Origin of the sequence: Novosphingobium sp. (assembly GCF_031424035.1) — a bacterium.
In the GTDB taxonomy this organism is placed as follows: Bacteria; Pseudomonadota; Alphaproteobacteria; order Sphingomonadales; family Sphingomonadaceae; genus Novosphingobium.
The window spans coordinates 1-53,615 of record NZ_JANPGP010000145.1; the positions used below are offsets into that span (position 1 = coordinate 1).

The following is a 53,615-nucleotide window of genomic DNA, read 5'->3' on the forward strand; positions in this document are numbered from 1 at the left end:
GTGCTGTTCTTCGTCGACAACATCTTCCGCTTCACGCAGGCGGGTTCGGAAGTGTCGGCTCTGCTCGGCCGTATTCCTTCGGCCGTGGGCTACCAGCCGACCCTGTCGACCGACATGGGCCAGCTGCAGGAACGCATCACCTCAACCAACAAGGGTTCGATCACCTCGGTCCAGGCGATCTACGTTCCGGCCGACGATCTTACCGACCCTGCACCAGCCGCATCGTTCGCCCACTTGGACGCAACGACCACGCTGAACCGCGCGATTTCGGAACTGGGCATTTACCCGGCGGTTGACCCGCTCGACTCAACCAGCCGCGTTCTGACCCCGGCCGTTGTCGGCCAGGAGCACTACGAAACCTCGCGCCGCGTCCAGGAAACGCTGCAGAAGTACAAGTCGCTTCAGGACATCATCGCCATTCTCGGCATGGACGAGCTTTCGGAAGAAGATAAGCTCACCGTCGCCCGCGCGCGCAAGATCCAGAAGTTCCTGTCGCAGCCGTTCCACGTCGCCGAAGTCTTCACCGGCATCCCCGGCAAGTTCGTGCAGATCGAAGACACGGTGAAAAGCTTCAAGGCTGTGGTTGACGGCGAATACGATCACCTTCCCGAGAACGCCTTCTACATGGTCGGCGGCATCGACGAAGCGATCGCCAAGGCCAAGAAGCTGGCTGAAGAGGCTTAAGACATGGCGCTGCACTTCGAACTCGTTACCCCGGCAAAGCTCGTCCGCTCGGAAGACGTCCACATGGTCGTCGTCCCCGGCACCGAGGGGGATTTCGGCGTGCTGGAAGGCCATGCTCCGGTGATGTCGACCGTGCGCGATGGCGCGCTGCTGGTCTACAAGACCGCCGGCGCCGCGCCGGAAGAGATCCGCGTTCAGGGTGGTTTCGCCGAAGTTGGCGATGCCGGCCTGACCGTCCTCGCCGAGCACGTCGAAGGCTGAAACGCCTTTCCTTACAGGAATTGAAACGGGGCGGAGCGATCCGCCCCGTTTTCGTTTGAGTTCGCCACACCAACCGTCGCTCCCGCGCAGGCGGGGGCAATGGCGAAAATAGTGGGAATCGCCTGCGCAAAGCTTGGTCTTGCCGGGGCTTGGTCTAAACCTGCGCTATTCATGGCTGAAACCCGCTTCGCCCTCCTCCACCGCCCCACCGCGCAGTTTGGCCTGATGCTGCTGGTTGGCCTCATCACCCGCGCGTCAGTCTTCGGCGATCTCAGCTACTTCTCGGACGAACTGTTCTACTTCCTCGCCGGCCAGCGCATGCATGACGGGATGCTGCCCTACGTGGACGTCTGGGACCGCAAAGGCCCGGCGCTGTTTCTGACCTATTACCTGATCGCAGGTGTTTCAGCCTCGGTATGGGCCTACCAGATCGCTGCCTGGGCCTTCGCCAGCACCACCGCCTTCGTCATCGCGCGCATCGCGCTGCGCTTTACAGGGGTGCAAGGCGCGCTGGCGGCGGGGGGCGTCTACCTGTTCAGCCTCGCCCTTTTCGGCGGTGCAGGCGGGCAGTCGCCTGTGTTCTACAACCTGTGGACCGCGCTCGCGGCCCTTATGGTGCTGCGTGGGCGTTGGCGCGAGATGCTGGCGGCGATGGCGCTGGCTGGCCTCGCCATCGCCTACAAGCAATCCGCCGCGCCCGAAGCGCTGTTCCTCGGTCTCGCAGCGGTGTGGCGGCTGCGGCAAGAAGGCGCGACCGGAGCGCAACTCGCTCGGCGCGGTCTGCTGCTCGCGCTTGCCGGCGCCCTGCCCTTCGCGCTGTTCGCAGCATTCTACGCTGCCGCCGGCCACTTCGATGCCTTCTGGCAGGCGATGGTCACTTCGAACCTGCGCAAGGCCTACAATCCCGTTGGCGACCACTGGGTGCGGATCGGCGCGCTGGCCAAGCTGTCCTCGCCGCTACTGCTCGGCGCGATTGCCGGGCTGGTGCTGGCCGAGCGCCGCACCCCGCGCGCGTTCATCAGCTGCTGGATCGCGGCGGCGCTGCTGGGCTTCGTCCTCGTCCCCAATTTCTACGAACACTACCTGCTGCCCGTATTGGTGCCGCTGTCCGTGGCGAGCGCGGCACTGTTCAACCGGGGCGCGGTGGGCCTTGGTGCCGCTGCTGCCGCTGCGTTGGTCTTCGCCGCCAACAGCCCGATGTTCGCCTTCGCCAAACGCGCAGAAGCCCGCGCCGCGATGGAAGGCATCGCCGCCGATATCCGCGCCCGCAACCCCCGCCCACGCCTGTTCGTCTATGAAGGCCCAGTCTGGCTCTACGCCATGCTGCACAGCTACCCGCCCAGCCCCCTGCTCAACAACTTCCACCTCTATTTCCCGCCCGAGGAAGGCGTCAGCCAATTCGATGCCGCCGCCGAAGTGCAGCGCAACCTGGCATGGCGACCCGATGTGATCGTCACGTACAACAACTGGGAGCCGTGGGAAGAAAACGCCCGCACCGCGCCGCTGGTGCGCGGTTACGTGGCGAAAACCTGCCGCCACTGGTTCACCCGCGACTATCACGAAAACTATCGCAGCTATCGCATCGACGTCTGGGGCGATTGCAATGCGCCGGCCAGAGCGCCGGGCGTCACTCCTTCGGCGGCGTCTCCAGCACCGGCGGCGCGACCGGACGGTAATTGAAGCGCACGGCCTTCGACCCGTCGATCTTCGAAATTTCCGCCATCAGCAATTGCCCCTGCCGCCAATAGCGGATGCGCTGCGGGTAATCATGGAGCGGGTTGGCGAATTCGATCGCGTCGTCGCTCTGCACGGCAACCGGGAATTCGCTGGCCGTGCGCCCGTATGGCTGGGCGAAAAAGGTGATGCGGCCATCGGCCTTGCGCTGGATGCGGGTCACTTCCCAGTTCTCCAGCTTCGGACCAAAGCCCATGCGGGCCATGCCGATCATCACGCCGCCGCGCGGAGCCATCCACACCTCGTCGCCCCAGGCCGAGCCATCTTCCATGACCCAGGACCCGGCCAGCCACGCGGGCAGGCCCTCGTTCTCGGACTTCACCTCGGGCGCGGGTCCCCCGATGGTCAGCGCGGCGGCCAGAATAATCGAATGCAGGAACGTCATCGAACCCCCTTGGTTTCAGTCGGGATATAGCACTGCCCCACCCGCGCTAAACCCCGGCTTAACGCCGCGATCCGGCGCGCCACAACCACAGTCCGGCAGCAACGATCAGCGCAGAGCCGAGCAGCGTCGGCCCGTCCGGCCAATCACCGAAGAAAATCACGCCCAACACCGTGGCAACCAGCAACTGGACATAGGTCATCGGCGCGACGGCCGCCGCTCCCGATTTCGCCGTGCCCTTGAAGATCGCCCAGTGCGCAAAGCTGGCCGAACAGGCGACCAGGGCGCAGCGCGTGATAATGGTCCAGTCCGGCATGCCAAGCGCAAGCCGGGGAATCCCACTGAAGCCGCCGATCACCGTCGCCGCCACCAGCAGCGGTGCGGCTATGCTTGCGACAAAGAATTGCGATGCCAGCGGGCTGGCCTTGCCGGCGGTGGCGCGGTTGCCAATCATCAGCAGGCTCATCCCTACGGCGCTCATCAACGGCAGCAGCGCGGCTAGGCCCAGTTCGGCAAGGTTCGGCCGCAGGACGATCAGTGTGCCGGCAAAGGCGACGATGGATGCCAGCACGGTCTCGCGCCGGGCTGGCTCGCCCAGAAACAGCGCAGAAAGCAGCGCCGTGATCATCGGGCTGGTGAAGGTGATCGATGTCGCTTCGGCCAGCGGCATGAAGGTGACAGCAGCAAAGAAACCTACTGTGGCGATGCTGACTCCGAACCCGCGCAGCAATTGCAGCGCCGGGCTGGGCATGGCAAATCCGGCACGGCCTTCGCGCAGCGCGAGCAGCACGCCCAGCCCCGCGGCACCCAGGACATAGCGCGTCGCGGCAATCGCCGTGGGTGCCCATGCCCCGTTGATCGACTTGATCACGGCATCGCCCATCGACAGGCAGGCAAAGCCCATCAGGGCCCAGGCCAAGCCAATGCGTTCGGGCGCGATGCGCTCAGAGTGATGGGCAGGATAGTGGACAGAAATCGGCGGCACTCCCAAGGGGGAGCGCGCTCCCGTCAATTGCCCGCGAATACAGGAGGCAGGCAGAAAAGTGCAACTCTTGCGCCGACATTTAGGAAGTTTTCAAAGTTTAAACCATATTACGGCATCCATGTAGCGGCCTGGTGCGTCTTCCTGTCTTGGAAGGCTGGCGCAGGCGACAAGGATGAGCGGGCCAATGAGTGCATTCGGGCGGAAAAGTGGTGTAGGCGCGATGTCGCCGGGGGCGCGCCCCCAGTTCGGCGTGGCCAAGCCTATGCGCAGCGGTGCCGGCGCGCCTCCGGAAGCGGGCATGGGGGGCGCAGCCTCTCTCCCCGGCATGGCCGCAATGCCTGGCGGCGACCAGTTCCCGCCGCTTCCCAGCTTTGATGACAGCGGCGCGAAAAGCGATGGCCCGGCAATGAAGGCCGACGCGCTGACCCGTCTGGCCGACCGTGCCAATGGCGTTGTCGAAGCGAACAATCAGCTCGAAGGCTTCGAAGCCTCGGTCCACAAGATCAAGGAACAGGTGCTGCCGCGCCTGCTTGAACGTGTCGATCCCGAAGCGGCGGCCACGCTGACCAAGGACGAGCTGTCCGAAGAATTCCGCCCGATCATCCTCGAGGTGCTCGCCGAGCTGAAGATCACGCTCAACCGCCGCGAACAGTTCGCGCTGGAAAAGGTGCTGATCGACGAACTTCTGGGCTTTGGCCCGCTGGAAGAACTGCTCAACGATCCTGATATCTCGGACATCATGGTCAACGGCCCCGACCAGACCTACGTGGAAAAGAAGGGCAAGCTGACCCTTTCGACCATCCGTTTCCGCGACGAACAGCACCTGTTCCAGATCGCCCAGCGCATCGTCAACCAGGTCGGCCGCCGCGTCGACCAGACCACGCCGCTGGCCGACGCCCGTCTCAAGGACGGCAGCCGCGTCAACGTTATCGTGCCGCCGCTGTCACTGCGCGGCACCGCGATCTCGATTCGTAAGTTTTCCGAGAAGCCGATCACCATCGACATGCTCCGCGACTTCGGATCCATGAACGACAAGATGGCCACAGCGCTGAAGATCGCCGGCGCCTGCCGCATGAACGTTGTCATCTCGGGCGGTACGGGTTCGGGTAAAACGACTATGCTCAACGCCCTGTCGAAAATGATCGACCCGGGTGAGCGCGTGCTGACGATCGAAGACGCCGCCGAACTTCGCCTGCAGCAGCCGCACTGGCTGCCACTGGAAACGCGCCCGCCGAACCTTGAAGGCCAGGGCGCGATCACCATCGGCGATCTCGTCAAAAACGCCCTGCGTATGCGTCCTGACCGCATCATCCTCGGCGAAATCCGCGGTGCGGAGTGTTTCGACCTTCTCGCCGCCATGAACACCGGCCACGACGGTTCTATGTGCACGCTTCACGCCAACAGCCCGCGCGAATGCCTTGGCCGTATGGAAAACATGATCCTGATGGGCGACATCAAGATCCCGAAGGAAGCCATTAGCCGCCAGATCGCCGAATCGGTCGACCTGATCGTGCAGGTAAAGCGCCTGCGCGACGGTTCGCGCCGCACCACCGACATCACCGAGGTGATCGGCATGGAAGGCGATGTCATCGTCACCCAGAACCTGTTCAAGTTCGAATATCTGGACGAGAGCGAGGACGGCAAGATCATCGGCGAATTCCGCGCCTCTGGCCTGCGCCCCTATACGCTGGAAAAAGCGCGCCAATTCGGCTTCGATCAGGCCTATCTGGAAGCCTGCCTCTAACTTCAGACGCTAGCCTTTAATCCACACCCGTAGCGCACCGGCAAGCAGCAGGCAGGCGAGCAGCGAGGCCCAGAAGGACAGCGTCGTCCAGTCGATCACCCCAACCGCGTCAGGATCGCTGCGGTTGCGGCGCTTGCGATCACGCCACCATCCGAACGCCGCCAGCGCCAGCGCCGCAAGTCCCGGCAGCAGGAACCAGCGCAGCGTTTCATTGTCCAGCCAGTCGGAAATCATGCCCGCGCCGTGGCCGCTGAATGCGCGAAAGGCAAGGCCCGCGCTTGCGCCGCCAGAGCGAGGCTCTTAGGCCAGAGCCCATGGCTATCGTGATGGAACGCCCGCAACGCCCACTCTATGCCCTCGCCCTGCGCGTGGCGGCCGTGGCTGCGTTCGGCACGATGTTCATGATCATCAAATACGCCGGTGAAAGCGGGGTTTCGGTGCCCGAGATCATGTTCTGGCGGCAGGCTGCCTGCCTTCCGGTGATTGTGCTGTGGATGGCGCTGACCCGCCAGCTCCACGAATTCGGCACAAAACGCATAGGCAGCCACGCGGCCCGCGCGATGGTAGGCATGACCTCGATGGCCCTGACTTTCACGGCCACCGTGCTGCTACCGCTGGCGGAATCGACCGTATTGTCGTTTGCCAGTCCTCTGTTTGCCGTGGTGCTCGCGGCGTTTTTCTTCAAGGACAAGGTCGGTCCGTGGCGCTGGTCAGCCGTGCTGCTTGGCTTCGCAGGCGTCGTCGTCGTGGCCCAGCCGGGAGGTGAGCCGGTTTCGCATCTCGGCATTGCGCTGATGCTTACGGGCGCCTTGCTGGTAGCGGTGATCAACTACCTGATCCGCGACCTTGCCAAGAGCGAAAGTTCAGTGACGATCGTCTTCTGGTTCTCGCTGTTCGGTACTTTGCTGATGGCCCCGCTGATGCCGTTCTACATGACCGGGCATACGCTGTTCGGCTGGCTGACGGTCATTGCGCTCGGCGTGACCGGAGCCATCGGACAACTGCTGATGACGGCATCGCTGCGCCACGGTTCGGTCGCCAGCGTGATCGTGGTGGACTATACCCAGCTGATCTGGGCGACCGGCTATGGCTGGCTGGTATGGGACAAATTGCCCACGCAGGCGCTGTGGTTCGGCGCGCCGCTGATCATCGCGGCAGGCGCAATCATCGCCTTTCGTGAACAGGTTCTGGCCCGCAAGCGCCGGCGGGAAGTCTCGATCCAGCAAGTCAACGACTAGGCGTTGCCGGCAGGCGACGAACCGAAGGTGCCGGTTCATCGCGGGGCGAGGTTCGCGCGTTAGGCAGGTTGAGCCCACAACAGGAGTTCACCCAATGATCCGCAAACTATTCCTCACGGCAATCGCCGGCAGTCTCGTACTCGGCCTCAGCGCCTGCAACACGGTCGCGGGTGCGGGTAAGGACCTGCAATCCGCTTCGGAATCGACCAAGGAAGCAATCAACAAGTAAATATCAGGCGGCGCGCAAGGCCTTTGCGCGTCGCCACATTTCGATCCGCATGCCCACGATCATGCCGAGCGCGAAGCCCAGCAGCGCATCGGTGACGAGCGGCAAGCCCGCTGACGCCACCTGTCCGGCAGCCTGCGCTTCACGCCCGGGAATAAGCAACCGCCGCGCCAGAAACAGTGCGACGATGAACAGGAACGCCAGCGGCGACTGGCGGACCGTGACCGCGCCGGTTTCTTCGTCGAGATGGAACCGCATCAGCCGCGCACGCTGCCAGCCAACGGCGCCGCCGATCACCACACCCAGAACGAAGACTCCCCAGCCCATCGGCGCGGGCGGCATGGCATAAAGCATGGCCCCGATCAGCGCCGTCAGAATGGCCGGCATGATCCACATCCGCCCCGTCCGCAGTGCGACCGGCTTGTCGATATTGCGCCAGCGGCGAAACATGACGAACGCAATGATCGCGAACGGCAGGACCGTCTGAAGCCACCCCCCTTGCTGCATTTCAGGCTGTCTCCGCTGCTGCCTCTTTCCACGTCAGCACAGGTTTGCGCGCGGCCTGCGTTTCGTCAAGCCGGCGACGCGGTGCGTGGTGCGGTGCAGTCTTGAGCGACGGATCAGAATTGCGCGCCCGCGCGGCCAGGCTGCGCATCGAGGTGATGAAGCGGTCAAGCCCGTCCTTGCTCTCGGTCTCGGTCGGCTCGACCAGCATCGCGCCGTGGACCACCAGCGGGAAATATACCGTCATCGGGTGGAAGCCCTCGTCGATCAGGCCCTTGGCGATGTCGAGCGTGGTGAAGCCATCCGGCAGGCCATCGTCGCTGAACATCGCTTCGTGCATGCACGGACCCGCCTTGGCAAAGGGCGCGCTCAGCACGTCCTCAAGGCTACGCAGCACATAGTTGGCGTTGAGCACAGCGTCTTCGGCAACCTGACGCAGACCGTCGGCGCCGTGGCTGAGCATATAAGTCAGCGCGCGGGTGAACATGCCCATCTGGCCGTGGAACGCGGCCATGCGCCCGAACGACTGGCTGTGGCCATAGGCAACGGCGTCCTCTTCCTCGACGAGGTGGACCACCCCGTCCTTGTCCTTCGCGGTGAAGGGCAGCGGGCCAAACGGCGAGAGTGCTTCCGACAGCACCACCGGCCCCGAACCCGGACCGCCGCCGCCGTGCGGGGTGGAAAAGGTCTTGTGCAGGTTGATGTGCATGGCATCGATGCCAAGGTCGCCGGGGCGCACCTTGCCGACGACGGCGTTGAAGTTCGCGCCATCGCAATAGACATAGCCGCCGGCTGCATGGACCGCGTCGGAGATCGCCTTCATGTCGCGCTCAAACAGGCCGCAGGTGTTGGGATTGGTGATCATCACCCCTGCCACGTCCGGCCCCAGCCGAGCCAGCAGCGCATCGAGATCGACCCGGCCATCGGCGTTCGCAGGAATGTTCTCCACCCCGAAGCCCGCAAAAGCGGCGGTCGCCGGATTGGTGCCGTGGGCAGATTCAGGGACGAGGATAATCTTGCGATCCTCGCCCCGCGCCTCAATCGCGGCCTTGATGCAAAGCAGCCCGCATAGTTCGCCATGCGCGCCTGCCTTGGGCGTCATGGCAACGCCGTGCATCCCGGTCAGTTCGATCAGCCAATGGGCCAATTCGTTGATGACTTCATAGGCCCCGCGCACGGTGCGCTGCGGTGCAAGCGGGTGAACGTCGGCAAAACCGGGGAACCGCGCGACCTTTTCATTAAGGCGCGGGTTGTGCTTCATCGTGCACGATCCCAGCGGGAACGGCCCTAGGTCGATCGCGTAGTTCTGGCGGGAAAGGCGCGTATAGTGGCGCACCGTTTCGGGCTCGGAAAGGCCGGGAAGTGCCGGCGCGGCCTTGCGCAGAAACCGGGACAGACCGGGCACGACTGCGCCCGCCGGCTCGTCCATGTCCACGCCGCAAGTGCCGGGGCGGCCCAGTTCGAAGATCAACTTTTCCTCAAGCGCGAGGCCCTTGTCGCCGCTGGCGGTGGCGAGGGAAAGCTCGTGATCGCCTGCCTCGCCCATCGCGGGCCGCCAGCCGGAAGCGTTGGGAGCGTTCATGCGGGGACTCCTTCAAGGACTTCGCTCAGCGCTGAGGCGAAGGCGGCAATATCGGCATCAGTGGTCAGTTCGCTGGCGCAGACCAGCAGGCCCTTCGCGAGCGCATCATTGCCCGGATATAGCCGGCCGAGCGGCACACCGCCCAGAACGCCCCGGTCCGCCAGTTCGCGCACAACCTCGCGCGCCTCGCGCGGCAGGACGACGGTGAATTCGTTGACGTAAGCATCATTGAGCACTGAAACGCCCGGGATCGCCGCCAGAGCATCGGCCGTGCGGCGCGCTGCCTGGTGGTTGATGCGGGACAGCTTGGCCAGCCCTTCCCCGCCAAGCAGCGTCATGTGGATGGAGAACGCCAGCGCGCAGAGGCCGGAATTGGTGCAGATGTTGCTCGTCGCCTTCTCGCGCCTGATGTGCTGTTCGCGCGTCGACAGCGTCAGCACGAAACCGCGCCGCCCTTCGGCATCGACGGTCTGGCCGCAGAGGCGACCCGGCATCTGGCGCAGGTACTTCTCACGGCAGCCGAACAGGCCAAGGTAGGGCCCGCCGAAGTTGAGCCCGACGCCGATCGACTGGCCTTCGCCCACGACGATATCCGCGCCGATGTGGCCCGGCGCCTCGATCAGACCGAGCGCCACCGGCTCGGTCACCACCACGATGACCAGTGCGCCGTGTGCCTGAGCGGCGGCGGCAATTGCCTCCAGATCAGGAATGCGACCAAGCATGTCGGGGTACTGGACGATGACGCACGAAGTTTCGCCGTCGATGGCCGCGATCACCGCCGCATCGTCCGGTTCCGCCGACAATTCGGGAGCGTTCACTACCAGCTCGTCGCCGGTGAACTTCGCCATGGTCTGGCACGTCGCGACGTAATGCGCGTGGAGCCCGCCCGAGATCACCGCCTTCTTCCGCCGCGTTACGCGCCCGGCCATGACCACGGCTTCCCAGCAGCCCGTCGAGCCATCGTACATCGAGGCATTGGCGACATCGGTGCCGAGCAGCCGCGCCACCTGCGTCTGGAATTCGAACAGCACCTGCAGCGTGCCTTGCGCGATTTCCGGCTGATACGGTGTATAGGCGGTGAGAAATTCGCCGCGCTGGATCAGGTGATCGACCGAAGCGGGAATGTGATGGCGATAGGCCCCTGCGCCGAGGAAGAACGGTGCAGCTCCGGCGGCAAGGTTCTTTGCCGCGAGCGCCGACATATGGCGATCAACCGCCATTTCGCTGGCGTGCATCGGCAGGCCGGGAACCGGTCCGGGCAGCCGCGCCGCTGCGGGCACATCCTCGAACAGCGCATCGACGGTATCCACGCCGATGACGCCGAGCATGTCGGCGCGTTCGGCGGGGGTCAGGGGGAGATATCGCATCTAATCGTCGTCCCGGGCGTGACCCGGGACCGCTGGCCGCCGGGTATTGAGGTAGGTTTGATCTGGCCAGCGGTCCCGGGTCGAAGCCCGGGACGACGCGCCGATCACAGCCCCTTGATGAAGTCCTGATAGCCGTCCGCGTCCATCAGGCTGTCCAGTTCGGCAGCGTCGGACAGGGTGATGCGAAACAGCCAGCCGCCGCTTTCGGCATCGGTGTTGACCAGTTCGGGGGCATCGCCGAGCGCGGCATTGGCCTCGGTCACGGTGCCGGAAACCGGCGTGTAGACGTCGCTCGCGGCCTTGACCGAATCGACGACGCAGGCGCTGTCGCCCTTGCCGAAGCTCGCGCCTTCATCGGGCAGTTCGACAAAGGTAATGTCGCCAAGCTGGCCCTGTGCGTAGTCGGTAATGCCAACGGTGCCGGCATCGCCGTCAACGTCGATCCATTCGTGGTCCTGGGTGAAATAGCGGGGCATGATCAGGCTCCTCGGAAATAGCGGTGGGGTACAAAGGGCATTGGGGTGACAGCGGCAGTAAGGCGCTTACCGCGCACATCGATTTCAAGCGCGGTGCCGGGGGCAGCCAGATCGGCATCGACATAGGCCATGGCAATCGGGCGTTCGAGGCTGGGCGAGAAGCCACCAGAGGTGACGCGGCCAACCTGCTTGTCGCCACTGAACACCAAGGCACCCTCGCGAGCTGCCTGACGGCCATCGAGCGTCAGGCCCACGCGTTTCTGAGCCGGGCCGACGGCCAGCACCTTGAACACGTGCTCCGCACCGATGAAGCCGCCTTCAGTACGGCGGCGCTTGTTGATGCCGAAGGTCAGGTCGGCGCTGACCGGATCAATCTCGGTATCCATGTCATGCCCGTAAAGCGGCAGTCCGGCTTCAAGCCGCAGGCTGTCGCGCGCGCCCAGCGCAATCGGCTTGACCTGTGGCTGGCCGCAGATCAGTTCTGCGATCTGCGCGGCATTTTCCGCCGGGATCGAGATTTCGAAGCCGTCCTCGCCAGTATAGCCCGAGCGGCTGATCCACGCATCGACGCCGCCCAGCTTGAACGCTGCGCCCTTCATGAAGGTCAGCGCGAACAGCGGCGTTTCGCCCGTGACCAGCGGTTCGAGCGCGGCGAAGGCCTGCGGGCCCTGCAGGGCCAGCAGCGCCGTATCGTCGAGATGGTTGATCGTCACTTCGTCGGGCAGTTGTTCGCGCAAGTGGGCAATATCGTCCCACTTGGTCGCGCCATTGACGACCAGATAGAAGCCGGTGCCCCAGCGCGTGACCATCAGGTCATCGAGCACGCCGCCGTTTTCATCGAGCAGCAGCGAATAGCGCACCGACCCCAGCTTCAGCGTTGCCAGGTCGATCGGCAGTACGGCTTCCAGCGCCGCCTCCACGCCTTCTCCGCTGATGTAGAGCTGGCCCATGTGGGAAACGTCGAACAGGCCGGCGTTCTCGCGCGTCCAAAGGTGTTCGGCGATGATGCCTTCGTACTGCACCGGCATCCAGTAGCCGGCGAACTCCACCATGCGGCCGCCGCGCTGCCGATGCCAGGCATCGAGCGGCAGGGTGAGCACTTCGGGCTCAAGCTCATCGAGATTATCGTTGGATTCGCTCAAGACACAACTCCGCAACAGTCAGCACACCAGTTCAGGTGCCCCCTCTGTCACGGAAGCCTGAGAGCATTACCCCTTCGGCGGATGCGATTTGCACGCACCTCTTTCCAGAGCGTCGCTATTGGCCGGCACGGTCCATTTGCCTGAGAGTTTCCGGGGCGGTTGCTCCTTCGGCGTCCCAAAATCCGGTTCCCATCTCAGCGAAGGGACCCGAATCACGAGATCTCTCCCGCGCAGCCAGCGACTGTTCGTCGATTGGCGGCGCTGGCGGGCGGAGTCAACCGCGCCGTGCCCTATTCCACAGTACCCGGGCTCGGCGCGCCGGTGTGCACCGCGCGCCGCACACTCTGTTCGAGCGCCTGCCGTCGGATCGCGCGCAGGATCTCGTCGTGTTCATAGACGAAGCGCCCGCGCGACTTCTGATGCGCCAGTGCCAGCATGGACTGGGCCATCACTTCGGCATGGATCGAGCGGTACTGCCGGTACTTGCCGCGCAGAAAAAGGTCGATCAGCGGGCTGGCCACCTGCGCCAGCCATTCGAACGGGCGGCGCTGTTTGCGCGGGCCAATCAGCAGGCCGGGGCGCAGTACATCGATGCGGCCATAGGCGACCTTGACCAGCGCGTCCTCCACCTCGCCCTTCACTCGCAGATAAAGCTGTTTGGCGTGGCGGTTCGCGCCCACCGAGGACACGATGATCAAATGCTTCGCACCGGCTGCAAGGCCCCATTTGGCGCAATCGAGCACCAGCCGTTCGTCAACCAGCCGGAACTGCGCCTCGCTCTTGCCCGCTTGCTTCCATGTCGTGCCCAGCGCGATCACCAGCACGTCCGGCTGGGCGGCGGCGATGGCGTCTTCCCAGCCCGTCGTTGGGGCAAGCAGCACTTCCATACGCGCGCCCTTGGGCAATTCGGCTTCGTTACGCGACACGGCGACCAGTTTCACATCGCCGCGCCCGACGCAGGCCTCGATCAGCGCCGTGCCGACAAGCCCGGTCGCGCCGACCAGGCAGATGCGCACTGGCCTAGACATTGGACAGGCCCTCCGGCGCTTCACCGAAGATGCGGGCATAGGCAGAGATGGCAAAGCGGTCAGTCATCCCGGCAATATAGTCAGCGATGTGCCGGCTGCGGTCAGGCTCGGCCTCGTGCCCGCGTGTCCCCCAGTCCTTGCCCATCAGCGCCGGATGATCGCGATAAGCGGCGATGAGGCCCGCGGTCACCTGCTTGGCGCGGGCGGCGGTTTCGATCTGGTCGGGGTGATAATAGAGGCGTTCGTACATGAAGGCTTTCAGTCGCCGCTCCTGCGTTGCGACGTCGGGTGAGAAACTTGCTACCATGCGCCCTGCCTTGCGGACAGCATCGGCGGATTCAAGCCCTTTTACATTATGTTGCGTCTGCGCGATCAGATCATTGACCATCCAGCCGATCTGGCTGCGCACCAGTTCGCGCAACTGCCGATCGCGCGGGGCCAGCGGATAGCGCCGCTCCACTTCGCGCCAGTGATCGGCCACGAAGTCCAGTGTCAGCAGGTCCTCCAGATCGAGGAAACCCGCGCGCAGACCGTCGTCGATGTCATGGTTGTCATAGGCTATGTCATCAGCCAGCGCCGCAACCTGGCCCTCAAGCCCGCACCAGTCGCCCAGTCCGAGCGGATAGGCCGCATCAAGCTCGGCCAGCGCCCAGTTGGGATCGGTCACCGGACCGTTGTGCTTGGCGAGGCCTTCGAGCAGTTCCCACGTGAGGTTCAGCCCGTCGAACTCGCAGTACGGGCTTTCCAGCCGCATCAGCGTGCGCAGGCAATGCGCGTTGTGATCGAACCCGCCCTGCGCGCTGAGTGCCTCGCTCAGCGCGTCCTCGCCCGAATGACCGAACGGCGGGTGGCCGATGTCATGGGCAAGGCACAGCGCCTCGGTCAGGTCCTCGTCCACGCCCAGCATGCGCGCGATCGTCCGGCCGATCTGCGCGACTTCAAGGCTGTGCGTGAGCCGCACGCGATAGTGATCGCCGTCAGGTGCGATGAACACCTGCGTCTTGTGGCGCAGCCGGCGAAACGCGATCGAATGGATAATGCGGTCGCGGTCGCGCTGGAACGGGCCGCGAGGGCCCCGCGCCAGACCGTCGGACGATACAAATTCGCGCCCCCGGCTTTGCGCCGGATCGCTGGCATAGGGCGCGCGGAAATGTTGGGTCAGGAGCTCACTCCCCCGGTGTCGCTTCGCCCAGGATCCACTCGGCTGCAGCCTCGGCATGGATGCGGGTGCAGTCGTAGACCGGCAGGACCGAGGCATCGACATCGACGAGCATTTCCAGCTCGGTGCAGCCGAGAACCACCGCCTGCGCGCCATCCTGGCCAAGATTTGTCAGGATCGTCTTGAGCTCGCGCTCGGCTTGGCGGCTGACCTTGCCCAGCAGCAGCTCGTTATAGATGATCCGGTCGAGCGAATCGACGAAGGCCATTTCGGGCGGCAGCAGTTCGATATCGCGCTCGATCAGCTTCTGGCGGTAAAAGCTCTCCAGCATCACGTTGCGCGTGCCGATCAGCGCGACCTTGCGGCGCTTGTCCTGCGCGACGCGCTCCGCCACGCATTCGGCGATGTGGATCACCGGCACGTCGACCGCCTTCTGCACATCGGCGTGAACCTTGTGCATCGAATTGGCGCCGATGATGATCGCGGTAGCCCCGGCCTTTTCCAGCCGTTTGGCCGACTGGGCGAGCGTCTTGGCCGCTTCTTTCCATTCGTCCGCAGTCGAAAGCCGCTGCAAGTCCTGAAAGTCGAGGCTTTCGATCAGCAACGGCGCGGAATGGCGCTGTCCGACGCGCCTCTGCACCAGCCGGTTGATGTGTTCATAATAGGTGCGCGTCGAATACCACGACATGCCGCCAATAAGGCCGAGTTTGCGCAACGCCGATTCTCCTTGAGGGATGGAACAGGCCCCCGTTTGGAGCGGCCATTAGGCAATGCGGGGCGAAGCGTCCACCCGCGCAGACGGGTCGTCCACCGACCCAGCGGCCCGTCTTAACGCTTTTTCTCGCTGATCCAGCCAGTCTTGCACAGCGCCGCAGAGCTGAGCGTCACTTCGATGGCATCGGCATCGCCGTTCTTGCGCAGCGCGGCAACAAATTCGCTGATCGTCCTGCGCGGCGCGGCGTTGAGGCGCTGCAGTTCCTTGAGCTGGTGGATCGTCAGCTTGCCAGCCATGCGCTGCGCCATGCAACCGGCGAGCGATTCCGAAAGCCCGCCGTCCATCAGCGCGCTCTTGACGCGGCTGGCCTTGATGTCCTGCACGCAGCCGGAAAGCACGAAGATCGCCGCGAAGGTGGACAGGGCGGCGGCGCGCTTGACCATCAGTGCGACAAGCCCTTGTTGATGTCCTCGACCATCTTCTTGGCATCGGCGAGGAGCATCATCGTCTGGTCCATGTAGAACACGTCGTTATCGACGCCAGCATAGCCCACGCCGCCCATCGAACGCTTGATGAAGAACACCTGCTTGGCCTTGTCGACATCGAACACGGGCATGCCGTAGATCGGCGAGGACTTGTCGGTCTTCGCTGCCGGATTGACCACGTCGTTCGCGCCAATGATAAAGGCGACGTCGGCGGTGGCGAATTCGGAGTTGATGTCCTCCAGTTCGAACACTTCGTCATAGGGCACGTTGGCTTCGGCCAGCAGCACGTTCATGTGCCCGGGCATGCGGCCTGCGACCGGGTGGATCGCGTACTTCACTTCGACGCCCTTGGCCTTCAGCAGGTCACCCATTTCGCGCAGCGCGTGCTGGGCCTGCGAAACCGCCATGCCATAGCCGGGGATGATGATGACCTTCTCGGCCTCACCCAACATGTAAGCGGCGTCTTCGGCCGAGCCGCGCTTCCACGGGCGTTGCTCTTTCGCCTCGCCGCCGGCCGGGCCGGCATCGGCGCCAAAGCCGCCGGCGATGACCGAGATGAAGCTGCGGTTCATCGCCTTGCACATGATGTAGGACAGGATCGCACCCGACGAACCGACCAGCGCGCCGGTGATGATCATCGCCGTGTTGTGCAGCGTGAAGCCCATCGCGGCGGCTGCCCAGCCCGAGTACGAGTTGAGCATCGAGACCACGACCGGCATGTCCGCGCCGCCGATCGGGATGATCAGCAGGAAGCCGATGATGAAGCTGAGCGCGGTGATCGTCGCGATCACCCACAGGCCCTGATCCTGCGTAAAGTACGCCGTCAGGCCAAGGATGGCGACGATGGTGCCAAGGTTGATCACGTGCCGCCCGGGCAGCATGATCGGCGCGCCCGACATTTTGCCGGCGAGTTTGAGGAAGGCGATTACCGAACCGCTGAAGGTAATGGCACCGATGGCGATGCCGAGCCCAAGCTCGATCCGGCTCTGCAGATGGATCGCGCCGTCCGCATCGGCAATGCCGAAGGCGATCGGGTTGAGATAGGCCGCCCATCCGACCAGCACGGCGGCTAGGCCGACGAGGCTGTGGAACGCCGCGACCAGTTGCGGCATGTCCGTCATGGCGATCTTGCGCGCGGTGACCCAGCCGATGGCACCGCCGATGGCGATGGCGGCGACGATTTCAGGCAAGCTGGCAACTTCATGCGTCACCAGCGTGGTAGCGACCGCAATCGTCATGCCGATCATGCCCATACGGTTGCCGGTGCGGCTCGTCGCCGGTGACGACAGCCCGCGCAGCGCGAGGATGAACAGCACGCCCGAGATCAGGTAGGCGAGCATCGCCCACGAAGGAGTAGCGACGTGTTCCATCACTTCTTCTCCTTCTTCTTGTACATCGCGAGCATTCTGGCCGTCACGGCGAACCCGCCGAAGATGTTCACGCTCGCCAGCACCACCGCCAGCAGCCCTAGCCACTTGCTCGTCGCGCTACCTGCAGCCGCGCTGGCAATCAGCGCGCCGACGACGATCACCGAGGAGATTGCGTTGGTCACCGCCATCAGCGGCGTATGCAGCGCCGGGGTGACCGACCAGACGACGTAATAGCCCACGAAGCAGGCCATCACGAAGATCGAGAGGATTGAGATGAAGTCCATTATCTGCGGTCCTTGAGGATGTCCGGCAAGTCGATCATCCTGACGATGCTCAGGTGTGAGTAAATGATCGCCATCATTCGAAATACATTCCTGACATGAGCCGTGCCCCCATCAGTCTGGGGTCCACATCGAAACGGACCTTGACGGTCCGATTAGGCGCAAGCAATTCCACTCTTTGTTCGGCTCTGGGCTTTGTGAGATTCCAAGCGTGCACGATGAAATCTCCCGCACCGCAGGGAACTTTGAGTTCGTCAGGCAGCGCTTCCTTGGCCGGCGCGTGCCAAGGGCACAACGAACCGAAACTATGCTTATCCTCAATCCTCATGACGGAGCTGACCTGTCCCTTGTCATTGGCCACCAAGTGCCAGTCGATTTTGGGTCTCTGGCTCGCAGCCAATGGATCTCCATCGACAAAGGCAAAGTCCTTGAGCGACATTGCACGGGTTGGCATCGAATCATTCATGGCGAACCACATCTGATCGCCTGTCATGAATGAGCGGCCGCGACTGCGGAGAAAATATGCATCGAACCGGCCGTTGCCATCGCTATCGAGGACGCAGACTCGATTCGACGAACCCACAAAGCCAGCGGCGAACTGGTCTTGACTACATGCCAGCAGACGCGATCCAACCATAAGGTACAGCTGGGCGCTCTTGGGCAGCAACGCCTTACCATCGCCGCTTTTGACTGGTTCGTTCGCGACCAGCATCCGAGCTGGAACCAAGCTGAATGAGAAAGTCAGACCTCCAGGCTTTGCCTCGCCCTTACCAGGAGCGAAGGCATCTGCCGGAATAGCCCAATCGACTTGCAACTCATCCTTCTTGCCTGGCGCAGCCTCAACCGACACCGAGCAAAACCCAATGTCCAATGCGGCCACGGCGAAAATTGCCCCCCTAAAATTCACCCCAGCAGCCTCTCGTTCACAACCTTGCCATCCTTGGTCAACCGCACGGCATCGCCAATTTCCTCGTCGAGGACCGGGCGGCCCTTTTCCTTGTCCCAGAAGGCGGACAGGAAGTTGTAGAGGTTGCGCGCATAGAGCGCCGAGCTGTCAGCCGGCAACTTCGCAGGCGTGTTCGAATAGCCGACGATCTTGACGCCGTGCTTGACCACGACCTGATCGGGCACCGAACCTTCGACATTCCCGCCCTGCGCCACAGCAAGGTCGAATATGACCGAACCGGGCTTCATCGAGGCGATCTGCGCGTCTGAAATCAGGCGCGGCGCAGGCCGGCCCGGGATCAGCGCGGTGGTGATGACGATGTCCTGCTTGGCAATGTGGCTGGATACCAGATCGGCCTGCGCCTTCTGGTATTCCTCCGACATTTCGGTGGCATAGCCGCCCGCGCCTTCGCCTTCGATGCCGGCGACATTTTCCACGAAGATCGGCTTGGCGCCGAGCGACTGGATCTGTTCCTTGGTCGCCGAACGCACGTCGGTGGCGGAAACCTGCGCGCCAAGGCGGCGGGCCGTGGCGATAGCCTGAAGGCCGGCAACGCCAACCCCCATGACGAAGGCCTTGGCCGCCGAAACTGTGCCGGCAGCGGTCATCATCATCGGGAAAGCGCGGCCGTAGAGGTTCGCCGCTTCGATCACCGCCTTGTAGCCCGACAGGTTCGACTGCGAGGACAGGACGTCCATTGATTGCGCGCGGGTGATACGCGGCATGAATTCCATCGCCAGCGCCTCAAGCCCGAGGCTGGCATATTCGTCGATACGCGCACGTTCACGAAAGGGATCGAGCGTCGCGACAACCCATGCCCCGGCGCGAACGCCGGACAGCGCCTTGGGTTCGGGCCCCTGCACGCCGAGCACCACGTCCGCGCCCGTTACCGCGCCGGACTTCACCTCTGCGCCAACCGCTTCGTATTCCGCGTCGCTGATCGAAGCGCCTTCGCCGGCGCCCTTTTCAACCGCGACAACCGCACCCAGCGCGATGAATTTCTTCACCGTTTCCGGCGTGGCCGAAACGCGGGTTTCCCCGCTCGCGCGTTCTTTGAGAACCGCGATCCGAAGGGGTTCGGTCATCAGCCGGTCAGGAAATCAGAGCGATGACGACAGCTGCCACGACTGCGAGAAGCGGGACGGACCACTTCAGCACGCCAAGGAAGCTGGTGTAGGTCGAATTGTGCGCCTTCATGTCGTTACCGGATGCCATAGCCTGGTCGAGCCCCGTGCTTGCGGCCCGCAACCGATGCGGGCCAATTGAACATAGGCCAAAGCCTCTATCGCCCTAGATGCCCGCGCTCAAGCGGTAACAACCTTAATCCGCTCTTTACCCACTCGCCTTATGAACAACTGCGAAGGTTCGCGAAGCTGTTTCGCGGCCAAGCGCTTCGCACGGGGAACGCATGTCCGAAATCGAGCAGCGCCTGCTGATGCTGATCGACGACGAGCCGGCTCAATGCCGGTTGATCTCCGCGCTTGCCGCGCGTGAAGGCTGGCGCACGCTTGTCGTCCGCGACAGCGAAACCGCCATAGCGACGCTGGGCACGCGGCAGGGCATGCAACTCAATGCCATCATTCTGGATCAGTGGGTGCCGGGTGATGATGCCTGCGAACTGATCGCCGAACTGAAAAGCCGCCGCCCCGCCCTGCCGATATTGATGCTCACCACCAGCGCCTCGCCGCTGCTGGCGGTCGAGGCGATGCGCGCCGGGGCCACCGATTACCTGATCAAGCCAGTTGCCCCAGATAGGCTCATGGAGGCCCTGCGCGCCGCGACCACCCGTGAAACGCCGCAGGACGAGCTCGCCCCGCTGACCGAGAAGATGCACGCCAGTCTCGATTTCGAATCGATGATCGGTGCCGCCCCGACATTCCGATCCGCCCTGGCCATCGCAGCCAAGGCCGCGCGCGGCCATGCTCCGGTGCTGATCGAGGGCGAGACCGGCAGCGGTAAGGAAATGCTGGTCCGCGCAATGCACGCCGCCAGCCCGCGTTCAAAGATGCCGCTGCGCATGGTCAATGTCGGCAGCATTCCCGGAAATTCCGTGGAAAGCGTGCTGTTCGGCCACGAACGTGGCGCCTTCCCCGGTGCTTTCGACCGCCAGATCGGCGCGATGCAGCATTGCGACGGCGGCACGCTGGTGCTCGACGAGATCGACCGCCTGCCCGACTCGATCCAGGGCCGGCTCGCCGAAGCGATTGCCCGCGGCGATGTGCGCCCCATCGGCGCGCGCCATTCGTTCCGCGTCGACGTCCGCCTGATCGCCGCGAGCAACTTGCCACTCAAAGACCTCGTCGCCGCCGGCCATTTCCTGCCCGAACTGTACGAAGCGCTGAGCCACACGATTGTCGCCGTTCCGCCGCTGCGCCAGCGCGCGGGCGACATTCCAGCACTGGCCCGCCATTTCCTGGCGCGCATCGGCGAACAACCCGGCTTGCGCCCGCTCGGCATTACCGACAGCGCGCTGTCTTTGCTGGGCGCCTATGACTGGCCGGGCAATGTCCGCCAGTTGCAGGCCGTGCTGTTCCGTGCCGCCGTGTTTTGCGACGGTGATGCGCTGACCAGCGAGGATTTCCCGCAGCTTTCGAACCTGATCGGCAGTGATGCACGCTTGCCCTCGCAGCCCATGCAGGAAGGGGTCGGCGTGTTGCTCTACGCCCCTGACGGCAACCTGCGCCCGCTGGAAGAGATCGAGGCTGACGTCATTCGCCTCGCCATCGGCCATTACCGCGGCCGCATGACCGAAGTTGCCCGGCGGCTGGGGATCGGCCGCTCGACGCTCTATCGCAAGCTGAGCGATCTTGGAATCGACAGCGCAGCCTAACAGGCTTTCGTCAGGTCCTTCACCAAGGCCCGCGTCAACGGCTTGCGCGTTGAACCACAAACCTTGCCCTGCCCATTCGTCGCCACAACCAGCGGCACTGCGAGCGATGCACCCGCCGACGAAGTCATCAGCATCTGCCGCGCTTCGCGCCATTCGACCAAGCGGGTGGCGGGATAGGTCCCGATAACCGGCGGTGGCTCCTTGTCGATCCACGCCACGACCAAGGGCCGCGCGCCGCGCCACTGCGAAATGCGCGGCAGTTCCTTGAGCTCGGCAACGCAGGGCGCACAATAACGCGAGCCAAAAATCACCAGCGCGTTGGCGGGCAGCGGAGCGGGCGACGCAGCGCCCGCCAGTCCGATCAACAGGCCCAAAGCCATCATTGCCCTTGCTGCCATCAAGCCGCTCCCTTCCACCCTAATGCTAACCGCTTCAAAAGCGCTGGCAAGCCGTGCTAACCTGGCCGGCATGGCACGTTTCGACTTTTCTGGGCGCACGGCGCTCGTCACTGGCGCAGCATCGGGCATCGGCGCGGCCTGCGCGACATGGCTCGCGGCCAACGGCTGCGCCGAGATCATCCTCGTCGACATGGACGAGGCTGGCCTCGATGCGCTCGACCTTTCCTGCCCCTCGCGGCGCTTCATCGGCGACGTGACGGATGAAACGCTGTGGGACGAGGTTGAGCGCTCGGTCGAACGGCTAGACCATGCCGTGCTCAGCGCCGGGATCGCCAGCGGCACGCCGATCGTCAGTCAGGACTTTGCCGGATGGCGGCGTATGCAGGCGGTCAATCTCGACGGCGTGTTTCTTGGCCTGCGCTGCGCCTTGCGGCTGATGCTGAAAGGCACCGGCAACCGTTCCGCCGTGCTGCTCAGCTCCGCCGCCGGGGTGAAGCCGATGGCCATGACCAGCGCATATGGCACGACCAAGGCCGCCATCGCCCACCTCGCGCGTGTCGCCGCCGTCGAACACGTGTCCGACGGCATCCGCATCAACGCCATCGCACCTGGCCGGGTCGAAACGCCGATCTGGACCAAGTCCGGCTACTTCGAAAGCCTCGTCGAACAGCACGGCAGCAAGGAAGCGGCGATGGCGGTGATCGCCGCCGAAGTCAGCGTGATGGGCCGCACCGCGCAGGCCGAGGACATGGCCAACCAGATCGGCTTCCTGCTGTCGGACGAGGCATGGACGATCACCGGCGAAGTGCTGGGCAGCGACTGCGGCTATCGCTAACCGCCCTGCTGCGGCTCCATTTCCGGATCGTCCTGCCCCGTCAGGATCAGGTTGCGCGCCACCCGGATGTCACCCGTTTCAACCTGCAACGCGAGGCGTTTTTCGTCGAGTGTGCGGTAGTGATTGACCGCGCGGCTGATTTCCTCGCGGCTCACTGACAACTGCTCGAGCGCGCCGCGTGCCAGCTTGATCGCTGATTCCTGCATCTCGCGAACGACGACAACCGCGGGGGTTCCGGCCAGCGCCATGGCGGCGCGGCGGTCATAGGCGCGGACCAGGATCGAGGCCTTGGGGAAAGCCTCATGCACCGCGTGAACCAGCGCAGCGTCGACGCCCCCACCATCAATGCAGAAGGCGATGACTTCCGCCTCTTCGCCGCCCGCCTGCCGCAGCAGATCGATCCGCGTGCCATCGCCGAAGTGGACCGTCGCGCCAAAGCCGGTGGCGATATCGATCATCTCGATATCGGTGTCGATCGTCGAAACCTGCACCTTGGCGGCGTGAAGCACCTGCGCGACAGTCTGGCCAAAGCGGCCATAGCCAACGACGATGGCATTGGCGCCGTCTGCGCTGGGGCCGGCGCGTTCTTCCTTGGAAGAAGGCACGCCATCACGCAGCCGCTTGGTGAGCATCATCAGGAACGGCGTGGTCGCCATGGATAGCGTGACGACCGCCCCGAACAGGCTCGCTGCCTCAGCGTCGATCAACCCGCCCCGGCTCGCCTGTGCAAAGAGCACGAAACCGAATTCGCCGCCTTGGCTGAGCAATAGGCCCAGTCCCAGCGCGCCGCGCCAGGCCATGCCGAACAGGCGCGCGATGCCGAAGATCAGCAAGGCCTTCACTACGATCACCGCCAGCGCCATGGCCACCACGAAGATCGGATTTTCGGCAATCGCGCCAAGGTCGAGCATCATGCCGACCGAGACGAAGAACAGGCCCAGCAGGATCGAGCGGAACGGTTCGACATCGGCCTCGATCTCATGCCGATAGGGGCTGTCCGCCAGCATTACGCCGGCAACGAAAGCGCCCAGCGCGCTCGACAGGCCAAGCGCCTCCATGATCGCGGCGGCGGCGAGCACGGTGAACAGGCCGGCGACGACGAACATCTCCTGCTCGCCAAGGTTGGCAATCAGGCGAAACAGCGGGCGCAGCAGGAAGCGGCCGGCGAAAATCAGCCCGGCGACTGCGCCAAGCGAAAGCAACGCCTGCATCCAGCCGGAGGGGCCTCCCGCCGCCGCCGGATCATGGCCCATCGCGGCGATAATCGTGATGAGCGGGATAATCGACAGGTCCTGAAACAGCAGGATTGCAAAGGCCCGCTCGCCAAACGGCGTGCGCAGGCGGCCCGAGCTTTGCAGCATCGGCAAGACCTGCGCGGTGGAGGACAGCGCCAGCGGCAGGCCGAGCGCCAGCGCCGCGGCCCAGTGGAACCCCGCGCCCCACGCCGCCACGCCGGTCAGCGCCAGACCGCAAGTCACTACCTGCAGGCCGCCGATGGCAAATATGTCGCGCCGCATCGCCCAGAGGCGGGTAGGATTGAGACTGAGGCCGACCACGAACAGCAGCAGCGTGATGCCGAGTTCGGCAATGCCCAGCTTGCCCTCGGCATCGCCGACGAGGCCCAGCACTTGCGGCCCGGCCAGCGCCCCGGCGACCAGATAGCCCAGCGTCGCACCCAGCCCGAACCGGCGGAATATCAAGACAAAGGCAATCGCGAAACCGAGCAGGATCACCCCGTCGCGCAGTGCAGAACCACCGGCATCGTGCATCGGCTCTACCCCTTATGCCAGCTGGCTGAAATCGGTGAGCGCCGCATCGCGCATCCCGCGCCACACGTCGCGCGCCTGCACGGTTTCGGGCACGTCATGAACGCGCAGCAAGTGCACGCCCGCATCCATCGCCCGCAGCGCCAGCGCCAGACTGCCGCCCATGCGCTTGTGCGCGGGCGCTTCGTTGGACAGCGCGCCGATCATGCGCTTGCGGCTCGCCCCCACCAGCAGCGGCTGGCCGAGCGCGTGAAACAGCGGCAGCGCGTTCACCAGCGCGAGGTTTTCGGCCAGTGTCTTGCCGAAGCCGATGCCCGGATCGAGCACGATCTTCTCCCGCGCAATTCCGGCGCTGAGCGCCGCATCGCGGCGAGCGCGCAGCCAGTCGAATACGTCGAGCACAACATCGGCATAGGTGCCGCCTTCGTGCAGGTTCTCGCCCTCACCCGGCGCATGCATCAGCACCACGGGCGCGCCGCTGCTGGCCGCGAGCTCCATCGATCGCGGATCGTGGCGCAGGCCGGACACGTCATTGATCATATGGGCACCGGCGCCAAGCGCGGCTTCCATCACACTCGCGCGGCGGGTGTCGACGCTGATCGCCGCGCCCATTCCTGCCAGCAATTCGACCGCCGGGACAACGCGCTTGACCTCATCCCCTTCCCACACCGCCGCTGCGCCGGGGCGCGTGGATTCACCGCCCACATCGACGATCGCAGCCCCGGCCTCGACCATGCGCGCGGCATGGGCAGCGGCAACTTCGGGTTTGTCGAGAAATTCGCCGCCATCCGAAAAGCTGTCAGGTGTGACATTGAGGATGCCCATGACCTGCGGCTGGTCGAGCCGGATCATGCGCGCGCCGCACTGGATCGGGGCGTGGACGCGCTTCAGGTTTTCAAACTGCACGGCAACGTCATCGGGCAGCGCCGGCAGCGCGCCTTCAAGCTGGCGGGCGGAATAGCGCTCGCGCCGCACGACCTTCCTGTTCTCGCAGGCGATCAGCGCAAAGCGGCTCGCCCAGACCATCGATCCCCCCAGCCGGACGGTATCGCCCTCCTCGCTTTGCGGGCTTTCGGCGAGGGCGATGGGGCGGAGATATACGGAGAGGCTCATCGTGCGACCGATAACCGGAAAGATCGGCGGCGCGAACCCGCTTATGGCGGACTTATCCCGCGTTTTCCTTGGGGTGGGCAATTGGACAAGGCAAGAACAACAGCTTACGTAAAGACTTGGCGAGGATACTGGATGCGGATTCTCGTTCCGGAAGGATGCCGTCTTGATCAATGTTCCCCTGGCTGCCGCGCTGCTCGGTTCAGCCAATCCTGCCATTCCTGCCGAGCCGTCCCTACCTTTGGTCGCCGAAGCAGCGGTTCAGACCGCACCGCCGCCAAGCGAAGAGACGGCGGCCGGCCCGGACGAAATCGTCGTCTCCGCGCGTCAGGACGTGCCCGAGGATCCCGGCCAGGCAATCAATGTCGAAGCCTTCAAGGCGGTCACAGCGGTCGACAACGCCCTCGTTGCCCCGCTGGCAATGGGCTACAAAAAGGTGCTCCCCAGCCCGGCCCGAACAGGCCTGCGCAATGTCCTGCGCAACCTGACCGAGCCGGTAAATTTCCTCAACTTCATGTTGCAACTCAAGCCCGGCAAGGCCGCCGAAACGGTCGGACGGTTTGCGGTGAATTCCACGGTCGGGGTCGCCGGACTGATCGATGTGGCCAAGAGCAAGTCGATCAACCTTCCCTACCGCCCCAACGGGTTTGGCAACACGTTTGGCTATTACGGCGTCGGCGCAGGGCCTTACATGTTCCTGCCAGTGATCGGGCCAACGAGCGCGCGCGATCTTGTCGGCTGGGTGCTCGACAAATCGTTCCTGCCTTCGGTCGCCGGGGCACCCTTCAACACCTCACCCTATGCGCTGGGCACCGGCGTCGTGAAGTCGCTCGATGACCGGATCGAGCTGGATGACAAGTTCAAGGAATTCCACGCGACCGGCGATCCCTATGTCGCCGAACGCGAATGGTATCTTGCCAAGCGCCGCGACGAAATCGAGGCATTGCACGGCCGCGGCCCGCTGGCCGACGCCAAGAAAAAGCAGCCGGAAGCGAAAGCGGCTCCCGGCTCCTGATCGCGGATCAATCCTCGGTGGCGAGCAGGTAAAGCTTGCGTAGCGCGTCGATCGGCTTGATCTCGCCCTCGTGCTCGATGTGCCAGAAGGTCCAGCCATTGCAGGCCGGGGCGCCTTGCAGCTTGGCGCCAAGGCCGTGGATCGAACCGATTTCCGTGCCTGACACCAGCGAGCCATCGGCGCGCACCGTGGCGCTCAGGCGGCGCTTCTTGTCGGTGATCAAGGTACCGGCGGCGATCCAGCCGGTTTCGATCAGCGTGCCGAAAGCCACCTTGGGCGCCGATCGCGGGCTCTGCATGGTCTTGAGCGCCGATTCATCCAGCTCCAGCGCCATTTCGATCCGCTCAAGCGCCGCTTCGCGGTAATTGCTCTCGCGCTCGCAGCCGATCCATTGACGGCCCAGACGCTTGGCCACCGCGCCAGTGGTGCCGGTGCCGAAGAACGGATCGAGCACGACGTCGCCTTTGTTGGTCGTCGCCAGCATCACGCGGTAGAGCAGCGCCTCGGGCTTTTGCGTCGGGTGGACCTTGGTGCCGCCCTTCTTGAGCCGTTCCTGCCCGTTGCAGATCGGCAGGACCCAGTCCTAACGCATCTGCAATTCGTCGTTCAGCGTCTTCATCGCCGTGTAGTTGAACGTGTAGCGCGCCTTTTCGCCCATCGATGCCCAGATCAGCGTTTCATGCGCGTTGGTGAAGCGGGTGCCCTTGAAATTGGGCATCGGGTTGGCCTTGCGCCAGACGACATCGTTGAGGATCCAGAAGCCCATGTCCTGCATCATCGCGCCCAGGCGGAAGATGTTGTGGTACGAACCGATCACCCACAGCGCGCCATCAGGCTTGAGCACGCGGCGCGCCTCGGTCAGCCATTCGCGGGTGAACTTGTCGTAAACGGCGAAGCTGTCGAACTGGTCCCAGTGATCGGTCACGGCATCGACATGGCTGCCATCGGGGCGGGAAAGATCGCCGCCGAGTTGCAGGTTGTACGGCGGATCGGCGAAGACGAGATCGACCGAGGCGCTGGGCAGCGAGCGCATCGCCTCAACGCAGTCCCCTGCGATGATCTGGCCCAGCGGCAACGCATCGCGCACGTCCTTCGCCTGCTGCAGAGCGCGCGGTTTGAGCAGTGTTTGCGCCATGGAAACTCGTATCCCCCCGATTCAGAACGCACAGGGTGAGTTATCCACAGGCCGCCGTCAAGTCGCGACTCGCCGGGAATCCTTGCGATTCAGCCACTTTGAGGGGTTCTCTCAGGCGGAACGAAACGAGTCCCACACATCATGTGGAGTCTCGAGATTCCGGGAGGACTCTACATCTGGTGGTGTGGCGCGGAGGACTCTGCGGGCGAATTTATTTGCCTCGCCCCCGATAAGCGCAGGCTCAATCCGCCGGCGCAAGCCCCGGATCGACGCCGGTAAGCTCCACCGAAACGTCCCAGAGCCGCCGCGCGACGGCGAGATCGCAGGCCTGCGGGGCCCGCTGCGCCTTGCCCGATGTCCCGCGCATTTCGCGCCATTGCTGCGAGCCGTAATAGTCGCCCGACTGCGCCGCCGGATCGGTCGCCGCCTGCAGCGCCGGCCAAGCCCCCTTTGCCGCCGTGTTGAGGAACAGCCCCATCGCTGCACCGAACAGGCTGCCGAACGGAATGTGCCGCGTCAGTTCGCTTGCCGCGACGCCCGGATGGCAGGCCAGCGCCGCCACCGGCGAACCTGCCGCGCGTAGGCGCCGGTCAAGCTCGGTCATGTGCAGCAGGTTGGCGAGCTTGCTCTGCGAATAGAAATCGCCGCGCTTGTACCCCTTTGATGCGTCGAGATTGCCGAAATCGATGCGCCCCGTCTTGTGCGCGATGCTCGAGGTGATGACCACGCGCGATCCCGGCGTCTCGGCCAGCTGGGGCAGCAATAGCCCGGTCAGCGCAAAGGTGCCGAGATGATTGACGCCGAATTGCTGTTCGAACCCCTGCGCGGTGCGGGTCAACGGCGGCACCATGACGCCGGCATTGTTGATCAGCGCGTCAAGCCGCGCTTCCCTAGCCGCAAGTTCCGCAGCAGCTCGCACCGAGGCAAGATCGCCCTGATCGAGCGGCAGGAAGGCAAGGTCGGCACCGCTCGCCAGCGAGCCGATCCGCGCCATGGCCGCCTCGGCCTTGTCCTTGCTGCGGCAGGCGAGCAGCACCCTCGCGCCGCACTCGGCCAGCACGCGGGCAATCTCGAACCCGATGCCGGTGTTCGATCCGGTGATGATCATCGTGCGGCCCGACTGATCGGGAACATCAGCTTCGGTAAATCCGCTCATATCTGCAGCTCCAGTTGGGCGACCGGCGCGAAACTGCGGCGGTGAAGCGGGGTCGCGCCGTGCGTGCGAAGCGCCGCGAGGTGTTCGGGCGTGCCATAGCCGGCGTTACGCTCCCAGCCATAGTGAGGGTGCTGCTCGGCATAGGCGCGCATCATGCGGTCGCGGTGTTCCTTGGCGATGATCGAGGCAGCGGAAATGCAAGGTTCGATGGCATCGCCGCCAACGATCGCCCGCGCCGGCCAGCACCACTCCGGGCGGCGCCCCTGCGGAGTCAGATTGCCGTCGATCAGCACTTCGGCCGGATCTTCGTCCAGTTGTTCGCACAGCGCGCGCACCGCCAGCGTCATCGCCAGCATGGTTGCGCCGAAGATGTTGAGCCGGTCGATCTCGTCCACGTCAACCACGCCCACGGCCCAGAGGCAGCGGCGCTTGATGCGCTCTTCGAGCAAAGCACGGGCACTGCGCGAAAGCTTCTTGGAATCGTCAAGTCCGGCAGGGCGCGGACTGCACAGCAAAACCGCCGCAGCGACCACCGGCCCGGCGAGCGGACCGCGCCCGGCCTCGTCCACACCTATCGACAGCCTTCTCGCGGCGTTCGTCGACCCGGTCTTGGCAATCAGGAACGGTTGGCCCATCTTCACGCCCATGAAACGTCAAACCCTCAGCTTGTTGCTATCGCCCCTGCTCGTCCCCCTCGCAAGCTGCGGCGCAACCGCCGCCGGGGATAGCAGCATACAGGGATCGGCCGATTTTGCCGAAACCAACCCCTTCACCACCCGCGAAGTCGCCAAGTTCGACGAGCCATGGGCGATTGCCCTGCTGCCGGGCAATGCCGCGCTGGTGACAGAGAAGAAGGGCAAGCTCAAGATCGTCGACCTTGCCAAGGGCACGATGATCGACGTCAGCGGTACGCCGAAGGTCGATTACGGCGGCCAGGGAGGCTTCGGCGATGTCGCGCTTTCGCCCACGTTTGCGAAGGATAGCATGATCTATCTGACATGGGCCGAAGCGGGCGAAGGCGATACTCGCGGCGCGGTTCTCGGCCGGGCAAAGCTGGTGCGCGATGGCGCGGCAGCGCGGATCGATGGGCTGGAAGTGATCTGGCGGCAGAGCCCCAAGGTCACCGGACGCGGCCATTACAGCCACCGGATCAAGTTCTCACCCGATGGCAAATCCCTGTTCCTGACTTCGGGCGACCGCCAGAAATTCACCCCTGCGCAGGACCTGACCGTCAATCTCGGCAAGATGCTCCGCCTGTTGCCCGACGGCAAACCGGCCGCCGGCAATCCCTTTGCCGACAAGGGCGGCGTTTCAGCGGAAATCTGGTCCTATGGCCACCGCAACCTGCTGGGCGTCGCCTTCGATGGTGAAGGCCGGCTGTGGGACATCGAACACGGCCCGGCTGGCGGAGACGAGCTCAACCTCGTCAAGCCCGGCAGCAATTACGGCTGGCCGCTGGTGTCGAACGGCGACCACTATGACGGCAAACCCATCCCCCGCCACGCCACCCGCCCCGACCTTGCCGCCCCGGCGCTGAGCTGGAACCCGGTGATCGCTCCGGGCGCGATGATCATCTGCAAGTGCGAGAAGTTCCCCGGATGGAGGGGCAATGCCCTGATCGCCGCGCTCGGCGCACAGGGGCTGGTCCGCGTGACCATCACCGGCGACACGGCGCGCGAGGCGGAACGCTACAACATGGACTCGCGGATGCGCGGCATTGCCGAGGGCGCGGACGGAAAGCTGTGGATGATCGAGGACGCGCCGAGCGGACGATTGCTTGAGGTTGTTCCGCGCTGAATCGTTGCACGGCGGGCCCTTTCGCCCTATCGGCCCGCCCGCAATGGCCAACATCATCCCCCTCGCCGACGTTTCGCCCAACCTTGTCGAACAGGTGCTCGACATCGCGTTTGAGCCGGAACGCCGCCAGCGAACGGCCTACAAGGTACGCGAAGGGACCGAGGCCTTGCCCGGCCTGTCCTTCGCCGCGCTCGACGAGGACGACCTGCTGGCTGGCACGATCCAGTGCTGGCCGGTGGCGCTGACCGATGCCAATGGCCGCCGCCATCCGATGATCATGGTCGGCCCGGTCGCCGTGCTGCCCGAGCATCAGGGCCGCGGCTATGGCAAGGCGCTGATGACCGCGAGCCTCGCCGCAATCGACCCGCGCGCGCCGCTGCCGCAGGTGATGATCGGCGATCCGGAGTATTATGGCCGCTTCTGGGGTTTCTCCAACGAGGCGACACAAGGCTGGGACTTGCCCGGCCCGTTTGAACGGAGCCGGCTGCTAGTCCGCGCCGAAAACCCGGCCGTGCTGCCGGAAAAGGGCACGTTGGGGCCTTGGCTCGGCTAGGGCGATCTGGCATCGCTAATCGCGCATGCCCTATGATCCACCGCCTTACCTTGCCGGACTGTCGCTCGCAGAGATTGCAGCGCTGGTAGGGGCGCGCAAGTTGCCGCCGGTTGACCAGTGGCAGCCCGAGCAGCGCGGTGACAGCGAGATGCGGATCGCCGCTGATGGCAAGTGGTTCCATCAGGGCGGCGAGATCAGGCGCCCGGCCATGGTTCGCGCCTTTGCCACTCTGCTGCGCCGTGACGCGGACGGCCAGCACTGGCTGGTGACGCCGCAGGAAATGCTCTCGATCGACGTTGAGGATGCAGCCTTCATCGCAGTCGATGTGGCGGCACAGGGCGATGCCCTCGCCTTCCGGCTCAACACCGATGACACTGTGATCGCCGGCCCGGGCCACCCGATCATCGCGCGCGGCGATCCTGACGTGCCCGCGCTCTATGTCGCGGTGCGCCATGGCACCGAGGCGCGGCTCAACCGCTCGACCTATGCCCAGCTGGTCGAAATGGCGCTGGCGGGCGGAGTTCTGAACGTGGCGAGTAGGGGCGAGACATTCTCGCTGGTGCCGCAATGAGCGACCTGCACGCGCGCGTGTCGACACTCTATCAGCGCGGTTTCGATGGATCGCCCGCGCCGAAGCTGTTCGAGGACTGGAGCGCGATTGTGGTGGAAGAATTCCGCCCCGCCGCCGTGCTCATCGCCATGACCGAGCGCGAGGAACCCGGCATGATCCTGCTCCACCGCCCGTCAAACATGCGTGCGCACCCGGGGCAGATCGCCTTTCCCGGCGGCAAGATCGATCCCGGCGAAAGCCCCGAAGAAGCAGCGCTGCGCGAGGCGTGGGAGGAACTCGCCATTCCGCCCGAACAGGTCCGCGTGATTGGCACAGGCGACGTCTACCGCGCGCATTCGGGTTTCGAGATCACACCAGTGCTCGCGGTTGTGCCACCCGATCTGGAAATTATTCCCAACCCCACCGAAGTTGCCCAGTGGTTCGAACCGCCAGTCTCGCATATGTTCGATCCGGCGAACCACGCCGAGAAGTGGGTGCAATGGGAAGGCGGCATGCGGCCCTATTACGAAATCCTGTGGCGCGAGCATAATACCTGGGGTGTCACCGCCGCGATCATCGTCAACCTGTCGAAACGGCTTGGCTGGCATGGTTGAACTGCTTCCCCCCGCCGAATGGACACGCCGCGAAGACATCGCCGCGCTGGTTGCGGTGCTCGGCCCCGGCAATGCCCGCTTTGTCGGCGGCGCGGTGCGCGACACGCTGCTCGGGTTTGCGGTCAAGGATGTCGACATTGCCACGCCGCTGCGTCCGCTCAAGGTCATCGGCAAGCTGAAGGACGCGGGCATCAAGGCGATCCCCACCGGCATTGAACACGGCACGGTCACCGCGCTGATCCCCTTCGGCCCGGTCGAGATCACGACCCTGCGCCATGACGTCAGCACCGACGGCCGCCGCGCCACCGTGGCCTTTGCCGACGACTGGCAGGACGACGCCGCGCGGCGCGATTTCACCATGAACGCGCTTTATGCCGATCCGGCCACGCTTGAGATATTCGACTGGTTCGGCGGGCTGGATGACCTGAAAGCGCGCCGGGTGCGCTTCATCGGTGACGCGCGGGAACGCATCCGCGAGGATCACTTGCGGATCCTGCGCTATTTCCGGTTTCAGGCGAGGTTTGGCTCACAACCTGCTGATACACAAGCCGAAGAGGCTTGCCAAGAACTAGCCGCAACGCTCAAGGGCCTGTCGCGCGAGCGCATCGGCATGGAGATGCTTAACCTGCTTGGCTTGCCCGATCCCGCGCCGACCGTGGCGCGTATGGGCGAACTAGGGGTGCTGAGCCAGGTCCTGCCCGAAGCGGACGTGGACGCGCTGGCGGCATTGGTCACGCACGAACAACACAGCGGCATCGCCCCCGACCCGCTGCGCCGCCTCGTCGCGCTGCTTCCCGCCGATGTTTCGCAGGCCGAGCAGGCGGCGAGCCGGTTCCGCCTTTCCGGCGCGCAGAAGAAGCGATTGAAGATCGCTGCGGGACGCGCAGACCTGGGGGCGAACGCCCGCGCCCTCGCCTATCGCCTCGGTAGCGACGGCGCGCTGGACCGCCTGCTTCTCATCGGCGCGGACACATCACCGCTCCAGAACTGGACCGTGCCCCGCTTCCCGCTCAAGGGCGGCGAAGTCTTCGCGCGCGGGGTCAAGGCCGGCCCCGAAGTCGCCCGCATCCTGTGCGAGGTCGAGGACGCATGGATCGCCTCGGGCTTCGACGATGCGCGGATCCCGGCGCTCCTAGATGCCGCCACCCGCCCGGTCAGCTAAGCGAAAGCCGATGCCTGCCATGGTCCGCGCATGAACCTCGACGCGCTTATCGCCTTCCTTCGGGACCAGCCGCTGCTGACGCTGGCGCTGGCAGCCGTTTTCGTCACCATCCTCGGCGGAATGCTGCGCCCTGCCCTGCCGCGATTGGGCGGCGCGGTGCGCGGGATCGGGAACCTCGGCCTCGTTGCCGCTTTGCTGCTGACCATCGCGCAGGTTGCGCGGCTCAATCCGGGCGGCGAGTTCAGTCTGCCCGGTATCGGTCTGCCCGAGCAAAAAGTGCAAGGCAGCGAAACCCGCGTGGCCATGTCGCGCGATGGCCATTTCTGGATCCGTACAGAGGTCAACGGCGCGCCGGTGCGCTTCATGGTCGATACCGGCGCAACGCTCACCGCGATGGCCCCGCCGGTCGCAGAGCAGGCCCGCGTCGAAAAGCAGGCGATGCGCGCTCCGGTGATCCTCAAGACCGCGAACGGGCAGGCGATGGCCGAACTGGTGACGATCAGGGAACTGCGCTTCGGCAATATCATCGCGCGCGATCTCGACGCCGTGGTCGCGCCGGGTCTGGGCGAAACCAGTGTGCTCGGCATGAACTTCCTGTCGCGGCTGAAGTCCTGGCGGGTCGAGGGGCGCACCTTGGTGCTGGTGCCGAATAATCCACAGGCGGCGGTGGCGGACGAGAAGCCCGCTTAAACCTGCCGTCATCCCGGCGAAGGCCGGGACCCAGCGTATAAAATAAAGCCGTCGCGTGGCTACGTCTTTTCTGGTTTGGTCGGGGTCCCGGCCTTCGCCGGGATGACGATTATTATCAGCTCAGCGGATCAGAACTTGTTATCCCGCGGAAACCCCGTTGGCGGCAAGCGGCCAGCCGCGCCGCGGGCGACCTTCCACAGTCGCATGTCGCTTTCCGTCCGGGTGCGGCCAGACTCGCCGCCCATCTTCCAGCTCAGTCCCTCGTCCAGCTTTAGCGTCACCGCATCGGCCAGTCCGCCGTCGCGGTAGCGTTGCAGGGTTACGCCCTGCCCCTTGGCGAGCACCGGCAGTTCCTCAAGGCTGAAGATCACCAGCTTGCGGTTATCTCCAACCACGGCGATGTGATCGTGCTCGGCGGGGATTTCGCGCACCACAGCCAGCTTCACGCCGGGCTTGGTGGTCATCACGCCCCGCCCCTTGCGGGTTTCGGCGAGCAATTCGTCGGCTTCGGCAGCAAAGCCGCGTCCGGCGTTCGAAGCCAGCAGCAACTGCCCCTTGGGCCTGTAGACCAGCAGGGCGATGATCTCCGCCCCGGCATCGATATCCACCATGGTGCGGACCGGTTCGCCAAAGCCGCGCGCCGAGGGCAGCTTGTCGCAGCCCAGCGTGTAGAAACGGCCGTTATCGCAAGCGACCAGCAGCTTGTCGGTGGTCTGCGCATGGAGCGCGAAGGCCGGGCCGTCGCCTTCCTTAAACTTGAATTCCTTGTCGAGCGCCTCGTGGCCGGACGCGCCCCTGATCCAGCCCTTGGCTGACAGGATCACCGTGACGGGTGCCTTCTCGATCATCGCATCCATTGAGAATTCGACCGTGGGCGCGGCTTCGGCAATCGTCGTGCGGCGGCGGCCGAGCACGGTATCCTCGGCATAGTCCTTGCGCAGGTTGGCCATGTCGCGCTTCAGCCGCGTGCGCTGACGCGCCGGGCTTTCTAACAGCTTTTCCAGCTCGTCCTTCTCGGCGAGCAGCGCGTCGCGCTCGCGCCGCAGTTCCATTTCCTCAAGCTTGCGCAAGGAGCGGAGCCGCATGTTGAGGATCGCCTCCGTCTGGCGATCGGTCAGCTCGAATTCCAGCATCATCACCGGCTTTGGCTCATCCTCGGTGCGAATGATCTCGATGATCCGGTCGAGGTTGAGATAGGCGATGATGTAGCCGCCGAGCAGCTCGAGCCGGTCGGCGATCTTGGCCAGCCGGTGCTGGCTGCGCCGGATCAGGATATCGATCTGGCTCTTCACCCATTCCAGCAGCAGTAGGCGGAGCGAGAGCACGCCGGGGGTGCGGGTGTCGTCCAGCACGTTGAGGTTGAGGCTGAACCGGTTTTCCAAATCGGTCAGCTTGAACAGCGACTCTTTCAGCAGTTCGGGATCAACATTGCGGCTCTTCGGCACGAAAACGATGCGGATCTGCGTGTCCGATTCGTCACGCACATCCTCAAGGATCGGCAGCTTCTTGTCGGCGATCAGCTGGGCGACCTGCTCGATCAGCTTGCTCTTGCCGACCATGTAGGGGATTTCGGAAATCACGAGCTGCCACTGGCCGCCCGCCAGCTTTTCGATGCCGCTCTCCTCCCAGTTGCCTGCGCCGTCCTTGCCGGTCGAGAACCGCCCGCGCACGCGGATTGCGCCCTTGCCGGTCTCGTAAGCGCGGCTGATGATTTCCGGGCTGTCGACGATGACGCCGCCGGTCGGCAGGTCCGGCCCGTGGAAAATCTCCATCAACTGGGCGTGTTCCGCGTGTGGATTGTCGATCAGCATCAGCGTCGCATCGATGATCTCGTGGACGTTGTGGCTGGGGATGCTCGTCGCCATGCCCACGGCGATGCCCGACGAGCCGTTGGCCAGCAGGTTGGGGAACAGGCCGGGGAAGATTTCCGGCTCCTCCTCTTCGCCGTTATAGGTCGGGATGAAGGTTACCGTGCCTTCCTCCAGCCCTGCCATCAGCTGAACTGCAGTCTTGGTCAGCCGTGCTTCGGTGTAACGATAGGCGGCGGCGTTATCGCCGTCGATATTGCCGAAGTTGCCCTGCCCTTCGACCAGCGGATAGCGCAGAGAGAAATCCTGCGCGAGGCGGACCATCGCGTCATAGACCGACTGGTCGCCATGCGGGTGATATTTGCCGATCACATCACCCACCACGCGCGCCGATTTCTTGAAGGCATCGCTGGGGTTGAGCTTCAACTGCCGCATCGCCCAGAGCAGGCGGCGGTGGACCGGCTTCAGCCCGTCGCGCAGGTCAGGCAGCGACCGCGCGGTAATCGTCGACAGCGCATAGACGAGATAGCGCTCGGAAAGCGCTGAATCGAAAGGCGCGTCAACAATGGCGTCAAAGGGATCGGGTTCGGTCGTTGCAGTCACCATGGTCCGGCTGCCTTAGCCGTGAGACCGGGCGCGAGGGAACCGGGGGAACCAGTTTTTCCGCCGTTCGTTCTCACCCATCGAACACCCTGCCAGAATCGGCACAATCCCCGGAGCACACCATGACCAAGCGCGTCCTCATCATCGCCACCGATGGTTTCGAGCAATCCGAACTTATCGAACCGAAAAGAGCGCTGGAAGCCGAAGGTTTCGAGACCGTCGTCGCCAGCATGAAGCTCGGAAAAATCAAGGGCTGGAGCGACAAGGACTGGGGCGAAAGCGTGACTGTCGATGCCCTGCTTGACGATGTCGAGGCCGAGGACTTTGATGCCCTGCTGATCCCCGGCGGACAGATGAACCCGGATATCCTGCGCATGCAGCCGCGCGCGATCGAACTGGTTGAGGATTTCGACGACGCCGAAAAGCCGATCGCGGCGATCTGCCACGGGCCATGGCTGCTGGTCGAGGCCGACATCATCGACGGCCGCCGCGTAACCGGCTGGCCCTCGATCCGCACCGATCTGGAAAACGCCGGCGCGGAAGTGTTCGACGAACAGGTCGTGGTCGATGGCCACATTATTACCAGCCGTATGCCCGGCGATATTCCCGCCTTCAACGAAGCGTTGATCGCGGCGATCAATGAAGCTGGCAATGACGATGAAGATGAGAGCGAAAACGAGATCGAGGAAGAAGAGGTCTGATCTGACCTAAAGCCGCTGGATATTGCGGCTTTCGCCCGGAATGCGGATCTCGATTCCGTCGAGGTCCGCATCCAGCGTGATCTGGCATGATAGCCGGCTGGTGCGGGTAATCCCGGCGGCGAGGTCGAGCATGTCTTCCTCGTCGTCGCTGGCGCGCGGCAGCTTGTCGAACCATTCGGGCGCGACGATCACGTGGCAGGTGGAGCAGGCCATCTGGCCTTCGCAGGTGCCTTCGAGCGGCATTCCGGCGGCCTGGGCCGCTTCCAGCAGGCGGGTGCCTGGCTCGGCCTTGGCGGAAACTTCAGCTTCACCATTAATGAACTTGATGCGGACCACGACGTTCAAACTCCCTGCGCCGCAGCGGCGGCGTTCAAGATAGCGCAGGCGTCCTCTATTTCCCGCCTTGTCGTATAACGGCCAAAGCCCAGTCGTATAGAACTTTTCAGTGCCTCTGGCGGCAATCCGATGGCTGATAGCACACGGCTGGGCTCGCCCTTGCCGCTGGCGCAGGCGGAACCGGCGGAAAAGGCAATGTCGCGGCATTCGCTCATCAGACGCCCAACGTCCAGTCCGTCGCGACGAAGATTGACGTTCCCCTTCCAGCGGTGATCGGCGCTGCCGTTGAGTTGCCAGTGCGGCATCAGTGACAGGACGAGGCTGAACAACGCAGCGCAATGGGCGGCGTCTTCCTCCATGCTGTCCTTTGCCAGCGCCGCCGCCGCGCCGAAACCTGCGCACAATGCTGGCGAGAGCGTGCCCGAGCGCAGGCCACCCTCCTGTCCGCCGCCGAAGACGATCGGATCGAGATGAACGCCGTCGCGCAACCACAGTGCGCCGATGCCCTTTGGCCCGTACATCTTGTGCCCGGTGATCGCGATCATGTCGGCTTCGGCGGGGGCGGCGATCTTGCCATAGCCTTGCACCGCATCGCAGACGAAGAGCGCGCCCTTGGCATGGGCCTTGCGCGCCAGTTCCTCGGTCGGCTGGATGACGCCGATCTCGTTATTGGCCTGCATGACGCAGACAATGTCGCTGCCCGGTGCAAACGCGGTATCGGGATCGAGCAGCCCATCCGCGCCGACTTCCAGAACCTGGATCGGAGCGCCAGTTGCCCTCGCTGCGTTAATGACAGCGGAGTGTTCGATATTAGAAACAACGATTTGCTTGGGTTTTCTGCCGAGTATTGCGAGGTTCAGCGCCTCGGTCGCCCCACTGGTGAACACTACCCGCCCATCGGGCGGCAGCAGTGCGGCCAATTGCTCCCGCGCCACCTCAACCGCCGCCGCCGCCGCGCGGCCCGGCTTGTGGGGGCTGTGCGGGTTGGCGAAGCCCATGCCCTCGGGTCCCGCCAACCACGGCAGCATGGCTTCCCGCGCCTCAGGCGCCAGCGGCGTAGTTGCCTGATAATCGAGGTAGATCATGCCGCCGTCCCTGTTCCGGCGACGTGACGCCATGCCGTGATGAATGCATCAATCTTCTGTTCTGTCGTTTCTCGTCCGATACTTACACGGATAACCTCATCCGGGTTGGCAATATCCATGGCTTCGAGAACGTGGCTGGTTCGCAGCGATCCGGAGGAACAGGCGCTCCCCGCCGAAACCGCGAAGCCCATGGCATCGAAGCGGATCAGCTGAGCATTGGCGGACTTGCCGGGCATCCGGTAGGCCGCAATCGACGGAACCCGCGCCGTCTCCTCGGCAATGGACGTGCCGTCCGCCTCCAGGATCGCGTCATCCAGCCGGTGACGCAGACGCACCGCCTCATCAAGCCAGCCGCGATCCGCCTCCAAGGCCGCCGCCATCGCGAGAACCCCCGGCAGGTTTTCCGTGCCCGGCCGATAGCCGCGTTCCTGACCGCCGGTGGGGCGCAGCATGGCCCAGTCCTTCACCAGCAAGGCTCCGACGCCCACTGGCCCGCCAAATTTATGGGCCGACAAGGCAATCAGGTCTGCATCGGGCGTCAGCAACTTGCCCGCCCCTTGCGCCGCATCGCACAGCAACAGCCCGCCCGCGCCGCGCACGGCATCGGCAATGGCTTCCATCGGCTGCATGACGCCGGTTTCGTTGTTCGCCTGTTGCACGGCGACGAGGCCCGGCAGCGCGCAATCGGCGGGATTGACGAGGCCAAAGCGATCGACAGCGATCAGTCCTCCCCGCTCCGGGGAGGTGGCATCGCGCAGCGATGACGGTGGGGGCTCGCGGCCAGACGCATCGTTGCGAGCGCCGCCCGTCCCCTCCATCGGCTTTGTCGGTCCCCCTCCCCGTGCCGGGGAGGATTTGAGGTGCCGGAGAACAGCCTCATGCTCCACCGCACTCACCGCCGCCAGCGGCAGCAGACATCGCGTGATCGCCAGCGCAATCGCCTCACTCGCGCCGCTGGTGAAGACCACCTCGCCCTGCCAGCCAAGCGCCGCTTTCACCCGTTCGCGCGCCTCTTCCAGCGCGGCGCGAGCGCCTCTGCCGGCGCGGTGCGGGCTGGAAGGATTGGCCCAGATCGCAAAGCCCCGTTCCATCGCTTCGCGCGCTGCGGGCAGCAGCGGCGTGGTCGCGGCGTGGTCAAGGTAGATGGTTTCGCGCATCAGGTCCCGAAATCGTTGCTTTTTGAGCCTCCGTTTCTATATAGCGCCAGCTTCCCGATCATAGCCCCTAGCGGACCGGCCTCCCATAAATTCCGGGACGCCGCGCGAATGGCCCGCAACACAAGGTGACAAATCCATGCCTTCAGTGATCTTCCCCGGCCCCGAAGGCCGCCTCGAAGGCCGTTTCCAGCCCTCTTCGCGCCCGCGCGCTCCCGTCGCGATGATCCTCCACCCGCACCCGCAGGCTGGCGGCACGATGAACGATCGCATCACGATGGCCATGTACAAGACCTTCGTGGCGCGCGGCTTTGCCGTGCTGCGCTTCAACTTCCGCGGCGTCGGCCGCAGCCAGGGCAGCTTTGACAACGGCATCGGCGAACTGTCCGATGCGGCAGCGGCGCTCGACTGGGTGCAGTCGATCCATCCAGAGGCGAGCTCGACCTGGATCGCCGGCTATTCGTTTGGCGCGCTGATCGGCATGCAGCTGCTGATGCGCCGCCCGGAAATCCGCGGATTTATCTCGGTCTCGCCGCCGGCCAACATGTACGATTTCAGCTTCCTCGCGCCGTGCCCGGCATCGGGCATCATCGTGCAGGGCGCGGCTGACACCGTAGTTACGCCGAACGCGGTGCAGAAGCTGGTCGACAAGCTGCGCACGCAAAAGCACATCACCATCCACCACGACGAAATCCCGCGCGCCAACCATTTCTACGAAAACGAAATGGACGACATGATGCTGGCCGTGGACAAGTACCTCGACTTCCGCCTCTCGCCGGAATGCCCGATCAGGTGATGGATTGGGGGGCGAATTCGCCCCTCACTTCGTCATCCTGAACTTGGTTCAGGATCCATCAGGCCTCGCGCCCGGAGCAGGCGAGCATGACGCAACGGTTACGTTGCGCTGCGTAACATAGCTTCGGGGCGTTGGGAGAAATGGATCCTGAAACGAGTTCAGGATGACGCAAAATTGATGACGGGTGGTGCGCGCCCCTACTTCGCCTGATCGACCGGCGCGTTCCCGCTTGCATCCGGCAGAGTCCAGATGCCGATGTTGATCCCCAGCACCATGGCGAGGAACAGCATCAGCAGCGCCTGCTTGGTCGCGCCGCCGCGCCGCAAGAGGTAGATCGCGCCGAGCACGAGGGCGATGATCGTCAGCATCATGAGCGAGAGCGCGGTGTTCAGCATGGTGGCTGCATAGCGCCGCAAGTCGCTCGCAGAAAGTCCCCTTGATCCCGGCGAATTGCATTTGACAGGCGGCAAACCGCTTTCCAATCTTGGTTGCATGAGCAACCATCCCTTGACCCGCCGCCAGACGCTGGGCGGCCTGTCCGCCGCCGGTGCCGCCCTCACTCTCCCGGCAATGTCCTATGCGGCCACGGCCAGCCAGCAGGACCGCGCGGTCAAACTGCTTGAGAACATCGCCTGGGACCTGCTCAAGCTTTCACCCGAGGGCGCGACCTCGCTGGGCATCGATACCGGCACCAACGCCGCCTTGCGCTCGCGGCTGGAGGATCGCTCCGCCGCCGGACAGGCGCGCAAGGCTGCGCTGCTGCGCCGCTCGCTGGCGCAGGTTTCCGCGGTCAATCCCGCCAAGGTCGACGATGTCACCCGCACCAGCCTCGCCGTGGTCAAGAGCGCTTTTGGCACTGCGCTCGATGGGTTCAAGCTGCCCTACGGCGATGTCGCGATCGGCGGCTGGCGCAACACGCCCTATGTCGTGATCCAGAATGTCGGCGCCTATCTCGATACACCGCGCTTCCTTGATGGCGACCACCCGGTGCGCAGCGCCAGCGATGCCGAGGCCTACCTTGCGCGCCTGTCGCAGATGCAGGCACAGCTCGACGGCGAACTCGAACGATTGAGAAATGCCGGCGGTAAAAAGCTGATTGCGCCTGATTTCCTGCTCGATAAAGCGATCAGGCAGATGGAACAATCGATCGCCGATGCCAGCAGCGGGCAGAGCGGCCTTGCCCAGTCACTGATCAACCGCACCCAGACAATCCCCGGCGACTGGGGCAAGCGTGCGCAAGCCATCGTCACAGGCAATGTCGTCCCTGCCCTCCAGCGCCAGCTTGCCGAACTGAAGAGGCAGCGCGGCAAGGCGACCTCCGAAGCCGGCATGTGGTCACGCCCGCGCGGGGATGAATGGTACGCCTGGGGCCTGCGCGCCAGCACCACCACCCGGCTGGCGCCTAAGGAAATCCATGAGATCGGCAAGACCCAGCTGGCCGAACTGCAGGCGCGGATGGAGCCGATCCTGCAGAAACTCGGTTATTCCAGCGGCACGGTCGGCCAGCGGATGAAGGCGCTGGGCGAGGATCCGCGCTATCAGTTCCCCGAAAACGACGCGGGCCGGCGCGAGATCATCAAGCTGATGGAAGACAAGATCGCGTTCATGCGCTCGCAGATGCCGCGCGCTTTCCGCCGGGTCGTGCCGGCCAAGCTGGAAATCCGCCGCCTGCCACTGGCGGAGGAAGCCGGCGCACCCAATGCCTATGGCGGGGCGGGCTCGATCGATGGTTCGATCCCCGGCAAGGTCTGGGTCAACCTGTCGAGCACCAGCCGCCACAACCGCTTCTCGGTGGCCGATCTGGTGTTCCACGAAGGCATCCCCGGCCACGTCTGGCAGGGCGAATATTCGAACCGCCTGCCGCTGATCCGCTCGCTCCTCGCCTTCAACGCCTATTCAGAAGGCTGGGCGCTCTATGCGCAACAACTGGCCGACGAGCTTGGCGCATATGACGACGATCCGGTGGGCCGGCTGGGCTATCTGCAGGGCATATCGTTCCGCTGCTGCCGACTGGTCGTCGATACCGGCATCCATGCGATGGGCTGGAGCCGCGAAAAGGCGCTGCAATGGTTCCACGAGGCCAACGGATCCGGCCTTGCCGAGCTGGCCCCCGAAATCGACCGCTATTGCTCGTGGCCCGGGCAGGCCTGCGGCTACAAGATGGGTCACAGCGAGATCAACCGGCAGCGCGACCGGGCCAAGGCGGCGCTGGGCGGCACTTACGACCTGCGCGATTTCGATCAGGCGGTGGTCGATGGCGGCAATGTTCCGCTCGACGTGCTCGCACTCAACATTGATCGCTACATCGGCACTGCACAGGGGATGTAAACTCATTGCAACACTGACTGTTCAGACGCGTTAGGCGCTGTAGCATCGCGCATCGACTTTCGCGCACAAAGGACGAGTCGTCCGATGGCCGAACGCCGCTTTTGAAGGGACGCAGGACATGTCAATTTTCAGCAGGATCAAGGACAGCATTTTCGGCAAGAAGGAAGAGGCCCCGGCCCCCGCTCCCAGCCCCTCGCCCGTCGACATGGCCAATGAGGCGATCGCGGTTGCCGCTGCGGCAGCGCCTGCGCCCTTGAGCGAAGTCGATGTCGAAGCCTCGCTTGATGCCATGCCCGGTGCAGACAAGCTCAACTGGCGCAGTTCGATTGTCGACCTGATGAAGCTGGTCGGGATCGATGCCAGCTATGACAACCGCAAGGAACTGGCGCACGAACTCGGCGATGCCGACTATTCGGGTTCGGCCGAGGAAAATATCACGCTGCACAAGCAGGTGATGAAGGCCCTGTCGGATAACGGCGGCAAGGTGCCGGCTTCGATGCTCGACTGAGCAGCCCAGCTTCTGACATGAAAAAGGCCGCGGTTCCCATCGGAGCCGCGGCCTTTTCTTTGGCTAAAGCCGGATCAGGTCAGGACTTGCCGCCGAACAGGCTGCCGGCAATGCCTCCCAGATCATTGAGTGGATTGCCGTCGCCGTCCTTGTCGAGCATGCCGGTGATGCCCGAAAGTGCCGAGTTGCCCTTGATCATCTCGGCAAACTGGCCAAGCGAGCCTTCGCCGCCGATCTGCGACACGATGCTGGAGAGGATGCCGCTGTCCATGCCGGTTTCGGCGGCGGCCGTTGCAACGGTGTCGCCGGGCGCAGTGTGCGCGGCGCCCAGCGCAGCGATGGCCTTTTCGGCCATGGCAGGATCAATGCCCAGCTTCGATGCCATGTTGGCGACATCGACGTTGCTGCCGATCTGTCCGAGAATGCTGTCGAAAAGGCTCATGTCACACGACTCCTAGAGTGAGAATTCTGCGCGACCATGCGCCCGCCGCGCTGCGTCTCATAGTAAAATCGGGGAAACATCTGGCTCTACCCAGCCGCGCCGCGCGGCGACGGAAAACAGGCGCTCGGCCGAATAGAATCGCAGCGGCCAGTCGCGTGCGGCAATCGGCGAGGCGAGGAGCGCGTTGACGCGGGCCAGCAGGCCTTCCTCAGCGCAGGCCCGTGCAAACTGCCCGATGCCGATCACGTAAAGCTGGGTGATGGTTTCGTGATAGCCGGCGGTGTCGGTATTCTGGCCGCCGACGCTCTCGTTATAACCGGCGATGGCGGCAGGCAGATCCGCCGCGCAGTCGAAGTCCGGGCGCTCGTCGATCAGCCACAGGCAGGTCGCCAGATGCGCCTCGTGCGTCCATTCCTCCTTGGCAAGGCAGCGCCCCAACATGCCTTCGCCGAGGCGTCGCACATCTGCGGCCTCGGCGAAAAAGCGGATCGGATAGTCAGTCATGCGGAAATCTCCGGATCGTTTGACCGACCCGGAGCTTTCCGGGTCAGGCGGCAACCAGCGCGGCTGCCTTTACCTTGTCGTCGACGTAGGCTTCGAATTGCGCGAAGTTCGCGGCGAACAAGCGGACCAGTTCAGCCGCCGTCTTGTCGTATTCCGCAGCATCGGCCCAGGCTGCGCGCGGATCGAGCAGCTTGCTGTCAACGCCCGGAACCGCCACCGGCACTTCAAAGCCGAAGTTCGGGTCCTTCTTGAATTCGACGTTGTTCAGGCTGCTATCGAGCGCGGCGTTGAGCAGCGCGCGGGTGGCCTTGATCGGCATGCGCTTGATGCCGGGCATCGTCGCCTTGCCGCCCGACCAGCCGGTGTTGACCAGCCAGCACTGCGCGCCGCCATCGGCAATGCGCTTCTTGAGCAGGTTGCCATAAACGCTGGGGTGGCGCGGCATGAAGGCAGCGCCAAAGCAGGTCGAGAAAGTCGCTTCCGGCTCGGTCACGCCGATTTCCGTGCCAGCCACCTTGGCGGTGTAACCCGACAGGAAGTGGTACATCGCCTGTTCGGGCGTCAGACGCGCGATCGGAGGCAGGACGCCAAAGGCATCAGCGGTGAGGAAGATGATGTTCGACGGCGGCGGGCCGAGGTTTTCATCGCTGGTATTGGGGATGAATTCGATCGGATAGGCGCCGCGGGTGTTCTCGGTCTTGCTGGCATCGGTGAAGTCCAGCTCGCGCGTTTCTTCATCCATTGCCACGTTTTCGAGGATCGTGCCGAACATCTTGGTCGTGGCATAGATCTCCGGCTCGCCTTCGGCCGAGAGGTTGATCATCTTGGCGTAGCAACCGCCTTCGAAGTTGAACACGGCCGTGTCCGACCAGCCATGCTCGTCATCGCCGATCAGCGTGCGGCTGGCGTCAGCCGACAGCGTAGTCTTGCCGGTGCCCGAAAGGCCGAAGAAGATCGCGCTGGTGCCATCGGCACCGATGTTGGCGCTGCAGTGCATCGGCATCACGCCCTGCGCGGGGAGCAGGTAGTTGAGCAGGCCGAAAACGCCCTTCTTCATCTCGCCCGAATATTCGGTGTTGCCGATCAGGATCAGCTTTTCGGTGAAGTTCACCGCAATCACCGTATCGCTGTTGCTGCCGTGGCGGGCCGGATCGGCCTTGAAGCTGGGCAGGTTGAGGATGGTGTATTCGGGGGCGAAGTTCGCCAGCTCGTCTGCTTTGGGACGCACGAGCAGGGTGCGGACGAACAGGCTGTGCCATGCCATCTGGGTGATGACGCGAACGGCAACGCGGTATTCCGGCTGGCTGCCGCCGAACAGGTCGGCAACATAAAGCTCGTCCTTGTCGGCCAGTGCGGCGATGAAGTCCGCCTTCAGGTTGGCCCAGTGATCGGGCGTCATCGGCTGGTTGATCTTGCCCCAGTTGATCGAATCTTCGGTGGTGGCATCGCGGACAACGAACTTGTCCTTCACGCTGCGGCCAGTGAACTTGCCGGTATCGACCAGCAGCGCGCCATCCTTGGTCAGGCGGCCTTCTTCGCGCACGAGGGCGTGTTCAACCAGCGCGGCGGTGCCGAGGTTGGCGTGGATCGTGGCCTTTGTGGCGAAGCCCTGTTTGTCGAGCGGATAGGCAAGGGACATGGTGTTCTTCTTCTCCCAGAGCGCCGGTCTCGCCACGGTGTGACCCGTGCGTATCGCGCGCATGAAGTGTGCCGGATTCGGGCGGCGCATAGTGCAGCATGGGCCTGCCGTCAAACCGGCTACCCGCCCAAAATGGCGGAATTCCAACTGGCCTGACCGCTTGGTGGTCACAATTGTCAGTTGGCCCGCGAGCGGCTAACCCGGTGCCATGAACGAGCCCACCGCTTCTGAACCGCAGAGTTCCGCCAAGGTCATCGCCCTTGTCGATGATGACCGGAACATTCTGACAACGGTGTCAATCGCGCTACAGGCCGAGGGCTTTACCACGCGGCTTTACACCGACGGCGAAACCGCGCTGAAGGCCCTGCTCGAAAATCCGCCCGACCTGGCGATTTTCGACATCAAGATGCCGCGCATGGACGGGCTCGAACTGCTGCAACGCCTGCGCGATAGATCGGCGCTGCCGGTAATCTTCCTGACCAGCAAGGACGGTGAGCCGGATGAAGCGCTGGGCCTCGCACTTGGCGCGGACGATTACATCGCCAAACCTTTCAGTCAAAACCTGCTGACCGCCCGGATCAAGGCGATCCTGCGCCGAGCCGACCTGTCGCGCCCTGCCGGTGACGAGCCGAGTGACGAGAAACTGCCCGAACCCGTGCGGCGCGGACGACTGGAAATGGACCCGGCGCGCCACCGCGTGACCTGGGACGGAGAGGCGGTATCGCTGACCGTCACCGAATTCCTCATCCTTGAGGCGCTCGCCACCCGCCCCGGCGTGGTCAAGAGCCGCAACCAGCTGATGGACGCGGCCTACAGCGACGACATCTTTGTCGATGACCGCACGATCGACAGCCATATCAAGCGGCTGCGGCGCAAGTTCCGCGAAGTCGATTCGCAGTTCTCGGGCATCGAAACACTTTACGGCGCAGGCTACAGCTTTGGCGAAGGCTGACGTGACCGGCAAAAGCGCAGATGCGGCGGAACCGCAACCCGAACCCTTGTACTGGACGGCGCGGATGTCGCTGACCACACGCATTCTGGGGGTCAATGTCGTCGCGCTGACCCTGCTGGCAGGCAGCCTGTTTTATCTCGATTCCTATCGCAACCAGCTGCTGGGCGAACGCTCGAAGCTGGCGCGGTCCGAGGCGCTGATCATCGCCGATGCGCTGGCGGAAACGCCCCGCGCAGAGCGCCCTCCCCTGCTCTCGCGCATCGGCACAGAACAGCAACTGCGGCTGCGGCTTTATGATGCGCGCGGGCACCAGATCGTCGATTCCTTCCTGCTCGCCGATCCCAGCTTCGCTTTCGTCGACCCTACCAAGGACCCGTGGACCCAGCACGCGGCGCGGGCGATCGACCGCGGCATGGACTTTGTCGTCGGCGGGGCGACCGACGCGCCGCGCTATGTCGAAGCGGCAATCCCCACCGCCGATGCCTGGCCAGAAGTCTCCGAAGCGCAGAAGCTTGGCGAAGCTGTGGTGAAAACGCGCCGTGCGCCGGACGAAACCCCGGTGTTTACCGCCGCCGCCCCGGTTGGTGAGCGCGGCGAGACCCTGCTCACCACCCGCAATGCCACTGACATCACGCAAAAGGTGCGCGAGGCGCGGCAGACGCTGGCGATCATCATCGGTATCGCGCTGGCTTTCTCGATCCTGCTGTCGCTGTTCCTTGCCCGCACCATCGTTAAACCGCTCAAGTCGCTGGTGCGCGCCGCCGTGCGGGTGCGGCTGGGCCGTGACCGCGAGGTCGTGGTGCCCCGCCTGCCCGAGCGCGGTGACGAGATCGGGCTATTGGCGCGCGCCTTTTCCGACATGACCGCTGCTTTGCGCGAACGCATCGATGCGACCGAAAGCTTCGCCGCTGACGTCTCGCACGAGCTCAAGAACCCGCTCGCCTCGCTGCGCAGCGCCATCGAATCGCTGGGCAAGGTGGAGGACCCGGCATTGCGGAAACAGCTGACCGAAATCGCTGCGCATGACGTGCGCCGGATCGACCGGCTGGTCACCGAAATCTCCGACGCCAGCCGCATCGATGCCGAACTGTCGCGCACCGAATTCGAACCCGTCGACATGGCCGGACTGATCCGCGCCATTGCCGGCGAGCGGGCGGAGCGCGGGGCGGACGGCGGCTGCACGGTCGCCCTCAAACTTGGCAAGGGCCGCGCGCTGGTGACAGGCGATGCAGCACGGCTGGAACGGGTGCTGCTCAACCTGCTCGACAATGCGGTGTCGTTCTCGCCGCCCGGCAGCACAATCACCGTCCAATTGCACCGCTCCGAAGGCCGCGTAACCGTCGCCGTGATGGACGAAGGCCCCGGCATCCCGCCAGATGCGCGCGGCAAGGTGTTCGAGCGGTTCCATTCTGTCCGCCCCGACAGCGAGGATTTCGGCAGCCATTCCGGGCTCGGCCTCGCCATCGCACGCACCATCGCCCAGGCGCATGAAGGCAGTCTCGCCGCCATCGACCGGCCTGATGGCAAGCCCGGTGCCTGCCTGCTGCTCGACTTGCCCGAGGCAGCGAAGTGAGCGGCCTGCACCAGTTCACCGCCGTCAGCGTCAAGGGGCGCGGCCTGCTGATCGAGGGCGCGCCGGGATCGGGCAAGTCCAGCCTCGCGCTGGCGCTCATAGACCGCGGGGCCATGCTGGTCGGCGATGACGGCGTCGCGCTGGCTGTCATGAACGGGCGACTGCTCGCCGGCCCGGCCCCAGCGACTGCCGGGCTGCTCGAAGTCAGAAACGTCGGGCTGGTGCCCATGCCCCACGTCGACCGCGCGGCGATTGCGTTGTTGATCGCGCTCGATCCCGAGGCCCCGCGCTTCATCGAGGCGGCTGAGGAGCGCGAAGTGCTGGGCGTGCCCCTGCCCCTTGTTCACCTGTGGCCTGGCAGTCCGGTCCTCGCCCTGCGCGCCGAACTGGCGCTGGAGCGATACGGCCGGCACTGACGATTGTGCGCCAGATCCTTGTCCGACAGTGGACATTCCAGCGACAGCGGCGCAAAAGCAATTGCCGATGCCACCTCCCCAATCCGCCAGCGATTCCGCCGCCAAACGCCAGCGCGTCCTGCTCGTCACGGGACTACTTGGCGCGGGCAAGACGACAGCGCTGCGGGTGCTGGAAGACCTGGGGTGGGAAACCATCGACAATTTCCCGATCCGCATGCTCGGCCAGCTGATCGGCAAGCCGGGCGAAGTCACTGAAGGGCTGAAGCCGCCGCTCGCCATCGGTTTCGATTCGCGCACCCGCGGCTTCGATCCGCACGCCATCATTGAACGCGTGAAACGCCTCACCGAACGGCAGGACCTTGAGGTGACCACCCTGTTCCTCGACTGTTCGGGGCAGGAACTGGAGCGCCGCTACAACGAAACCCGGCGCCGCCACCCGCTCGCCGCCGATATGCCCGCCGCCAGCGGCATCGCTGCCGAGCGCGAGCTCATGGAGCCGCTACGGCGCTGGGCGGACATGGTCGTGGTCACCACCGACATGTCGGCGAACGACCTGCAGCAGCAAATCCGCGAACGCTTCGCGCCGCTGTCCGAACACGGCATCACCATCACCGTATCAAGCTTCGGCTTTTCGCGCGGAATGCCGCCGGTGGCCGACCTGGTGTTCGACATGCGCTTCCTCGACAATCCGCACTGGGTCGAGGAATTGCGGCCCCTCACGGGCAAGGACGCCCCTGTCGCCGAACACATCCGCCGTGACCCGGCTTTCGAGGTGGTTTTCGGCCAGATCCGTGACCTGCTGCTGACCCTGCTGCCTCGCTACGAAGCGCAGGGCAAGGCCTATGTCCACGTCGCCTTTGGCTGCACCGGCGGACGGCACCGTTCGGTATTCACGGCTGAACTGATGGCTGGAGCACTTCGGGAAGCGGGCTATTCGCCAACTGTCTTGCACCGCAACCTCGGTTCACGCGCTGCTGACTTGGTGGAAGGTATTGGGACGCGCACATGATCGCTCTTGATATTCCGTACCAACAAGCCCATTTGCGCCCGTCATTTCGGAGCAAGACCCAGCGATGATCGGTCTGATTCTGGTTACCCACGGCGCACTTGCGATCGAATTCGTCTATGCGATGGAACACGTTGTCGGCCGGCAGGATGCCGTGGCGACGATCTGTATCGCGCCCCATGACGACATGGAACGCCGCCGTAAGGACATTGCCGACGCCGTAAAAAAGGTCGATTCGGGCGGCGGGGTCATAATCCTCACCGACCTGTTCGGCGGCACCCCCTCCAACCTCGCGATCTCGCTGATGCGGGCGGGAGAGGTAGAGGTGATCGCCGGGATCAACCTGCCGATGCTGATCCGCCTGGCCGGCGCGCGCAAGACGATGGACGTCACCGGCGCCGTCGCCGCCGCTCGCGAGGCGGGACGCAATTACATCACCGTGGCTTCCGAATTTCTTGGTCAGGAGGCCTGATCGATGGCTGAACTTCGCGAAACCGTCGAAATCGTCAACCAGCGCGGGCTCCATGCTCGGGCGAGCGCCAAGTTCGTCAACTTCGTCGCCAAGCTGCCGGAAAGCATTTCGGTCGTTGTCCACAAGGACGGCAACGAAGCCAACGGAGGCTCGATCCTGGGCCTGATGATGCTTGGCGCGGCCAAGGGCGATACGATCGAGATCGTCGCCAGCGGTGACGGCGCGGAAACGGTCATGCCCAAGCTGGTCGGGCTGGTGCTGGACGGTTTCGGCGAGGACTGACGGGGTGCGCCGCCAGATTACTGGCTTTTCCAACCCGACGGTCAAGTTCCTGCGCAGCCTGCGTGAGAAAAAGCACCGCAAGGAAGCGGGCAAGTTCCTCGCCGAGGGCCTGCGCCTGCTGACCGATGCGCGCGAGAACGGGTTCATCCCCGAAGTTCTGGTCATGGCCGAAAACCGCGATCCGCATCCCCTGCTCGAGGCGCTGGAGCGTGATGTGATCGCCGGCGGCGGCGAAGTGATCGAGACCAGTGACGACATCCTCACCAAGATCACCGGCAAGGACAATCCGCAGGCCTTGGCCGGCATGTTCTCCGAATTCAACACGCGCCTGTCCACCATCGATCGGAGCGCCGCAAAAATCTGGCTGGTGGCGCAGGCGCTGCGCGATCCCGGCAATCTGGGCACCATGCTGCGGACCGGCGATGCCATCGGTGCCGGCGGGCTGATCCTGATCGATGACTGCGCCGATCCCTTTTCAGCCGAAGCGGTGCGCGCATCAATGGGTGCGGTGTTCACCCAGAAGGTGGCGCAGGCGAAATGGGACGAATTCCTGCCCTGGCTGCGTGCGGGAGAGGGACAGTTGGTCGCCGCGAGCCTGCGCGATGCCGTACCTTATCGCGGCGCGCCTTATGCAAGCCCGTGCTTCGTGTTGGTCGGCAACGAATCGCGCGGTCTGCCCGAGGACTACGAGGCGGCCTGTGACCTGCGCGTAACCATGCCGATGCGCGGGCGCGCAGACAGCCTGAACGCCGCCGTGGCGGCTGCCGTGCTCGGCTACGAAGTGCTCGCCGCGCTAGATTGACGGCCGTTCAGGCTGCAATCAGGCGGTCGGTGGCAGGCCGGGCTCATGAAGAACCTCGCCCTCCTCGCCGCCCTGCCCTTCGTCGTTGGCTGCGGCGCGCCGCCGCCGGTCTCGCTTGGCAAGCTGAGCGGCACGACCTGGCATTTCACCGCGATTGATGGGACCGCGCCGGTCGGCAAAGAAACCAGCCTGCGCTTTGACAAGGGGCGGATCGGCGCCAATGTCGGCTGCAATGGCATGGGCGCGGACATGAAGATCGTCGGCGGGCAGATCATCGCCGGGCCGGTCATAAGCACTCAGATGTTCTGCGAAGGCGTGATGGACCAGGAACGCGCAGTCGGCGCGCTCCTCGCGGCCAAGCCAAAGATCACCGTGCGCGGCACCATGATGACCCTGCGCGGCGGCGGCCACAGTGCGGAACTGCACCTGGAAGGTTAAGCCGCGTCCTCGTCATTCGCTGGATCGGCGGCTGGCAGCGCGACTGGCTCTTGCCCCTCGCCATAGCGCGGGAGGGCTTCGACAATCGAAATGTCCTCGATCTCGCGCTTGCCGATGGCAATGCCCTTGTCGCGCAGGCGGCGGCCTGAGGTCAGGACATTGCGTTCGAAGCTGCCGACGAAATCGTTGTACTTGCGCACCGCGCGCTCCAACCCCGCGCCGACACCCTTGAGGTGTTCGCCAGCCGTTGCCATGCGGTCATAGATTTCCGCGCCCAGCCGGCCGATTTCAGCCGCTTCGCGCGCCAGCTTGTCCTGCGTCCAGACCATCGCGACGGTGCGCGCAATCGCGACGAGGTTGGTCGGCGTCGCCAGCAGCACCTTGTTGTGAAAGGCGAAGTCCCACAGCTCGGGATCGTGTTCCAGCGCCGCTGAAACGAAATGCTCGCCCGGCACGAACATCACGACGTAGTCCGGCGCTTCCTCGAACTGGCTCTGATAGCCCTTGGCCCCCAGCGTCTGCACGTGGTTGCGCATGGATCGCGCGTGGAGATCCAGGTGGCGCTTGCGTTCGGCATCGTCGTTCGCCTCGAACGCCGCCTGATAGGCGTTGAGCGAGACCTTGGCGTCGATCACCAGCTTCTTCTGGCCCGGTACATGGACGATGGCATCGGGGCGCAACCGGCCTTCATCGGTGTCCATCGAGTGCTCAAGCGCGAAATCGGTGTGTTCGGACAAGCCGCACTGTTCGAGCACGTTCTGCAGCGCCCGCTCGCCCCAGCGCCCGCGCGCCTTGGGGGCATTGGTCAATGAATTGCCCAGCCGGGCCGCCTCGGCGCGAACGGCTTCCTGCCCGTCACGCATTGACTGGATCAGGCCAGTTAACTGGCCAAAGGCATCGACGCGCTGCTTTTCGAGCGTGCCGACCTGTTCCTCGTACGCTTTCAACCGCTGATCGACTGGCGCGAGCAGGGCTTTCAGCCGCTCGGCGCTCTGCTTCTCGCTCTCGGTAAAGCGCTGCTCGGCGCGTTCGATCAACTGTGCTTGAGCGGCGCCGAGAATCTTCGCGCCTGCCGCTTCAAATTCCTTCTTCAGGCTCTCTTGAGCCTCGATCAGCCCACGCTTCTGCTCGTCGAAATTCGCGGCATTGGCCTTCATCGTCGCAAGTTCAATCGAGGCATCGCCCAGATCCTTGATCGCGCGGCGGAATTCCTCATCGCGCGATTTCGCCTCGCCCTCAGCTTCGGCCAGCCGCGAACGCAGGTCTGCTGCCGGGCGGCCACCCACAAACCAGCCAATGGCGAGGCCGATGATCAACAGGACGAGAGGGATAAAAATCGATTCCATGCGCCAAGGCTACAAGGAACGGAGCAAGAACGCTAGGGGGTCTGACAATTTCCCCGCCCCTGCGCTAAAGCGTCATCCTGAACTCGTTTCAGGATCCATCACGCCGGGCGCGCAGGGCAGGCCCGAACAAGCGTAACGGTGAGGTTTCCGCCCTTTCGGATTGCTCCGAGAGTGGGGAGAAATGGTTCCTGAAACGAGTTCAGGATGACGGTGGATGGAGCTTAAAGTCCGCCCTCAAGCCATCTTGCGCAGCTTTTCCAGCTTCTTGATCGCCATCTGGCGCTTCAGGCGCGAGAGGTGGTCGATGAAGACCACGCCTTCGAGGTGGTCCATCTCGTGCTGCAGGCAGGTGGCGAGCAGGCCGTCGATCTCTTCCTCGTGAACCTTGCCGTCCATGTCCTGCCAGCGCACCTTGATGCGGCTGGGGCGTTCGACATCGGCATAGATTTCGGGAAGCGAGAGGCAACCTTCGGAATAGACGGTATGCTCTTCGGATTCTTCGAT

Annotated in this window: 58 protein-coding genes, 2 pseudogenes and 2 riboswitches (1 of these 62 running past the window's edge); of the genes and pseudogenes, 27 read left to right on the forward strand and 33 right to left on the reverse strand. The window is 64.3% G+C overall.

Features of this window, described 5'->3' with window-relative positions; translation table 11 throughout:
* The 3 genes and pseudogenes from RMO89_RS19740 to RMO89_RS19750 form a co-directional block, all read left to right on the forward strand.
* Positions 1 to 684: pseudogene (locus RMO89_RS19740) on the forward strand (F0F1 ATP synthase subunit beta); the annotation flags it as partial.
* A gap of 3 nt (positions 685 to 687) precedes the next feature.
* Complete coding sequence (locus RMO89_RS19745) at positions 688 to 945, forward strand: ATP synthase F1 subunit epsilon (RefSeq protein WP_310535326.1); 258 nt, start codon at positions 688 to 690, stop codon at positions 943 to 945.
* Between the two features lie 171 nt (positions 946 to 1,116).
* Positions 1,117 to 2,625 (forward strand): hypothetical protein, encoded by a 1,509-nt coding sequence (locus tag RMO89_RS19750; RefSeq protein WP_310535327.1) that lies wholly within the window; start codon positions 1,117 to 1,119, stop codon positions 2,623 to 2,625.
* On the opposite strand, the gene RMO89_RS19755 is transcribed toward RMO89_RS19750, so the two are convergent.
* Complete coding sequence (locus RMO89_RS19755; protein WP_310535328.1) at positions 2,573 to 3,064, reverse strand: DUF6265 family protein; 492 nt, start codon at positions 3,062 to 3,064, stop codon at positions 2,573 to 2,575. The two genes, RMO89_RS19750 and RMO89_RS19755, sit on opposite strands and share 53 nt — an antisense overlap.
* Before the next feature lie 58 nt (positions 3,065 to 3,122).
* On the reverse strand, positions 3,123 to 4,046 hold the full coding sequence (locus RMO89_RS19760) for a DMT family transporter (protein WP_310535330.1): 924 nt from the start codon (positions 4,044 to 4,046) through the stop codon (positions 3,123 to 3,125).
* A gap of 184 nt (positions 4,047 to 4,230) precedes the next feature.
* Between RMO89_RS19760 and RMO89_RS19765 the strand changes: the two genes are divergently transcribed.
* Positions 4,231 to 5,790 (forward strand): CpaF family protein, encoded by a 1,560-nt coding sequence (locus RMO89_RS19765; protein ID WP_310535331.1) that lies wholly within the window; start codon positions 4,231 to 4,233, stop codon positions 5,788 to 5,790.
* A gap of 9 nt (positions 5,791 to 5,799) precedes the next feature.
* Here RMO89_RS19765 and RMO89_RS19770 read toward each other — a convergent pair whose 3' ends face one another.
* The gene (locus RMO89_RS19770; protein ID WP_310535332.1) at positions 5,800 to 6,024 is read right to left on the reverse strand and encodes a hypothetical protein; all 225 of its coding nucleotides are present in this window, start codon (positions 6,022 to 6,024) and stop codon (positions 5,800 to 5,802) included.
* 80 nt (positions 6,025 to 6,104) lie between these two features.
* Between RMO89_RS19770 and RMO89_RS19775 the strand changes: the two genes are divergently transcribed.
* Both RMO89_RS19775 and RMO89_RS19780 read left to right on the forward strand, forming a co-directional pair.
* Positions 6,105 to 7,028: a DMT family transporter gene (locus RMO89_RS19775; protein ID WP_310535333.1), complete on the forward strand. Its 924-nt coding sequence runs from the start codon at positions 6,105 to 6,107 to the stop codon at positions 7,026 to 7,028.
* Positions 7,029 to 7,122: 94 nt separating this feature from the next.
* Positions 7,123 to 7,257: an Entericidin EcnA/B family protein gene (locus RMO89_RS19780; RefSeq protein WP_310535334.1), complete on the forward strand. Its 135-nt coding sequence runs from the start codon at positions 7,123 to 7,125 to the stop codon at positions 7,255 to 7,257.
* A gap of 3 nt (positions 7,258 to 7,260) precedes the next feature.
* On the opposite strand, the gene RMO89_RS19785 is transcribed toward RMO89_RS19780, so the two are convergent.
* The 14 genes from RMO89_RS19785 to RMO89_RS19850 form a co-directional block, all read right to left on the reverse strand.
* Positions 7,261 to 7,704: a DUF1453 domain-containing protein gene (locus tag RMO89_RS19785; RefSeq protein ID WP_409035587.1), complete on the reverse strand. Its 444-nt coding sequence runs from the start codon at positions 7,702 to 7,704 to the stop codon at positions 7,261 to 7,263.
* Between the two features lie 58 nt (positions 7,705 to 7,762).
* Positions 7,763 to 9,340: an aminomethyl-transferring glycine dehydrogenase subunit GcvPB gene (gcvPB, locus tag RMO89_RS19790; RefSeq protein WP_310535337.1), complete on the reverse strand. Its 1,578-nt coding sequence runs from the start codon at positions 9,338 to 9,340 to the stop codon at positions 7,763 to 7,765.
* Positions 9,337 to 10,707, reverse strand: a complete 1,371-nt coding sequence (gcvPA, locus tag RMO89_RS19795) for an aminomethyl-transferring glycine dehydrogenase subunit GcvPA (RefSeq protein ID WP_310535339.1) — start codon at positions 10,705 to 10,707, stop codon at positions 9,337 to 9,339. Before gcvPA ends, gcvPB begins: the two co-directional genes overlap by 4 nt.
* Positions 10,708 to 10,811: 104 nt before the next feature.
* Entirely contained in the window at positions 10,812 to 11,183 is a 372-nt protein-coding gene (gene gcvH, locus RMO89_RS19800; protein ID WP_310535340.1) for a glycine cleavage system protein GcvH, read from the reverse strand.
* Positions 11,184 to 11,185: 2 nt separating this feature from the next.
* Positions 11,186 to 12,325, reverse strand: coding sequence for a glycine cleavage system aminomethyltransferase GcvT (gcvT, locus tag RMO89_RS19805; protein WP_310535341.1), 1,140 nt, complete (start codon positions 12,323 to 12,325; stop codon positions 11,186 to 11,188).
* A 34-nt stretch (positions 12,326 to 12,359) separates the two neighbouring features.
* Positions 12,360 to 12,443: riboswitch (glycine riboswitch) on the reverse strand.
* Positions 12,444 to 12,564, reverse strand: a riboswitch (glycine riboswitch).
* A gap of 51 nt (positions 12,565 to 12,615) precedes the next feature.
* A complete protein-coding gene (locus RMO89_RS19810) occupies positions 12,616 to 13,353 on the reverse strand; it encodes an NAD(P)H-binding protein (RefSeq protein ID WP_310535342.1) in 738 nt (245 codons plus the stop codon).
* Complete coding sequence (locus RMO89_RS19815; RefSeq protein WP_310535343.1) at positions 13,346 to 14,572, reverse strand: deoxyguanosinetriphosphate triphosphohydrolase; 1,227 nt, start codon at positions 14,570 to 14,572, stop codon at positions 13,346 to 13,348. Before RMO89_RS19815 ends, RMO89_RS19810 begins: the two co-directional genes overlap by 8 nt.
* A complete protein-coding gene (locus RMO89_RS19820; protein ID WP_310535344.1) occupies positions 14,520 to 15,227 on the reverse strand; it encodes an amino acid racemase in 708 nt (235 codons plus the stop codon). Before RMO89_RS19820 ends, RMO89_RS19815 begins: the two co-directional genes overlap by 53 nt.
* Before the next feature lie 113 nt (positions 15,228 to 15,340).
* The gene (locus RMO89_RS19825) at positions 15,341 to 15,670 is read right to left on the reverse strand and encodes a hypothetical protein (RefSeq protein WP_310535345.1); all 330 of its coding nucleotides are present in this window, start codon (positions 15,668 to 15,670) and stop codon (positions 15,341 to 15,343) included.
* Positions 15,670 to 17,082 (reverse strand): NAD(P)(+) transhydrogenase (Re/Si-specific) subunit beta, encoded by a 1,413-nt coding sequence (locus tag RMO89_RS19830; protein WP_310535346.1) that lies wholly within the window; start codon positions 17,080 to 17,082, stop codon positions 15,670 to 15,672. The genes RMO89_RS19825 and RMO89_RS19830 overlap by 1 nt, the downstream gene beginning before the upstream one ends.
* Complete coding sequence (locus RMO89_RS19835) at positions 17,082 to 17,366, reverse strand: NAD(P) transhydrogenase subunit alpha (protein WP_264416444.1); 285 nt, start codon at positions 17,364 to 17,366, stop codon at positions 17,082 to 17,084. The genes RMO89_RS19830 and RMO89_RS19835 overlap by 1 nt, the downstream gene beginning before the upstream one ends.
* 73 nt (positions 17,367 to 17,439) lie before the next feature.
* Positions 17,440 to 18,243, reverse strand: a complete 804-nt coding sequence (locus RMO89_RS19840; RefSeq protein ID WP_310535347.1) for a hypothetical protein — start codon at positions 18,241 to 18,243, stop codon at positions 17,440 to 17,442.
* Positions 18,244 to 18,266: 23 nt separating this feature from the next.
* Positions 18,267 to 19,394, reverse strand: coding sequence for a Re/Si-specific NAD(P)(+) transhydrogenase subunit alpha (locus RMO89_RS19845; protein WP_310535348.1), 1,128 nt, complete (start codon positions 19,392 to 19,394; stop codon positions 18,267 to 18,269).
* Positions 19,395 to 19,401: 7 nt separating this feature from the next.
* Positions 19,402 to 19,524 (reverse strand): aa3-type cytochrome c oxidase subunit IV, encoded by a 123-nt coding sequence (locus tag RMO89_RS19850; protein WP_310535349.1) that lies wholly within the window; start codon positions 19,522 to 19,524, stop codon positions 19,402 to 19,404.
* Between the two features lie 193 nt (positions 19,525 to 19,717).
* Between RMO89_RS19850 and RMO89_RS19855 the strand changes: the two genes are divergently transcribed.
* Entirely contained in the window at positions 19,718 to 21,139 is a 1,422-nt protein-coding gene (locus RMO89_RS19855) for a sigma-54 dependent transcriptional regulator (protein WP_310535351.1), read from the forward strand.
* Here RMO89_RS19855 and RMO89_RS19860 read toward each other — a convergent pair.
* A complete protein-coding gene (locus tag RMO89_RS19860; RefSeq protein WP_310535352.1) occupies positions 21,136 to 21,537 on the reverse strand; it encodes a hypothetical protein in 402 nt (133 codons plus the stop codon). The genes RMO89_RS19855 and RMO89_RS19860 overlap by 4 nt on opposite strands.
* A 70-nt stretch (positions 21,538 to 21,607) precedes the next feature.
* On the opposite strand from RMO89_RS19860, the gene RMO89_RS19865 reads away from it, so the two are divergent.
* The gene (locus tag RMO89_RS19865) at positions 21,608 to 22,372 is read left to right on the forward strand and encodes an SDR family oxidoreductase (RefSeq protein WP_310535353.1); all 765 of its coding nucleotides are present in this window, start codon (positions 21,608 to 21,610) and stop codon (positions 22,370 to 22,372) included.
* Here the strand turns inward: RMO89_RS19865 and RMO89_RS19870 are convergent.
* Together RMO89_RS19870 and folP are read right to left on the reverse strand one after the other, a co-directional pair.
* Positions 22,369 to 24,141 carry a cation:proton antiporter gene (locus RMO89_RS19870; RefSeq protein ID WP_310535355.1) on the reverse strand — a complete coding sequence of 591 codons (1,773 nt, stop codon included), beginning with the start codon at positions 24,139 to 24,141 and terminating at the stop codon, positions 22,369 to 22,371. The genes RMO89_RS19865 and RMO89_RS19870 overlap by 4 nt on opposite strands.
* Positions 24,142 to 24,153: 12 nt before the next feature.
* Complete coding sequence (folP, locus tag RMO89_RS19875; RefSeq protein ID WP_310535356.1) at positions 24,154 to 25,251, reverse strand: dihydropteroate synthase; 1,098 nt, start codon at positions 25,249 to 25,251, stop codon at positions 24,154 to 24,156.
* Positions 25,252 to 25,414: 163 nt separating this feature from the next.
* Here folP and RMO89_RS19880 point away from each other — a divergent pair, with 163 nt between their 5' ends.
* Complete coding sequence (locus RMO89_RS19880) at positions 25,415 to 26,263, forward strand: VacJ family lipoprotein (protein WP_310535357.1); 849 nt, start codon at positions 25,415 to 25,417, stop codon at positions 26,261 to 26,263.
* A 7-nt stretch (positions 26,264 to 26,270) separates the two neighbouring features.
* Here the strand turns inward: RMO89_RS19880 and RMO89_RS19885 are convergent.
* The 3 genes and pseudogenes from RMO89_RS19885 to RMO89_RS19895 all read right to left on the reverse strand — a co-directional run bounded on the left by RMO89_RS19885 (position 26,271) and on the right by RMO89_RS19895 (position 29,189).
* Positions 26,271 to 27,398: pseudogene (locus RMO89_RS19885) on the reverse strand (site-specific DNA-methyltransferase).
* 241 nt (positions 27,399 to 27,639) lie between these two features.
* Positions 27,640 to 28,554, reverse strand: a complete 915-nt coding sequence (locus RMO89_RS19890) for an oxidoreductase (protein WP_310535358.1) — start codon at positions 28,552 to 28,554, stop codon at positions 27,640 to 27,642.
* Positions 28,551 to 29,189: a ribonuclease HII gene (locus tag RMO89_RS19895; RefSeq protein ID WP_310535432.1), complete on the reverse strand. Its 639-nt coding sequence runs from the start codon at positions 29,187 to 29,189 to the stop codon at positions 28,551 to 28,553. The genes RMO89_RS19890 and RMO89_RS19895 overlap by 4 nt, the downstream gene beginning before the upstream one ends.
* 10 nt (positions 29,190 to 29,199) lie before the next feature.
* On the opposite strand from RMO89_RS19895, the gene RMO89_RS19900 reads away from it, so the two are divergent.
* Genes RMO89_RS19900 through RMO89_RS19925 form a run of 6 tightly spaced genes read left to right on the forward strand, consistent with a single transcriptional unit; the run spans position 29,200 to position 33,920 of the window.
* Complete coding sequence (locus tag RMO89_RS19900; protein WP_310535359.1) at positions 29,200 to 30,351, forward strand: PQQ-dependent sugar dehydrogenase; 1,152 nt, start codon at positions 29,200 to 29,202, stop codon at positions 30,349 to 30,351.
* Between the two features lie 43 nt (positions 30,352 to 30,394).
* The gene (locus RMO89_RS19905; RefSeq protein ID WP_310535361.1) at positions 30,395 to 30,904 is read left to right on the forward strand and encodes an N-acetyltransferase; all 510 of its coding nucleotides are present in this window, start codon (positions 30,395 to 30,397) and stop codon (positions 30,902 to 30,904) included.
* A 25-nt stretch (positions 30,905 to 30,929) separates the two neighbouring features.
* A complete protein-coding gene (locus RMO89_RS19910) occupies positions 30,930 to 31,475 on the forward strand; it encodes a DUF1285 domain-containing protein (protein ID WP_310535363.1) in 546 nt (181 codons plus the stop codon).
* Complete coding sequence (locus RMO89_RS19915) at positions 31,472 to 32,068, forward strand: CoA pyrophosphatase (protein ID WP_310535364.1); 597 nt, start codon at positions 31,472 to 31,474, stop codon at positions 32,066 to 32,068. Before RMO89_RS19910 ends, RMO89_RS19915 begins: the two co-directional genes overlap by 4 nt.
* Positions 32,061 to 33,230 (forward strand): CCA tRNA nucleotidyltransferase, encoded by a 1,170-nt coding sequence (locus RMO89_RS19920; RefSeq protein ID WP_310535366.1) that lies wholly within the window; start codon positions 32,061 to 32,063, stop codon positions 33,228 to 33,230. The genes RMO89_RS19915 and RMO89_RS19920 overlap by 8 nt, the downstream gene beginning before the upstream one ends.
* A gap of 30 nt (positions 33,231 to 33,260) precedes the next feature.
* Positions 33,261 to 33,920: a TIGR02281 family clan AA aspartic protease gene (locus tag RMO89_RS19925; RefSeq protein WP_310535368.1), complete on the forward strand. Its 660-nt coding sequence runs from the start codon at positions 33,261 to 33,263 to the stop codon at positions 33,918 to 33,920.
* A 128-nt stretch (positions 33,921 to 34,048) separates the two neighbouring features.
* On the opposite strand, the gene parC is transcribed toward RMO89_RS19925, so the two are convergent.
* Entirely contained in the window at positions 34,049 to 36,334 is a 2,286-nt protein-coding gene (gene parC / locus RMO89_RS19930) for a DNA topoisomerase IV subunit A (protein WP_310535369.1), read from the reverse strand.
* 119 nt (positions 36,335 to 36,453) lie between these two features.
* Here parC and RMO89_RS19935 point away from each other — a divergent pair, with 119 nt between their 5' ends.
* On the forward strand, positions 36,454 to 37,032 hold the full coding sequence (locus RMO89_RS19935) for a type 1 glutamine amidotransferase domain-containing protein (protein WP_310535371.1): 579 nt from the start codon (positions 36,454 to 36,456) through the stop codon (positions 37,030 to 37,032).
* A gap of 6 nt (positions 37,033 to 37,038) precedes the next feature.
* Here the strand turns inward: RMO89_RS19935 and RMO89_RS19940 are convergent, their stop codons facing one another.
* The 3 genes from RMO89_RS19940 to RMO89_RS19950 are packed head-to-tail and all read right to left on the reverse strand — an operon-like array spanning position 37,039 to position 39,613.
* A complete protein-coding gene (locus RMO89_RS19940) occupies positions 37,039 to 37,368 on the reverse strand; it encodes a 2Fe-2S iron-sulfur cluster-binding protein (RefSeq protein ID WP_310535373.1) in 330 nt (109 codons plus the stop codon).
* Between the two features lie 5 nt (positions 37,369 to 37,373).
* Complete coding sequence (locus RMO89_RS19945; protein WP_310535375.1) at positions 37,374 to 38,453, reverse strand: cysteine desulfurase family protein; 1,080 nt, start codon at positions 38,451 to 38,453, stop codon at positions 37,374 to 37,376.
* The gene (locus tag RMO89_RS19950; RefSeq protein ID WP_310535434.1) at positions 38,450 to 39,613 is read right to left on the reverse strand and encodes an aminotransferase class V-fold PLP-dependent enzyme; all 1,164 of its coding nucleotides are present in this window, start codon (positions 39,611 to 39,613) and stop codon (positions 38,450 to 38,452) included. The genes RMO89_RS19945 and RMO89_RS19950 overlap by 4 nt, the downstream gene beginning before the upstream one ends.
* 133 nt (positions 39,614 to 39,746) lie before the next feature.
* Here RMO89_RS19950 and RMO89_RS19955 point away from each other — a divergent pair, with 133 nt between their 5' ends.
* Entirely contained in the window at positions 39,747 to 40,403 is a 657-nt protein-coding gene (locus tag RMO89_RS19955) for an alpha/beta hydrolase (RefSeq protein WP_310535376.1), read from the forward strand.
* 197 nt (positions 40,404 to 40,600) lie between these two features.
* Here RMO89_RS19955 and RMO89_RS19960 read toward each other — a convergent pair whose 3' ends face one another.
* The gene (locus RMO89_RS19960) at positions 40,601 to 40,798 is read right to left on the reverse strand and encodes a hypothetical protein (RefSeq protein ID WP_310535378.1); all 198 of its coding nucleotides are present in this window, start codon (positions 40,796 to 40,798) and stop codon (positions 40,601 to 40,603) included.
* A gap of 97 nt (positions 40,799 to 40,895) precedes the next feature.
* On the opposite strand from RMO89_RS19960, the gene RMO89_RS19965 reads away from it, so the two are divergent.
* Both RMO89_RS19965 and RMO89_RS19970 read left to right on the forward strand, forming a co-directional pair.
* Positions 40,896 to 42,731, forward strand: a complete 1,836-nt coding sequence (locus RMO89_RS19965) for a DUF885 domain-containing protein (protein WP_310535380.1) — start codon at positions 40,896 to 40,898, stop codon at positions 42,729 to 42,731.
* A gap of 118 nt (positions 42,732 to 42,849) precedes the next feature.
* Positions 42,850 to 43,239, forward strand: coding sequence for a DUF3597 domain-containing protein (locus RMO89_RS19970; protein ID WP_310535381.1), 390 nt, complete (start codon positions 42,850 to 42,852; stop codon positions 43,237 to 43,239).
* 79 nt (positions 43,240 to 43,318) lie between these two features.
* On the opposite strand, the gene RMO89_RS19975 is transcribed toward RMO89_RS19970, so the two are convergent.
* Genes RMO89_RS19975 through RMO89_RS19985 form a run of 3 tightly spaced genes read right to left on the reverse strand, consistent with a single transcriptional unit; the run spans position 43,319 to position 45,824 of the window.
* Positions 43,319 to 43,681 (reverse strand): hypothetical protein, encoded by a 363-nt coding sequence (locus tag RMO89_RS19975; RefSeq protein WP_310535382.1) that lies wholly within the window; start codon positions 43,679 to 43,681, stop codon positions 43,319 to 43,321.
* A gap of 57 nt (positions 43,682 to 43,738) precedes the next feature.
* Positions 43,739 to 44,185, reverse strand: coding sequence for a hypothetical protein (locus RMO89_RS19980; protein ID WP_310535383.1), 447 nt, complete (start codon positions 44,183 to 44,185; stop codon positions 43,739 to 43,741).
* Positions 44,186 to 44,228: 43 nt separating this feature from the next.
* Positions 44,229 to 45,824: a phosphoenolpyruvate carboxykinase gene (locus RMO89_RS19985; RefSeq protein WP_310535436.1), complete on the reverse strand. Its 1,596-nt coding sequence runs from the start codon at positions 45,822 to 45,824 to the stop codon at positions 44,229 to 44,231.
* Between the two features lie 208 nt (positions 45,825 to 46,032).
* On the opposite strand from RMO89_RS19985, the gene RMO89_RS19990 reads away from it, so the two are divergent.
* The 8 genes from RMO89_RS19990 (at position 46,033) to RMO89_RS20025 (ending at position 51,765) form a co-directional block, all read left to right on the forward strand.
* Complete coding sequence (locus RMO89_RS19990; RefSeq protein ID WP_310535384.1) at positions 46,033 to 46,776, forward strand: response regulator transcription factor; 744 nt, start codon at positions 46,033 to 46,035, stop codon at positions 46,774 to 46,776.
* Positions 46,777 to 46,840: 64 nt separating this feature from the next.
* Positions 46,841 to 48,349 carry an ATP-binding protein gene (locus tag RMO89_RS19995; RefSeq protein ID WP_310535437.1) on the forward strand — a complete coding sequence of 503 codons (1,509 nt, stop codon included), beginning with the start codon at positions 46,841 to 46,843 and terminating at the stop codon, positions 48,347 to 48,349.
* Positions 48,346 to 48,765 carry an HPr kinase/phosphatase C-terminal domain-containing protein gene (locus tag RMO89_RS20000; RefSeq protein ID WP_310535385.1) on the forward strand — a complete coding sequence of 140 codons (420 nt, stop codon included), beginning with the start codon at positions 48,346 to 48,348 and terminating at the stop codon, positions 48,763 to 48,765. The genes RMO89_RS19995 and RMO89_RS20000 overlap by 4 nt, the downstream gene beginning before the upstream one ends.
* Positions 48,766 to 48,832: 67 nt before the next feature.
* On the forward strand, positions 48,833 to 49,774 hold the full coding sequence (rapZ, locus tag RMO89_RS20005; protein WP_310535386.1) for an RNase adapter RapZ: 942 nt from the start codon (positions 48,833 to 48,835) through the stop codon (positions 49,772 to 49,774).
* A gap of 64 nt (positions 49,775 to 49,838) precedes the next feature.
* Complete coding sequence (locus tag RMO89_RS20010; RefSeq protein ID WP_310535387.1) at positions 49,839 to 50,243, forward strand: PTS sugar transporter subunit IIA; 405 nt, start codon at positions 49,839 to 49,841, stop codon at positions 50,241 to 50,243.
* A gap of 3 nt (positions 50,244 to 50,246) precedes the next feature.
* Positions 50,247 to 50,525 carry an HPr family phosphocarrier protein gene (locus RMO89_RS20015; protein WP_310535388.1) on the forward strand — a complete coding sequence of 93 codons (279 nt, stop codon included), beginning with the start codon at positions 50,247 to 50,249 and terminating at the stop codon, positions 50,523 to 50,525.
* 4 nt (positions 50,526 to 50,529) lie between these two features.
* Entirely contained in the window at positions 50,530 to 51,327 is a 798-nt protein-coding gene (locus RMO89_RS20020; RefSeq protein WP_310535389.1) for an RNA methyltransferase, read from the forward strand.
* A gap of 45 nt (positions 51,328 to 51,372) precedes the next feature.
* On the forward strand, positions 51,373 to 51,765 hold the full coding sequence (locus tag RMO89_RS20025; protein ID WP_310535390.1) for an META domain-containing protein: 393 nt from the start codon (positions 51,373 to 51,375) through the stop codon (positions 51,763 to 51,765).
* On the opposite strand, the gene RMO89_RS20030 is transcribed toward RMO89_RS20025, so the two are convergent.
* Positions 51,762 to 53,111, reverse strand: a complete 1,350-nt coding sequence (locus RMO89_RS20030) for a DNA recombination protein RmuC (RefSeq protein ID WP_310535391.1) — start codon at positions 53,109 to 53,111, stop codon at positions 51,762 to 51,764. The genes RMO89_RS20025 and RMO89_RS20030 overlap by 4 nt on opposite strands.
* A 234-nt stretch (positions 53,112 to 53,345) precedes the next feature.
* Positions 53,346 to 53,615, reverse strand: the 3' end of a protein-coding gene (def, locus tag RMO89_RS20035; RefSeq protein ID WP_310535393.1) for a peptide deformylase. It continues 300 nt past the right edge of the window; only the last 270 of its 570 coding nucleotides appear in the window; the start codon falls outside the window, past its right edge; it ends in the stop codon at positions 53,346 to 53,348.

Excerpts from the sequence above, each read along its gene's own strand:
- RMO89_RS19745 (WP_310535326.1), top strand. The coding sequence starts at position 688 with ATGGCGCTGCACTTCGAACTCGTTACCCCGGCAAAGCTCGTCCGCTCG.
- RMO89_RS19750 (WP_310535327.1), top strand. The coding sequence starts at position 1,117 with ATGGCTGAAACCCGCTTCGCCCTCCTCCACCGCCCCACCGCGCAGTTT.
- RMO89_RS19755 (WP_310535328.1), bottom strand. The coding sequence starts at position 3,064 with ATGACGTTCCTGCATTCGATTATTCTGGCCGCCGCGCTGACCATCGGG.
- RMO89_RS19765 (WP_310535331.1), top strand. The coding sequence starts at position 4,231 with ATGAGTGCATTCGGGCGGAAAAGTGGTGTAGGCGCGATGTCGCCGGGG.
- RMO89_RS19770 (WP_310535332.1), bottom strand. The coding sequence starts at position 6,024 with ATGATTTCCGACTGGCTGGACAATGAAACGCTGCGCTGGTTCCTGCTG.
- RMO89_RS19775 (WP_310535333.1), top strand. The coding sequence starts at position 6,105 with ATGGCTATCGTGATGGAACGCCCGCAACGCCCACTCTATGCCCTCGCC.
- RMO89_RS19780 (WP_310535334.1), top strand. The coding sequence starts at position 7,123 with ATGATCCGCAAACTATTCCTCACGGCAATCGCCGGCAGTCTCGTACTC.
- RMO89_RS19785 (WP_409035587.1), bottom strand. The coding sequence starts at position 7,704 with ATGTTTCGCCGCTGGCGCAATATCGACAAGCCGGTCGCACTGCGGACG.
- gcvPB (WP_310535337.1), bottom strand. The coding sequence starts at position 9,340 with ATGAACGCTCCCAACGCTTCCGGCTGGCGGCCCGCGATGGGCGAGGCA.
- gcvPA (WP_310535339.1), bottom strand. The coding sequence starts at position 10,707 with ATGCGATATCTCCCCCTGACCCCCGCCGAACGCGCCGACATGCTCGGC.
- gcvH (WP_310535340.1), bottom strand. The coding sequence starts at position 11,183 with ATGCCCCGCTATTTCACCCAGGACCACGAATGGATCGACGTTGACGGC.
- RMO89_RS19810 (WP_310535342.1), bottom strand. The coding sequence starts at position 13,353 with ATGTCTAGGCCAGTGCGCATCTGCCTGGTCGGCGCGACCGGGCTTGTC.
- RMO89_RS19815 (WP_310535343.1), bottom strand. The coding sequence starts at position 14,572 with ATGCCGAGGCTGCAGCCGAGTGGATCCTGGGCGAAGCGACACCGGGGG.
- RMO89_RS19825 (WP_310535345.1), bottom strand. The coding sequence starts at position 15,670 with ATGGTCAAGCGCGCCGCCGCCCTGTCCACCTTCGCGGCGATCTTCGTG.
- RMO89_RS19830 (WP_310535346.1), bottom strand. The coding sequence starts at position 17,082 with ATGGAACACGTCGCTACTCCTTCGTGGGCGATGCTCGCCTACCTGATC.
- RMO89_RS19835 (WP_264416444.1), bottom strand. The coding sequence starts at position 17,366 with ATGGACTTCATCTCAATCCTCTCGATCTTCGTGATGGCCTGCTTCGTG.
- RMO89_RS19845 (WP_310535348.1), bottom strand. The coding sequence starts at position 19,394 with ATGACCGAACCCCTTCGGATCGCGGTTCTCAAAGAACGCGCGAGCGGG.
- RMO89_RS19850 (WP_310535349.1), bottom strand. The coding sequence starts at position 19,524 with ATGGCATCCGGTAACGACATGAAGGCGCACAATTCGACCTACACCAGC.
- RMO89_RS19855 (WP_310535351.1), top strand. The coding sequence starts at position 19,718 with ATGTCCGAAATCGAGCAGCGCCTGCTGATGCTGATCGACGACGAGCCG.
- RMO89_RS19860 (WP_310535352.1), bottom strand. The coding sequence starts at position 21,537 with ATGGCAGCAAGGGCAATGATGGCTTTGGGCCTGTTGATCGGACTGGCG.
- RMO89_RS19865 (WP_310535353.1), top strand. The coding sequence starts at position 21,608 with ATGGCACGTTTCGACTTTTCTGGGCGCACGGCGCTCGTCACTGGCGCA.
- RMO89_RS19870 (WP_310535355.1), bottom strand. The coding sequence starts at position 24,141 with ATGCACGATGCCGGTGGTTCTGCACTGCGCGACGGGGTGATCCTGCTC.
- folP (WP_310535356.1), bottom strand. The coding sequence starts at position 25,251 with ATGAGCCTCTCCGTATATCTCCGCCCCATCGCCCTCGCCGAAAGCCCG.
- RMO89_RS19890 (WP_310535358.1), bottom strand. The coding sequence starts at position 28,554 with ATGAGCGGATTTACCGAAGCTGATGTTCCCGATCAGTCGGGCCGCACG.
- RMO89_RS19895 (WP_310535432.1), bottom strand. The coding sequence starts at position 29,189 with ATGGGCCAACCGTTCCTGATTGCCAAGACCGGGTCGACGAACGCCGCG.
- RMO89_RS19900 (WP_310535359.1), top strand. The coding sequence starts at position 29,200 with ATGAAACGTCAAACCCTCAGCTTGTTGCTATCGCCCCTGCTCGTCCCC.
- RMO89_RS19905 (WP_310535361.1), top strand. The coding sequence starts at position 30,395 with ATGGCCAACATCATCCCCCTCGCCGACGTTTCGCCCAACCTTGTCGAA.
- RMO89_RS19910 (WP_310535363.1), top strand. The coding sequence starts at position 30,930 with ATGCCCTATGATCCACCGCCTTACCTTGCCGGACTGTCGCTCGCAGAG.
- RMO89_RS19915 (WP_310535364.1), top strand. The coding sequence starts at position 31,472 with ATGAGCGACCTGCACGCGCGCGTGTCGACACTCTATCAGCGCGGTTTC.
- RMO89_RS19920 (WP_310535366.1), top strand. The coding sequence starts at position 32,061 with ATGGTTGAACTGCTTCCCCCCGCCGAATGGACACGCCGCGAAGACATC.
- RMO89_RS19925 (WP_310535368.1), top strand. The coding sequence starts at position 33,261 with ATGAACCTCGACGCGCTTATCGCCTTCCTTCGGGACCAGCCGCTGCTG.
- parC (WP_310535369.1), bottom strand. The coding sequence starts at position 36,334 with ATGGTGACTGCAACGACCGAACCCGATCCCTTTGACGCCATTGTTGAC.
- RMO89_RS19935 (WP_310535371.1), top strand. The coding sequence starts at position 36,454 with ATGACCAAGCGCGTCCTCATCATCGCCACCGATGGTTTCGAGCAATCC.
- RMO89_RS19945 (WP_310535375.1), bottom strand. The coding sequence starts at position 38,453 with ATGATCTACCTCGATTATCAGGCAACTACGCCGCTGGCGCCTGAGGCG.
- RMO89_RS19955 (WP_310535376.1), top strand. The coding sequence starts at position 39,747 with ATGCCTTCAGTGATCTTCCCCGGCCCCGAAGGCCGCCTCGAAGGCCGT.
- RMO89_RS19960 (WP_310535378.1), bottom strand. The coding sequence starts at position 40,798 with ATGCTGAACACCGCGCTCTCGCTCATGATGCTGACGATCATCGCCCTC.
- RMO89_RS19965 (WP_310535380.1), top strand. The coding sequence starts at position 40,896 with ATGAGCAACCATCCCTTGACCCGCCGCCAGACGCTGGGCGGCCTGTCC.
- RMO89_RS19970 (WP_310535381.1), top strand. The coding sequence starts at position 42,850 with ATGTCAATTTTCAGCAGGATCAAGGACAGCATTTTCGGCAAGAAGGAA.
- RMO89_RS19975 (WP_310535382.1), bottom strand. The coding sequence starts at position 43,681 with ATGAGCCTTTTCGACAGCATTCTCGGACAGATCGGCAGCAACGTCGAT.
- RMO89_RS19980 (WP_310535383.1), bottom strand. The coding sequence starts at position 44,185 with ATGACTGACTATCCGATCCGCTTTTTCGCCGAGGCCGCAGATGTGCGA.
- RMO89_RS19985 (WP_310535436.1), bottom strand. The coding sequence starts at position 45,824 with ATGTCCCTTGCCTATCCGCTCGACAAACAGGGCTTCGCCACAAAGGCC.
- RMO89_RS19990 (WP_310535384.1), top strand. The coding sequence starts at position 46,033 with ATGAACGAGCCCACCGCTTCTGAACCGCAGAGTTCCGCCAAGGTCATC.
- RMO89_RS19995 (WP_310535437.1), top strand. The coding sequence starts at position 46,841 with ATGTCGCTGACCACACGCATTCTGGGGGTCAATGTCGTCGCGCTGACC.
- rapZ (WP_310535386.1), top strand. The coding sequence starts at position 48,833 with ATGCCACCTCCCCAATCCGCCAGCGATTCCGCCGCCAAACGCCAGCGC.
- RMO89_RS20010 (WP_310535387.1), top strand. The coding sequence starts at position 49,839 with ATGATCGGTCTGATTCTGGTTACCCACGGCGCACTTGCGATCGAATTC.
- RMO89_RS20015 (WP_310535388.1), top strand. The coding sequence starts at position 50,247 with ATGGCTGAACTTCGCGAAACCGTCGAAATCGTCAACCAGCGCGGGCTC.
- RMO89_RS20025 (WP_310535390.1), top strand. The coding sequence starts at position 51,373 with ATGAAGAACCTCGCCCTCCTCGCCGCCCTGCCCTTCGTCGTTGGCTGC.
- RMO89_RS20030 (WP_310535391.1), bottom strand. The coding sequence starts at position 53,111 with ATGGAATCGATTTTTATCCCTCTCGTCCTGTTGATCATCGGCCTCGCC.